Below are 55,161 nucleotides of genomic sequence, written 5' to 3'. Positions count from 1 at the left end.
CAACAGCGCTTCGTCGACGCCGGCGTGGACCTCCGACTCGGACGTCGGGTCGAGTCCGGCACGCAGACGGCCGACGGGGTCACGCTCACGCTCGACGACGGCTCCGTGCTCGAAGCAGACGCCGTGGTCGCCGGACTCGGCATCGAGCCCGCCACCCAGCTCGCCGCCGACGCCGGTCTGACCGTACGCGACGGCATCGTGGTCTCGTCGACGCTGCTCACCGACGACGACTCGGTCTTCGCCGCCGGCGACGTCGCCGAGTACCCGGACCGGATCCTCGGGACCCGCCGGGTCGAACACGTCGACAACGCGCAGCAGCAGGGACGGCAGGCCGGCCGGAACCTCGCCGACGCCGACGAGACCTACGACCACACGCCGATGTTCTACTCCGACGTCTTCGACATGGGGTACGAGGCGGTGGGGCAGGTCTCCACGAAGCTCCGCACCGTCGAGGACTGGCAGGACCCGACCGTCACCGGTGTCGTCTACTACCTGGACGACGATGACACGGTGCGCGGCGTGCTGCTCTGGAACGTGTGGGACAAGACCGACGAGGCCCGCAAGGTGCTCGCCGAGGCGAACTCCCTGACGTCGGACATGCTGCCGGGCCGCATCACGGCCTGACCGGCGCACGGGTCGCCCTGGACGCGACCGACGGGAGGCCCGGTGCCGGTTCCGAGAACCGGCACCGGGCCTCCTGTACGTCGCCTGCAGTGCCCGGTGTCAGCGGTTCGGGTCGGCCTCGGGTGCGACGGCGTCGACCACCGCCTTGCGGTCGACCGGGTCGACCGGCAGGTCGTCCCCGTCGGCCATCGCGACCGCGTGGGCGGACTTCGCCGCCTCGAGCGTCTCGTCGTCGTTCTTCGCCATGCCGACCAGTTCGACGAAGCGCGACCTCACGAGCATCCACGCCTCGCTCGGGCTCAGACGCGACAGGTCGGACGCCGTCGAGTCGTCGCGCACCCGCTGCAGCGAACCGACCCCGCGGTCCGGCAGCCGGTGGTCGACGTGTGCGACCGCAAGCCGCGCGACCGCGTCGGCCTGGGCGTGCATCACGGAGTGTGCGCCGTCGACGACCTCGCGCAGCACTGCGTAGGGGAACACCCGCGCGAGCCGTCGGATCCAGTCCCGCGGGACCATCGCGTCGTGCTCGCCGCGGACGATGAGGGTGCGCGCCTGCACGTGGGCCGCGCGCTCCTCGATCGGGAACGCGATCATCCGTGGCAGCACCTTCGAGAACCAGTGCCATCCGCACAGCGCGTACGCCGTGATGCCGTGCCACCGGACCGCCGAGGGCTCGTGCAGGGTCGACCGCAGGAACCGGAACGCGGACTGGCGGACCGTGCGCGCGTGCGAGTCGACGACCGGGCTGATGAGCACGAGGTCCGAGATCTCCGGGTGACGCGCCGCGACCTCGGTCACGACCTGGGTGCCCATCGAGTGGCCGACCAGGACCGGGTCGACCAGGCCGAGGTCGTCGATGACCTTCTCGACGGCGTCGGCGTACCGCTCGATCGAGACCTTCCCGCGGAACCGGGGAACGCCTGCGAAGCCGGGCAGGTCGAGGGCGTGCACCGGGCCGTTCTCGTTGAGGTGCGGGGCGAGCCGCTCGTAGTAGGTGGCCGCGATGCCGAGGCCGGCGACGAGCAGGAAGGCGCGCTCCCCCGGCTCGCCGATCGAACTCACGCGGACGTACGTGCCGTCGACCGCGACCCGGTCCACCTCTACAGTGACGTCGGCGTTCTCGGCCTCCGCGAGTTCGCTGGCCGGGTCCGGGGTGGCTGCCGTGCGCTCGTCGTTCACGTGGGTCTCCTCGGGTCGGGCGAGCGCCCACGATACCCGCGGACACCGCCGCAGCGTGCGCTCCCGCCCGGTCAGCCGCTGAAGGTGTTCGCGGGGAACCCGTGCACCCGCGTCGGCACCGCCAGGATCGCTCCCGAGGACGGGTGCTCCTCCAGCTGCTCCTCGGTGAGGTTCTCCCGTGCCGAGGCGACGAACAGCGTCGACATGTCGGGGCCGCCGAAGGCCACCGACGTCACGTTCGGGGTGGGCAGCTCCACGGTCTCGAGGTGCGATCCGTCAGGGCCGTACCGCTCCACCCGGCCGCCGCCGTAGACCGCACTCCAGGAGCAGCCCTCGTCGTCGCGGACCAGGCCGTCGTGGGCGTGGCCGACGACGAACGGTTCGAGCTCGCCGAGTTCGCCGTGCGGGCCGTACGACCCGCGGTAGATCGTCGACACACTCGTGTCGGTGACGTACATCACGGTGCCGTCGTCCGACCACTCGAAGCCGTTCGTCACGCCGAAGCCGCCACGGAGCAGTCGCGTCGTGCCGTCCGCCTCGACCGAGTACAGCGCACCGTCCGGCTCGCCCGTCGTCAGGTTCATGCTGCCGACCAGGAACCGGCCGAACGGGTCGCACTTGCCCTCGTTGAACCGGAGCCCGGCCGTGGCGTGCTCGACGCGGGTGAGTTCACGCTCGACCACCCCGTGCTCGTCCGTCACGACGACGGTGTCCCCGAGCGCTGCGACGAAGCCGCCAGAGGCCCGCGGCTGGAAGCTCGCGAGCGGCGGCGGGAGCGGGACCGTCGACACCACGGTGCCGTCGGACTGCGCGGTGACGAGGGTGCCGAGGGTGATGTCGGTCCAGCGGAGCAGCTGCGCCGACGGGTCCCACACGATGCTCTCGGCGAGGACCGCCCGGGCGTCGGAGAAGACGGTCACGGGCCCGGTCGTCGCGCTGGTGCTCATCGGACCGGTCTACCGGCGCCGGCTCCGTGCTCCCTCAGCCGGGCGCGCTGCCCACCAGTTCACGCGCTGGGCGACACCTCACGGGACCGCGGGCGCGTGGAGTGTCGCCTGGCACGAAAGTCCGCAGGCCCCGCTTCGATCAGAGGCGGGCGTACCGCGCGCGGAAGAAGCTGTAGACGCCGAAGGCGAGGAACCCGATGCCGATCGCGACCAGGACGAACACGCCACCGGGCATCGAGCGCACGGCGTCGAACGCCGCGTCGAGGCCCGTCGCCTGCTCCGGGTCGCTCCGCAGTCCGGCCACACCGATGAGCACACCGACGATGACCACGGCGATGCCCTTGCCGACGTACCCGACGACCCCGAGCACCGTGACCACCCGGTCGAGCGTCCCGGACGGTCGGGTGATCTGCTTCCGGAACGTCCGCCGACACCCGATGACCACGAGCCCGATGCCGACCGCGACCGCGATCGCGCCGGCGAGGAGCAGCACGAACACCCCGCCGGGCGTCGCGAGGGTCTTCGCTGCGGCACTCTGCGACGAGCTGCTGGAACTCGACCCGGCGCCGAGGGCGTACGACGCCGACGAGTACGCGATGATGCCGTAGACCACGGCCTTCGCGACGTCCTTCGCCCGGGCGAGCCACCCACGCGTGCTGTCCGACCGGCCGCCGACGACGGCCTCGACGATCAGCCGCACGGTGAGTGCTGCCGTGCCGATCGCGATCAGCCAGAGCAGGAAGACCCCGCCCGGCACGGCAGCGATCTGCTGCAGTGCTCCGGACTGGTCCGTCTCACCGCCGGAGGACGCGTTGCCGATGCCGAGCAGGATCGCGAGGTACCCGATCAGCAGGTGGACGATGCCGCTGCCGACGAAGCCGGCGCGAGCGGTCAGCTCGAACCAGCGGCTGTCCGCCGCTCGTCGGACCTGTCGTCCGGTCTCCCGTGCTGCGTGCTCTGCTGTGTCGCTCATCCGGTCAAGCGTGCCCGACGCGGGCCGGTCTGTCCGGGCCGCGCCGGGCAGTGGACGCGGACCGACGTCGGACGGGCGGCGCGGGGGCGGGCTGCACCCGCGCCTCCCGTCAGTCGCCCTTCACGTTGACGACCTGCCGCAGCGTGTGCCGGATCGACACGAGGTCCGACGCATCCGCCATGACCTGGTCGATCGGCTTGTACGCGCCCGGGATCTCGTCGAGGAACGCGTCGGTGTCGCGGTACTCGATGCCGACCATCGCCTCCCGCAGCTGGTCGTGGGTGAAGGTCCGCCGTGCCGCGCTCCGCGAGAACAGCCGGCCGGCTCCGTGCGGCGACGACTCGAGCGACGGCTTGTTGCCGAGGCCCTCGACGACGTACGACGCCGTGCCCATCGACCCGGGGATCAGGCCGGCCTGACCTGCCGTCGCCTGGATCGCACCCTTGCGGGACACCCACACGGACTTCCCCCAGTGCGTCTCGCGCTGCGTGAAGTTGTGGTGGCAGTTGATCCGCTCCTGCTCGTCGACGGGGGTACCGACGACCTCGGACAGCTGCCGCACGACGCGGTCCATCATCTCCTCGCGGTTGAGCAGGGCGAAGTGCTGTGCCCACCGCAGCTCGGCGATGTACCGGTCGAACTCCGGCGTGCCCTCGACCAGGTAGGCGAGGTCGGGGTCCGCCAGCTGGATCCACCAGCGCTCCATCAGCCGCTTGGCGACCGTGATGTGCCGCTGCGCGATCTTGTTGCCGACGCCCCGCGATCCGGAGTGCAGGAAGAGCCAGACCCGGTCCTGCTCGTCGAGGGAGACCTCGATGAAGTGGTTCCCGGAGCCGAGCGTGCCGAGCTGGTTGCGCCAGCCGCCGTGCGCCTGTGCGGGGTCGAACCCGGCGGCGTCGGCCATCGCCTCGAGCTCGGCGATCCGCGGCGCGGCGGTCGCGACGATCTTGCGGTTCGACGCGCCGGCCGACAGCGGGATCGCGCGCTCGATCTGCTCGCGCAGCTCCTGCAGGTCGTCGGGCAGGTCGGCCTCGGTGAACTGGGTCCGGACCGCGATCATGCCGCAGCCGATGTCGACGCCGACGGCAGCCGGCATGACCGCGCCGAGGGTCGGGATGACGGAACCGACGGTGGCGCCGAGGCCGAGGTGGGCGTCCGGCATCAGGGCCAGGTGCGGGAACACGAACGGCATGCGTGCGGTCGTGCGGGCCTGCTGCTCGGTGTTGTCCTCGAGCATCGAGGCCCAACTCAGCAGTCGGTCGTTGATCTTCTTCATTGCTTCGTCTCGCTTTCAGGACGGTCGTCTGGACGGTCGTCTGGACGGTCTTCGATGACGGTCCGGGACGGTGTCCGGCCTGCGCTCCGGGCGACGTCGAGCGCGACGTGGCGAGGATGAGCAGGACGACGAACGCCCCGGGCCGGGTGGGCACGGGGCGTCGTGGGACGTTCCGTGCCTACGCGGGATAGCGGAGGGACCACTGCCGCTGCGGTTCGGGCAGCACGGCGGTCGCGTCGAGCTGGAGCTCGACGCGTTCCTCGTTGTGCTGCACGGCGCGCATGCGCGGTCCTTCCGGTGTGCCCGGGACGGGCGTTCCTGCCGGCGGCGTTGGTGCCGCTGGCGTTCCTGCCGGCGGCGTTGGTGCCGCTGGCGTTCCTGCCGTTGGGCAGGAGAGCGACAGTAGTGCGACACGCCCGGGATGCGCAACTCACCCGGGCGTGTCGCGTTTCGTCCGCGGCCGGGCGCGGCCCGCTCAGCGGCGACGCGAAGCGTTGCGCGGGCCGCGCCGACCGAGCCTGCGAGGGAGGGCGTCCCGCGTCCTCCACAGCGGGGTACGTCCGCCTGATGGTCGCGCCTCGGGCGCGGGCAGTCTGGGTGCATGACGGAGCGCACCGAAGACACCCTCGACGCGGTCGACACCCACGCACGCACCGACGGCTACGCCCCGCTCCGCACCTACGGAGCGATCGGCGATGGTCGGACCGTCGCGCTCATCGCCCGCGACGGGCAGATCGACTGGCTGCCGATCCCCTCGATGGACTCACCGCCCGTGTTCGCGGAGATCCTCGACGCCGAACACGGCGGCCACGTGGCGCTCCGCCCGGTGGACCGATCGGCCGAGGTCACCCGCGAGTACCTGCCCGGCACCAACGTGCTCGTCACCACGTGGACGACACCGTCCGGGCGGGCGACGGTGACGGACGCGATGGTCACCGGTGTCGCCGGCCGCCTGCCGTGGGCCGAGGTCGCGCGCTGCGTCCAAGGGGTCAACGGGTCCGTGGAGTTCGAGTGGGCCGTGGTGCCCGGCACCCTGCTGAACACCGCTGAACCGAAGCGCCTCGACACCGCGAACGGTGCCGTCATCGGCATCGACGGCATCACGATCGCGATCGTCGAGCAGGGGTTCGACCCGGTGCACGACGACGGCCCGCGCTTCTCCGGTCGGTTCACCACCGGCGACGGATCGAAGCACATCCTGACCATCGTCGGCACGCACGACGAGCCGATCTTCATGCCGCGGCCGGAGAGCGCACTCGCCGCGATGGACCGCACGATCGACAACTGGGCGACCTGGTCGAAGGAGTTCTCCTACGACGGCCCCTGGGCCGAAGCGGTGCAGCGCAGCGCCCTCGCCCTGAAGCTGCTCATCTTCTCGCCGACCGGAGCGATCGCGGCGGCGCCGACCACGAGCCTGCCCGAGGACCGGACCGGCGGCAAGAACTGGGACTACCGGTTCGCCTGGGTGCGCGACCTGTCGTACACCGTGCACGCCCTGACCCGGTTCGGCCTGCGCGAGGAGACCCACGCGGCGGTGTCGTGGGTGATGCGCACCATCGCCGAGCACGACGAGGGCATGCCGATCTTCTACGAGCTCGACGGTACGAAGAGCGACGACGTCGAGGAGCGCGACGTCCCCGGGTGGAACGGCATCGGCCCGGTCACGGTGGGCAACCGCGCCGGCGACCAGCTGCAGCTCGGGGTCTGGGGTGACGTCTTCGAGATCCTGCGTCAGTACGTGAACGCCGGCAACGTCCTGGACCGGAAGACCGCGGCCGTCTTGCAACAACTCGCCGACGACGCCTGCCACCGGTGGGAGGAACCGGACTCCGGCATGTGGGAGCTCGAGGACACCCAGCACTACGTCACGAGCAAGATCGGCTGCTGGCAGGCCCTCGACGCCGCAGTGGACCTCCACGACGCCGGCATGATCGACGGGCCGCGCGCCAAGTGGGTCGAGAACCGCGAACTGATCACGCAGTGGGTCGCGGAACACGGCTGGGACGAGGAACGCGGTCACTACGTGATGTACCCGGGCTCGGACGCGCTCGACACGTCGATCCTGCTGCACGCGATGAGCTCCTTCGACCGCGGTCCACGCATGGCGTCGACCATCCGGGCGATCGAGGAGCAGCTGCAGCGCGGACCGCTGGTGTACCGCTACTCGGGCATCGAGGACGAGGAGTCGCCCTTCGTCGCGTGCTCGTTCTGGCTCGCTGCCGCGATGGCCTGCACGGGCCGGATCGACGACGCACGGACCCTGATGGACGAGATGGTCGGCCAGGCGAACGACGTCGGGCTGTTCAGCGAGATGATCAGCGAGGACGGCTCGTTCATGGGCAACCTCCCCCAGGGGCTGTCGCACCTGGCGCTCATCCAGGCAGCGCTGACCATCGAGGAACTGACTGGCGAGGACGACCACTCGGAGTGATCATGGAGGGGTCATGAACGACGTCGATGCACGGATGGACCGGCTCCGCAGGGCCGCTCGCTACCGTTACCAGCAGCAGGTCGACAGTGAGATCGAGCGGGGGTCGCTCGATCCGGACGAGGTGCGTGAGGAACGCCGGCTGCTGAAGGCGGCCGACGTCGCCGCCCACGCTCGGGCGCAGATCGAGGAGGCCGAGCGCCGCGGCGTCTTCGAGGGCAATCCGTACCACGGCAAGCCCCTGCCCGGGAACGACGGGCAGCACGACCCGGACTGGTGGATCCGCTCGAAGATCGAACGCGAGGACATCCGCGGCATCGCTCCGCCTGCCCTCGCACTCCGCACCGAGGACGCGGAACTCGACGATGCCCTCGACGCACTGTCGACGGAGGCCGACGTGCGCGATGTCCTGGTGGACTTCAACGCCCGGGTGAAGGAAGCCCGACGTCAGCTGCTCGGTGGGCCGCCGGTCGTGACGCCGCTGCGGGACGTCGACGGCGAGTTGGTCGCGTGGCATGCCCGCCGGGAGGCCCGACTCGCGTCCGCCGCGGCGGCTGCGGCTGCCCTGACGGCCGCGTCTGACGACCGTCGCCGCCGGTGGTGGCGCCGGCGTCACTGAACGTGGTGAAGGGCCGTCCCGGTTGCCCGGGGCGGCCCTTCACGAGTGGTGCGGTGGTGCGTGTGGTGCGGGGTGTTACTTGATCTGTGCGGTGATGGTGGCGGTGCCGACGAGCAGGCCACGCTTGACGGCGTCGGTGCCGAAGGTCTTGTTCAGCAGGCCGGCGGCGTCTTCGGAGACGTGGACGGTGGTGCCGGTCAGGATGGCGTTGTCGCCCTCGAGCTGGAGGGGCTTGAGGGAACCGCCCCAGAGCTCGAACAGGAACGCGTTGGACGCGGCGACCTTGCCGTTGACCAGGACGTCACCGTAGAGCTTCGAGGAGCCCGGGTTCACGACGAAGTTCTCGAGCGTGACGGTGGTGTCGCCGGCCTTCAGGGTCAGGCCGGAGTCGTCGTGGTTGAGCAGGCCCTGCACGTAGGGCTTGTAGTTGCCGTCCGGCGACCAGTACGTGACCGACCCGGCGGTGATCGGGAACGACACCGACCCGTCAGCCAGGGTCGCGTCGCCGGAGACGCCGGGGGTGAGCTTGAGGGCGGTGAGGGCGTCGGTGAAGCCGGAGTCGAGCTTCACGGCGGTGGAACCACCGAGGACCTCGGGGACCGAGGCGACCGGTGCGGGGATCTTCGACGACGACGACGAGACCGTGTGGACCTGGGGGGTCGCGGCCTGGGCGGAGGAGATGCCGAACGCGGCACCGCCGAGCACGAGGGCGCCGGTCGTGGCGAGGGTGATGGAGGTCTTCAGGCTCTTGCGCATGGTGATCTGTCCTTTGCTGTGTGGGCACCCGGCCGACGGCCGACGTATGCTCCTGTGCGTACGCTGAACAACGGCCATGTCTGACCGGAGAGCGCCCTGGGCTTTTGCCCTGTGCAACTCATTCGGTGCACCCCCGCGATCGGTTTGGAACGGGTTTCCTGAGGTTCACGGGGCCGGCATTTCGTAGCGTGGGGGCATGGCTCCTGTACAGCTCTCCACCACCGACCGACTCCGGGCGGTCGACGCCTGGTGGCGTGCCGCCAACTACCTGACGGTCGGGCAGATCTACCTGCTGGACAACCCGCTGTTGGGGCGGCCGATCGAGCCCGACGACATCAAGCCCCGGCTGCTCGGACACTGGGGCACCTCACCCGCCCTCAACCTCGTGTACGCGCACTGCAACGCGCTGATCGCCGAGACCGGACATGAGTTCCTCTACGTCTGCGGCCCGGGCCACGGCGGCCCCGCGATGAACGCGAACGCCTGGCTCGACGGCACGTGGGGCGAGCTGTACGCGGACGACGACCTGCAGCGCTTCTTCCGGCAGTTCTCGTTCCCCGGCGGGATCCCGTCGCACGCGGCACCGGAGACACCCGGGTCCATCAACGAGGGCGGCGAACTCGGCTACTCCCTCGCCCACGCGTACGGAGCGGCCCTGGACAACCCCGACCTGGTGGTCGCGTGCGTCGTCGGCGACGGCGAGGCGGAGACCGGCCCGCTCGCGGGGTCGTGGCAGGCACACACCTTCCTCGACCCGGTGTCCGACGGTGCCGTGCTCCCGATCCTCAACCTCAACGGGTGGAAGATCGCGAACCCCACCGTCCTCGCCCGCATCCCCGGTGAGGACCTGACCGCGTACTTCCGCGGCCTCGGGTACGACCCGATCGTGGTGGACTCGAAGCGGGTCGACGACGACCCGTACGCCGTGCACGCCCTGTTCGACGGTGCTCTGCGTCGAGCGCTCGCATCGATCGACGACATCCAGGCGGCAGCTCGGGCGCAGGCCGAACGTGCGGCTGCCGGGCAACCCGCCGGCGCCGCCGACCTGCGCCCGCGCTGGCCGATGATCATCCTCCGCAGCCCGAAGGGGTGGACCGGGCCGAAGGAGGTCGACGGCCAGCAGGTCGAGGGGACGTTCCGCGCCCACCAGGTGCCGCTGTCCGAGGTCCGCGAGAACTCCGCACACCGCGCCCAGCTCGAGGAGTGGATGCGGTCCTACCGACCCGAGGAGCTCTTCGACGCGGACGGGAACCCCGTCGGGATCATGACGACGATCCGTCCCACCGGCGACGACCGGATGAGCGCCACTCCCCACGCCAACGGCGGGCGCATCCGGACGGCCCTCGACCGGCCCGCGCTCAACGCGTACGGGGTCCCCGCCGGCTCGACGGCCTCGGCCACCGGCACGCTCGGCCCGTGGCTCGCAGCGCTGATCACGAAGAACCCGTCGTCGTTCCGGCTCTTCGGCCCGGACGAGACGATCTCGAACAAGCTCGACGCCGTCTTCGACGTCACCTCGCGCGTGTGGCGGGCACAACGCGCGGTCGGCGACGAGCACCTCGCTGCCCGTGGACGCGTGACCGAGGTGCTGTCCGAGCACCTGCTGGAGGGCATGCTCGAGGGCTACGTCCTCTCCGGCCGGCACGGGCTCCTGAACACCTACGAGGCGTTCGCCCACATCATCGACTCGATGGTCGGGCAGTACGCCAAGTGGCTCGAGTCCTCGACCGACATCGACTGGCGTGCGCCCGTGTCGAACCTGTCGATCCTGCTGTCGTCGCACGTCTGGCGGCAGGACCACAACGGGTTCTCCCACCAGGACCCCGGGTTCCTCGACGTCGTCGCGTCCAAGCAGCAGGACCTGGTCCGGATCAAGCTGCCCGCCGACGCCAACACGCTGCTCGCCGTCGCGGCACACGCCTTCGAGACCACCGACCGCATCGAGGTGATCGTCGCCGGGAAGCACCCCGAGCCCGTCTTCCTGTCCCTCGAGGACGCCGTCGCCCACGCGGACGCAGGTCTCGGGGTCTGGGACTGGGCCGGTACCGAGCAGTCCGTCGGTCGCGTCGACGTCGTCCTCGCCTGCGCCGGGGACGTCCCCACGGTCGAGGCGGTCGCCGCCGCGGACATCATCCGGCAGCACGCTCCCGGGGTCGGCGTCCGGGTCGTCAACGTCGTCGACCTGCTCGCCCTCGGCGATCCCCGGAAGCACGAGCACCCGATCCCCGACGAGCGGTACGACGAGCTCTTCCTGCCCGGGACCCCGACGGTGTTCGCGTTCCACGGGTACCCGTCGCTGGTGCACCAGCTGACCTACCGGCGCAACGGCCACGACGACCTGCACGTGCACGGGTTCCTGGAGCAGGGCACGACGACGTCGCCGTTCGACATGCTCATGCGGAACGAGATGGACCGCTTCGCGCTGGCGCACGACGCCCTGACGCGGGTCGATGCGGGTGCACACGCCGAGTTGCTCGACCGGCTGTCCGCCGCACGGGACGCGGCCCGCGAGTACGCCTACTCACGGGGCGAGGACCACCCGACCGTCGACGGGTGGGAGTTCTCGGGGTGGCCGCAGGGCCCGTCTGCCTGATCCCTCCTGCACAGGCCGGGAGGCCCGGATCACCGTCCACAGAACCGGTCACGCCCGCCGCGTGGCCGGCCCTGTGGCGTCAGGGTGGCGGGCATGGACATCGGCTGGATCAGTGCACTCGTGTCGGTCACGAGCGCGTCCGTCGCAGTGGGCGCACTCGTCGCCTCGGTGCTCGACGGGCGCGCCGGTCGGCGAAATACGGAGTTCTTGGGGCATCGCGACCTCTGGTGGCAGCGTTGGTCGTGGGTCGCTGACCGAGCAACCTCGGATGACGAGGACAGGCGCGCGGCAGCTGCCGTGATGTCCGCGGCACTGGTGACCCGGAGCTGGACGACTGATGACGACACATGGACGTCCACGGCGCTCGCTGACTTCGAGGCAGCACGAGCGGAAGCCCGGAGACAACAGGAAGGAGTGCACGCAGATGATCTCGACGCTGACTGATGAAGAGTTCAAACGATGGCTCGACAACCGCGAGATGACGACACCACGGCTCCTCGCGAGCCCCCACTACGGTCCGCTGATGCGCGCCAAGGGCGCCGAAGAAGAGCTCGCGCAGATGCGGATCGAGTGGCGCGAACGGCAGGAGCGCGCCCGCGCGCGGAAGCTCAAGTACGAGGCGTCCTTCGGTGAGAGCTGAACCGACGCCCTGCGAGCCTGCCACGCTGAGACCGTGACCGACCTCGTCATCCCGGCCCCGAGCCTCCCGACCGTCCCCACGACCACGGGCGCACGCTTCCCCGTCCGACGCGTCTTCTGCGTCGGTCGGAACTACGCGGCGCACGCACGCGAGATGGGTCACGACCCAGATCGCGAGCCGCCGTTCTTCTTCACCAAGCCGGCGGACGCCGTCGTCGTCGACGACGCGGACACCCCGTACCCGCCGCAGACGGCGCAGCTCGAGCACGAGGTCGAACTGGTCGTCGCGATCGGCACCGGCGGCGCGGACATCAGCGTCGACGACGCGCTCACCCACGTCTGGGGCTACGCGGTGGGCATCGACCTCACCCGACGCGATCTCCAGGCCGAGGCCAAGCGTCTCGGTCGGCCCTGGGACACGGCGAAGGGGTTCGACGCCTCGGCACCGATCGGCGCGATCGTCCCGGCGCAGGGCATCGACCCGACGGCTGGTGCGATCGAGCTCGTCGTCGACGGCGAACGACGGCAGGTCGGTGACCTGGCCGAGCAGATCTGGTCCGTGGCGGAGACGATCGCGGCGCTGTCGCGATCGGTGACGCTCGCCCCAGGGGACCTGCTCATGACGGGGACGCCCGAGGGGGTCGGGGTCCTGCAACGCGGACAACTCGTCGTCGGCACGATCGCCGGCATCGGCACGGTCCGCACCCGCATCGTCTGACCGGCGTTTCCGCAGTGTGACGCGCCGCTGGGAGGGCTCGCAGACACGCCGGGTATCCCTGGTGCGACGCCAGGTGGGGATCGCGGCGTCGCACACACGGGGCAGGACCATCGCGACGGGCGTCTGCAGCTGCTCCGGGATGACGGAGGTACGGCCGTGATGGAACACGATCTGCTGGCGACGTCGTGGACGTGGGCGGGCGACGAGCCCATCAGCGAACGGGTCCACGTGGTCGGTGCCGCTGGGTTCGCCGGGCTCTCGTTGTCGCTCGACGACCTGCACGAGGTGCGTGCGACGACGGGCTTCGCCGAACTCCGCCGCATGCTCGACGGCGCGGGGATCGTCTGGGTCCAGTTGGGGCCGCTCGACCGCTGGTGGACGTGCACGAGCCGGACCGACGACGACGCCGCCGACCGCGGGGTGGTCCTCGAGGCCGCCGCGGCGCTCCGGGCCTGGCAGGTGATCGCTCGTGCCGACACGACGTTGCCCGGCGCTTCACCGATCACGATGGCCGACGACTGGACCGTGCTGGCCGACCAGGCCGCGGCCGTCGGCGCGCAGCTCGTCCTCGAACCCGAGCCGTGGTCGAACCTGCCGACGATCGAACGGGCCTCGCGGTTCGTCGTGGCGGCGGGTCACCCGAACGGCGGGCTGCTGCTCGACGCGATGCACACCCTGCGGGGCGGGTCCACGTTGGCGTCGATCCGCCAGGCGGTCGCGCCCGCGACGCTCGCGGCGGTCGAACTGAGCGACGGGCTCCTGCACACCCCGGCAGGCATGACCCTGTCCGAAGAGGCCCGCGAGGCACGGTACCTGCCCGGAGCGGGCGCGTGGGACCTGCCGGGGCTCGTGCGCACCGTCCGGGAGCTCGGCTTCGACGAGCCGTGGGGCGTCGAGGTCCGGACCCCCGGCCACCGGGCGATGCCGATCGGCGACGCCCTGCGGACGGCCGCTGCGGCGACGCGCGCCGTGCTCGATGCGGCGGACGCGTACGGCGCACCGGCCGCACCGGCGATGCCCTCGTCTCCAGCTCCGACCTCAGCGGTCGACTTCGAACCGCCCCACCCGAGGACTGATCCGCGGGGCAGGACACACTGGGGATCGCACCGCCCGGCCGGACGCCGGGACGCCGACACAGGCACGCCCGCGTAGCCTCCTGGAGCATGAGCGACCAGACTGCACACGACGACGACCTCCTCCGCCGCTCGCAGGAGTCCATCGACGAGGCCAAGGCCGCTGCGGCCGAGGTGTCCGAGCCCGGCGAGGACGAGCTCGTCGACGAGGACCTCCCCGTCGCGGACGACGCCGAGCCGTCGGACGGACCGGCACCGGCCGCCTGACGCTCAGTCGATCTCGACGACGCGGACCGTGACGTCGGAGGGCGATGCCCCGAGGGAGTGGCGCGCTGCGGTCACGACGGCGTCACGCACGGCCCGGATGACCGTGATCGTCGGCACGGCCCGGTCGGTCGTGACGACCACGCGGATCCGCGCCCCGTCCGGGCGGTCCTGCACGAGCACGGCCCCACCGTCCCGCGGGATCTCGAGCACGGAGCGGACGTCGCGGACGAGCGTGGCGAGCCCGGGTCCGGGCGGCAGGACCGACCGGACGCCCGGCACCGCGAGGACGACGGAGGTGAGTTCGCGGGAGAGCACCCGGACGTCCGCGGTCACGATGTGCCCCCGACCACGACGTCGGCGACGCGGACGACGACACTGCGGATCCGGAACGGTGCGTGCGCGCCGAGCACCGACGTGATGTGCGCCCGGAGCGCCTCGGCACGGTCCGACACCGATGCCTCGAGCGTGGCCACGATGGTGACGTCGACGTCCACGGCGCCGCCGGGGACTCCGACGTCCCCGCTGAACCGGGTCCGCCGGACGACGACACCGGGCACGTCGTCACCGAGGGTGCGGACGAGTCCGCGCAGAGCCCCCTCGGTCACGACCAGGTGCGCGGCCGGGTCGTCGTCGGGGACCGGGATGTCCCGTCCGGCGTGGGCGGTCGTCCGGATGGACGCGAGCACCGAGCTGATCCAGCGCTCGTCGCCGTCCGCCGATGCCTCGGTGTCGAGCAGGTCCCGTGATGCCACCCGCAGGGCCTGCAGCCGCTCGAGTGCGGCGACGGCTTCGGGATCACCCTCGATGTCCGCCCGGACAGGCGTTCGGTCGGCGTCGAGGTAGTCGGAGAGTTCGTCCAGCGTGAAGGCACCGTGACGGTCGTCGACGTCGTCGGTCATCGCCACCCCTCCATCTGTTCGAGCACGTGTCGCCGCGCACGTGCGAGCAGCCCGCGGACGGTCGGCGCGGGCAACCCGGTCGCCTCGGCGATCTCGGCGTAGGGCGCCCCACCCACCTCGCGCATCACCCAGACGGCGCGCTGTGCATCCGGGAGTGCCTGCACGATACGCGCGAGTTCCCGCACCTGCATCCGGGTGGCGACCACCTCGTCGACGGGTCGTTCGTCCGGGGCGTCGACCATCGCTTCGAGGTCGGCGTGCGGGTGCCGCCCGCGGAGCCGGTCGAGGGCCTTGTTGGCCGCGATCCGGAAGAGCCAGTTGCGCACCCGCTCCGGGTCCTCGACCCGGTCGATGCGCTGCCAGGCCTGCAGTGCGGCTTCCTGGACGGCGTCGTCGGCCTCGCCGTCGCCGTACCCGAGGATCCGAGCCGCGTAGGCCCGCATGTGCGGTCCGTACCGACGGATCAGCACCCCGAACGCGGCCGTGTCGCCGTCGGCGCTGCGCTCGACGAGCGAGGCGTCGGACAACGCCGCGAGGGCTTCGTCGCTGGACAGGAGCAGCTCCTCTTCGCGGATCTCGGATTCTCGTGTGACGAATCGGGTGTTCGTCACGTCCTTAGTACGTGCCTACCAGGTACGCCTCCGCGCGCCTGGTGCGAGCGCGCCGTGGCCGGCCATCCCTGAAGGGTCGGTCACGGTGCTTCGACGGCGGCCCGTGCGCTCCCTGATCCGGTGCACGGGCCGTCTTCTCCCCCGCCCCGGCGGCTACTCGTCGGTCTCGTCGGCGAGGAAGTCCGCGTAGGTCGCTTCGGTGTCGGTCACCACGGCCCCCGGATCGACCGGGATCCGTGCGGCACGATCCCCGTTGATCGCGACGCGTTCCTCGGCCGTGTACGGCGGCAGGTACTTGCTCGAGCTCATCCCCAGGCCCTTTCGTCCCGGCGAACGTAACAGTCGGCGGCGGACCGGCGGCCGGACGGGTGGAAACGTCCCCCGCCCGGGCGCCGGACGGGGGACGGAATTTCGCCACGGGCGGACCCCATGCGCACGCATCAGCGCGTTCGCGAGCTGGCACAGGGCGGCCGGTCCGGCGAGCAGGTCAGTGCTCGCGCACCACGTCCTCGGGGTCCTTGTCCGGCCGCCAGCCCCGCCAGGACGGCTGCCGGAGGCGTCCGTCACCGGTCCACTCGGCGAACTCGACCTCGCCCACCCGCTTCGGCGTCACCCAGTGCGCGTCCCGTGCGTCGATCCGGGGCACGTCGACGAACGGCGAGGCCTCCCGGTCGAGCGGTCGCAGCGCTGCGGCGATCTCGTCGAGGTCGCGGTCACGGAACCCGGTGCCGACCTTGCCGACGTACTCGAGACCGTCCGGACCGGGCACGCCGAGCAGCAACGAGCCGATCCCACCCGCTCGACGACCACTGCCAGGCTTCCACCCACCGACCACGACTTCCTGCGTGGCGTGGTGCTTCAGCTTCAGCCAGGCCTCGGACCGCCTGCCCTCGGCGTACTTCGAGCTGCGCTTCTTCGCGACGACCCCTTCGAGGCCCTGCTCCTGCGACGACGCCATCACGCCGTCGAGGTCACCCTGCGAGGCCGGCGGCACGTCGATCGCCCCGCCGGGCTCGACGACCGTCTCGAGCGCTTGCCGCCGGGCGTCGTACGCCAGGCGGGTGACTTCGTGCCCGTCGGCCTCGAGCACGTCGAAGACCAGGAACCGCACGGGGGTCGTCTGCTGCGCCGCCCGCACCTCGCGCGCCTTCGTCAGGCCCATCCGGTTCTGCAGGAGCTGGAAGCTCGGGCGCCCCCGGTCGTCGAACGCGACGATCTCGCCGTCGAAGACGCCGTCGACCCCGGCACGGTCGCCGAGTTCCTGGAGTTCCGGGTACTGCTCCGTCAGGTCGTTGTCGTTCCGGCTCCGCAGCGTGACCGAGCCGTCCCGGACGGTGGCGAGCGCACGGACGCCGTCCCACTTCATCTCGAACGCCCAGTCGGCCGGGTCCAGCCGGGGTGCGTCCTTCGCCAGGGTGGCCTGCATGGTCCGTCGGTCCCCTGGAGCGGTGTCCGCGGGGCTGGCTCCGCTGATGCGCCGCTGTCCGTCTCGGTGCGCGGCAGAGGGACGGGAGGCCCGCCCCGCGTCCGTCGCGCCGCCGGCGTCCGCCAGCCGGTCGGGTTGCTCCTTCGTGCGGTGGATGAGCCAGTTCTTCTCGTCGCCCGCCCCGCCCCGGCCGCGGGTGTGCAGGAGCGCCAGTCGGCGAGCGCCGCCGGTCCGACCGTGCAGGGTGACGATGACCTCTTCGCCCTCGCGCCACTTCTCGAGCTCGTAGGTGCCGTCGTCCCAGAGCGTGACCGTGCCGCCGCCGTACTCGTCCTTCGGGATCGTGCCCTCGAACGCGCCGTACTCGAGCGGGTGATCCTCGGTCTGCACGGCCAGGTGGTTCTTGCCCGGGTCGGTCGGTTCGCCCTTGGGCAATGCCCAGCTCACCAGCACACCGTCGTGCTCCAGCCGGAAGTCGTAGTGGTCGCGGGTGGCGTGGTGCTCCTGGATCACGAACGTCGGGGTGCCGTCCTTCCGGACCGTGGGGGCTCCTTCGGGCACCGGCTCCGGCGTCTTCGAGGCGTCGCGCTTCGCGCGGTAGGCGGTGAGCCGGTCGCGAGCCGGCTGCTCGGCCTCGTTCGCACGCTCGGTCCGCTCGCTGTCCCAGTGACCGTGGTCGTCGCGCCCGACGGCAAGCGAGGCGGAGGCGACCGGGTGCAGGTGGTCCCCGTGCGCCTGCAGGCGTTCGAGGACCTCGTCCAACGTGAGCTGCGCGAGCCCGCGTTCCTCGAGTTCCTTCCAGGTGCGGGGTGCTGCGACCGTCGGCCGCTCGCGGCCGCGCAGCGAGTACGGCGCGATCGTCGTCTTGTTGCCGTTGTTCTGCGACCAGTCGACGAACACCTTGCCCGTCCGCTCGGCCCGGCTCATCGACGACAGCACCAGGTCGGGCAGGTCGTGCTCGAGCGCCTTCGCGAGTTCGTGCGCGACGTCGGAGACGTTCGCCGTGGTCGACCGGCCGTCGAGGGCGGCGTAGAGGTGGATCCCCTTCGAACCGGAGGTCACCGGGTACGGGTCGAGCCCCATGCCGTGCAGGATCTCGCGTGCCGCGACCGCCACCTCGACGCACTCGGGCAGGCCGACGCCCTCGCCGGGGTCCAGGTCGAGCACGAGCCGGTCCGGGTTCTGCTGCCCACCGCGCGGGCCGAACCGCCACTGCGGCACGTGCAGCTCCAGCGCGGCCTGCTGCGCCATCCACACGAGGGTCGGCAGGTCGTCGACGATCGGGTACTCGTTGTCGTGCTCGGAGTGGTGGATGGTGTGGTGGCGGACCCAGTCGGGCGCGGAGTCCGGCAGGTTCTTCTCGAAGAAGACCTTGCCGTCGACGCCGTTCGCCCACCGCTTCCGGGTCACTGGACGGTCCTTGACGTGCGGGATCATCCACGGCGCCACACGCTCGTAGTACTCGATCACCCGCCCCTTGGTCGTGCCGGTCTCGGGGTAGAGCACCTTGTCCGTGTTCGTCAGCGCCAGTCGCCGATCGCCGACCAGGACGACGGTCTTGCGGGCCGCCGGACTCACAGCGCCACCCCGGTCGCTCCCGCCACCGTCAGGGTCGTGCCCGAGGTGTACGACGACTCCGGCCCCGCCAGGTACACGTAGGCGCTGCCGAGCTCGACGGGCTGCGCCGGCCGGCCGAAGGGGGTGTCCTGGCCGTACCGTGCGATCTCGTCGCCCGGGTAGCTGATCGGCTGCAGTGGCGTCCACACGGGCCCGGGCACCACGGTGTTCGCTCTGATGGCCTTCGCCGCGAGCTGCCGCGCGAGGCCGTTGGTGTAGGTGGTGATCGCGGCCTTCGTCGCCGCGTAGTCGATCATGCGGTCCTGCGGCTGGTACGCGGACACCGAACTCGTCGTCACGATCGCGCTGCCCGGCGCCATGTGCGGCACGGCAGCCCGGACCAGCCAGAACAGCGAGTACAGGTTGACCTTCATCGTGCGGTCGAAGTCCTCGGTCGACTGCTCGGTGACGTCCTCGTGCACCAGCTGGTGTCCGGCGACCAGGACGAGGGCGTCCAGCCCGCCGAGGTCGCGCACCGCCGTCCGGACGAGTTCGTCGCAGAAGCCCTCGTCCGTCAGGTCACCGGGCAGCATCACGGCGTTGCGACCGAGGTCGGCGATGACGTCACGGACCTCGGTCAGGTCGTCGATCTCCTCTGGCAGGGAGTTCAGTGCGACGTCGGCCCCTTCCTTCGCCATCGCGATCGCCGCGGCTCGGCCGATGCCGGAGTCGGCACCCGTGACGAGCACGCGGTACCCCCGCATGCGCCCCGTGCCGAGGTAGGAGACCTCACCGTGGTCGGGCGGCGGGTCCATCGCACTGGCCAGCCCGGACCCCTGCTGCGTCTGCGCGGGGAACGGCGGCCTGGCGAACTGCGAGCGCGGGTCCTGCTTGTCGAGCTGGCTCATGCGCCCATCGTGCTCGCGTCGACCGGTCGACGGTCCAGCGAACCCGGATCTGTGGACGACTCACTCGACGCGGCTGCACTCTCGCCTCCGCCGGCGACGGTGCGGCCGGGCGCGCCAGCGAGTCGCCACGCTTCGTCCGCCCGCCGGATGCGGCGATCGGCAAGCCAGAGGCACACAGCGGCCCACACGGACAGCGGCCCCAGCGCGAGTCCCGCGGCCACCCCGACGAGCTGCGCGACCACCGAGGTGGTCGTCGTGCCGACCACGCTCGTCAGGATCCAGGCCGCCGTGAACGCAATCACGACCGACGCGGTCGCGTACGGCCAGCTGCCGCGACGGACCGGACGGCCGGCCGCCGCGAGCCCAGTCGCCAGGCGGTGGTCATCGGTGATCCGCACGACACCGGCCGCCACGGTGACGCCGACGAGCGTGGTGATCCATGCGATCGTCGCGACGCTGAGGAACGGAGCCGCGACCGGTACGAGAGCGACGACACCGACGACGGCAGCGCCGCCGAGGAGGACGACCGCACCGATGGTCATCAACCGGTCGTGCAGCGGGACGCCACGCGTGAGTGCGGACCGTACCCCACCGATGACCACCGCCAGGAGCATCAGCCCGGACACCGCTCCGCCGAGCAGCACGGACCAGGAGGTCGGGAGGTCGTCGGCGAGCTGCGCCGTCCAGGCCCACAGGGCACGGATGGTGCCGGTCTGCCAGAGGGCCACGAGCGCGAGGACCACCAAGGTTCCGAGCGTCATCACGACGCGGAAGCGCGGTGGGAGGGCTCGGAGGTCCGCCGCGGCGGCGCACAACCGATGCCGCGCGGGGCCGACCAGCGCGGCGAGGAGTGCGAGGACTGCCGCGGAGGTACTGATCTCGCCGGCGGCGTCCGCCACACCCCGCGACGTGCCGCCGGCGACCACGACCGCACTCAGCAACGCACCGCCGCCACCGACCCAGGCGGCGAGATGCCCGGACAGACGGAGACGTCGTCGGTCGGTGGCGGCGCGGACGAGCCACACAGCGGCGTCGACGAGCGATCGGAGCTCGTCCGTGCACCCGGCCAGCCGTGTCCTCCAGAGCGCCGCGCGCAAGGTCGGCGCCCCCTTCAGGGCACGGTCGTGAGCGTCGAGCCGCCGGACGGCGTGCGCCCTGGACCGCACGACGAGTTCCGCACGCGTCCGACCGGGGTCCCGGAGCCATGGCTCGAGCGCGACGAGCGCCTCCGTCCCGGGTGGTGTCGGGTCGTCGCGAGCCGGCAGCAGCGCGGCGATCTGCTGTCGTTGCGCCTGCGACACCGCACCGCCCGAGCGCAGGAAGGGCATCAGCCACCGTGCTGTCCGGTCGTCGATCCGCTGCTGCAGGTCGGCCGGTCGCAGCGCTCCGCGCACGAACACGAGCAGCGTCCCGACCGCCACCACGACCCCGGCTCCGGTCAGCGACTGCACCGTCCGCATGATCCCCTCGAACATGTGTCATGGGTACCAGCGACCGCGGACATCCCGTCGCATCCAGCGACACTGCGGGCGCTCCCGTGCGGACACGGGCATCATGTGCGCATGAGGTCGATCTGGAAGGGCTCCATCGCGTTCGGGCTCGTCAACGTGCCCATCAAGGTCTACGCGGCCACTGAGACGCACGACGTGTCCCTGCACCAGGTCCACGACGAGGACAAGGGCCGCATCCGCTACAAGCGCGTCTGCGAGTTCGGGCACGAGGTCGAGTACGCCGACATTCAGCGCGCCTACGACGACGGCGACAAGACCGTGGTGCTCACTGCGGACGACTTCAAGCAGCTCCCCGAGGAGCAGTCGCACGAGGTCGAGGTGCTCGAGTTCGTGCCCGTCGACCAGGTCGACCCGATGATGTTCGAGAAGACGTACTACCTGGAGCCCGACTCGCGCTCGCCGAAGGCCTACGTGCTGCTGCGCGAGACCCTGGCGAAGACCGACCGGCTCGCGATCGTGCAGTTCACGCTGCGCCAGAAGACCCGGCTCGGCGTGCTGCGTGTTCACGACGACGTGATCCTGCTGCAGGGGCTGCTGTGGGGCGACGAGGTCCGAGCCGCCGACTTCACGGCGCTGGACTCGTCGGTGAAGGTCAGCGCGAACGAACTGAAGATGTCCTCGTCGCTCGTCGAGAGCATGTCGACGGACTTCGATCCCGACCGCTACACCGACTCCTACCAAGAGGAACTGCAGCAGCTCATCGACGCCAAGCTCGACGCCGGTGACGACATCGACACCGAGAAGACGTTCGGCGCGAAGGAGGACGAGGACGACGAGGGCGAGGGCGGTGACGTCCTCGACCTGATGGCCGCCCTGCGTGCGTCCGTGGACAAGAAGCGGACAGGAGGCTCGGGGTCGCGTTCGGCGTCGAGCTCACGTTCGTCGTCGGGTTCGGACAAGAGCGCGTCTGGGTCCACGAAGAAGGCGCCGGCTGCGAAGGCGCCGGCTGCGAAGGCCGCGGCGAAGAAGTCAACGGCGGAGAAGGCCCCTGCGAAGAAGAAGGCGCCCGCCAAGAAGCCCCCGGCGAAGAAGGCACCCGCCGAGAAGAAGCAGGCGAGCTAGCCCGAGCCGCCCGATGCGGACGGCCTCGCAGCCCAGTATGCTGAGATTTCAGGGCGAGAGGGGTGGCGAATGCCGGAACGGATGCAGGTGCTGGTCACGGTCAAGGCGGCACCCGAGCCCTCGAACACCTACATCGACACGGTCTGCGTTGCCGGCGTGCGCGTCGATGGCGACCGGCGCGACTGGGTCCGCCTGTACCCGGTGCCCTTCCGGCATCTCTCGACAGATCAGCAGTTCAAGAAGTACGACGTGATCGAGGTCGACACGATCCCCGCGAAGTCAGACAGTCGCCACGAGAGTCGTCGACCGATCTGGGACTCACTTCGCGTCACGACCAACCTCAAACAGAAAGCCGCACGCGAACGCGTCCTCTCGACCTTGATCGGCCCGAGCATGTGCGATCTGATTGCGGGAGTGCACCGCCATCAGGACTCTCAGTCCCTCGGCCTTGTGCATGTGGCTCGCTTCGATCGCCTTGTCATCAGCCGGCACAAGGGCTGGTCGCAATCGCAACAGCGGGCGGTCGAAGCCGCAGTTTCACAGCCGACGCTCTTCGACGATCCGGGCTCTGCACGAGCGCCGCTGCAGCCGCCGCGGTTCGTGGTGAAGATCCGGTACCGGTGCGACACCGCGAGTTGCCCCGGTCACGAACCGTCTCTGCTCGATTTCGAGCTGTCGGCGCTGCAGTACCATCAGCGGCACCTTTCGGACGATGCGCTGAAAGCCCAGATCGAGCGCAAGTTCGGCGATGAGCAGTTCAGCTCCGACCGGCGCACATCGCTGTTCGTCGGCAACATCGCCGACCCTCCGAAACGAAGGAGCTTCTCGGCGCTCGGAATCCACCACGTACCGAGGGACTCGGACTGGGGTTCGACGCTCTTCTGAGTCAGACCACGAGGGCAAGCGCCCCGACGCCGAGCGCCTCCAGGACAAGTTCCCGATGACAGTGTGATCCGTCGGCCTCAAAGCACATCAGCGCGACGCGATGGCCGGTGGCGAGCTCCCGGATCTGTGAGAGTGCATCCTGCGCTGCTTCCGATCGCAGGAGTTGCTGGTACGCAGTCCGGCTTGCATCCGCCGCGGGGCCGGTCGTGCTTGCGAAACCATCGCGGTTCGTCTTGGGGTTTCCGAGTGCGCGGAGGTGGCTGTAGCCGAGGCCCGCCGCGCCCAGCCCTGCCCGCAACGCCGTCTTCGAGAGGCCGCGCTTTCGTGAGATCGGGTTCAGTCTGACGTCCACGACGTGGTCTACACCGCGGAGGCGCAGCTTTGCAATGAGTCCGTCGAGGTCAGATCCCTCGTAGCCGATCCCGATGATTCGCTGCGGCGTCATCGGACCAGTCAAGCACGGACGGAGACACGACACGAGCCGGTAACACGCGTCCGCGAGACTGGACCCATGACTCCACAAGAGCCAGGGAGCCTGCAGTCGTCACCCGAGACCGCCGGCCCGCCCGTCACCGTGTCCATCACCCGCCTGGTCGAACCCGACCGCATCCCCGAGGTCACCCACTGGGTGCAGTCCGGCGTGAACCTCGCCAACCGCTACCCGGGGTTCCTCGGCTCCGGGTGGGTGCGGTCCCGGGCGCAGTCCCGCGAGTGGCACATGCTCTACCGCTTCGCCGACCACGACTCGCTGGCCACGTGGGAGAACTCCGACGACCGGCTGCGCTGGCTCGACCTCGGTCGCGACCTGGTCGTGGAGTCCCGCGTCGAGAAACGCACCGGCATCGAGGGCTGGTTCGACGTCCCGCAGGACGCCCCGGCCTCGAGCGCTCCCCCGCGGTGGAAGCAGGCGGTGAGCATCTGGCTCGGCTTCTTCCCGGTGAACCTGGCGTTCACGATCGTCGTCGGGCTGCTCGTGCCGTCGTTCGCGGGACTCGCAGCGCTGCCGCGGGTGCTCATCACGACGCTCGTGCTCACACCGATCATGACGTTCTGGGTGCTGCCCTTCGTGACGAAGCTGATCCGTCCGTGGCTGCTCGCTCCGCCGAGGTCCGAGCGGGCTTAACCGACGAACCCGAGCGGCACGGGCCCACCGTGGCCGAGGGCGTCCCATCCGATCTGCAGCATGTGCGGCCGGGCCTCGGCGGCGGAGGCCTCGGTCTCGTACGTCAGCGCGAGCATCACGATCGCACCGAACGCGCCGGAGACCCGCGCCCGCCGATCGAGCGGGGTGGCCGTGGCGTCGGCCATGTCGATGCCGAACACGTCGAGGAGCGTCGCGGCGACCGGTTCGAGCCGGACGCCGACGTCGTCCCCGCGCCGCAGGGTGAACGCCGCGAGGGCGAGTTCCGCCCACCCCGGCCGGGCGAGTGCGAGGTCGGCGATCCCCGCGAGCGCCGCGGCGTCGCGGGACTCCCCCGCGGGGGCGTCGGAGGCAGCTGCCCGGATCGCCTCGGTCTGCACGGCGCACTGCGCGAGCGCGGCCTCGACGAGCAGCTCCTTGCTCGTGAACCGGGCGAGGATGCCCGCCTTCGAGTAGCCGGCCTGGTCGGCGACGGCCTGCACGGCGGTGTCCTTGATGCCGCGGCGGGCGATGAGTCCGGCGGTGATGTCCAGGACGTCCCCGTTGATCTTCTCGGCAGAGGGCCGAGCACGGCGCGCGGGGCGGGTCATGCGCGGACCGCCGCGGCTCGTGCCGCCCGCCGCCGGGTCCCCGCGACCAGCAGGGTGATCCCGGTCAGGAGCTCCCACGCGACGATCGTGTACACGGACGCACGCTCCCACACGCCGTCGGGGAGCACGTCGATCACCGTCGACGACGAGTCCACGACGAGCATCACGAGGGAGACGAGGCCGAGGATCCCGAGCACGACGCTCGCGATCCGGTAGGCCGCCGGTGCCCGCAGCGCCCGGGACCCGATGCCGGCGGTGATCGCCACGAGGTTGCCGGTCGTGATCGCTGCCGCCGCGCCGAGCACGTGGAACACGATGGTGCCGCCGTCGGTGCTCGTCTGGCTGCCGTGGAACGAGCCGACCAGGACCATCCCGACCAGGTGGACCACGGCGAGGACCGCGGTCGCCACCCGCGCACGGCGGGACGCGGCACGGAACACCGCGACGGCGAGCACCGCTGCGATCCCGAACAGGACGCCCTGCCCGATGAACGTCGTGTTCATGAGCGCGTGCAGCGGTGAGTCGATCCCCCGCCCCTGGAACGCGCCGACGTCGGGGACCCCGAGGTCGGAGATGTAGTTCGTCGCGTAGCTGTAGCCGGGGAACGCCGACGCCGAGACGGCTTCGCCGACGAGCCATCCGACTCCCGCGACCGTCCAGAGTGCGCCGGGGACGAGCGCACGGGGTGTGTCCCTTTTGGTCATGTACTGACCATAATGGTCACTACTGGGAGTTGCCCAGCACCGACAGCTGGTCGAGCCGCTCGAGGATCACGCCCTCGCGGAGCGCCCACGGGCAGATCTCCAGCGCCGGCAGGTCGAAGATGTCGAGGCAGGCCTCGGCCACGAGCGCTCCCGGCACCACCTGGTGCGCACGGCTCGCCGACACCCCGGGCAGCGTCGCGAGTTCGTCGACCGACATCGTCAGCAGCGCCGGCAGCTTCGACCGGAGCACGTCACCGTCGAGCACCCGCGGCACGAGCGGACCGGCACCCGATGGCGCCGCCCCGCAGATCCGCGCGATCGACCGGAAGGTCTTCGAGGTCGCCACGGCACGGTCCGGCCGACCGGCGCGGAGCAACTTGCCGGCGTCGCGGGCGATCTCCACGCGGATCTCGTGCCGGATGCGGCGGACGTCGTCCTCCGTCGGGGTGCCCGCGGCGAAGTACGAGCGGGCGAGCCGTGCAGCACCGATCGGCATCGACCACGCGACGTCCGGCGCCTCGTCGGCGCCCCCGGCGATCTCGAGTGACCCACCGCCGATGTCGAACACCGCGAGACGTCCGGCCGACCACCCGAACCACCGCCGGACCGCCAGGAACGTCAGTCGCGCCTCGTCACCACCGGACAGGACGGCCAGCTCCACGCCGGTCGAGGCCTCGACGTGGGCGAGCACCTCGTCGGAGTTCACCGCGTCGCGCACGGCCGAGGTCGCGAAGGCGAGCATGTCCTCGCAGCCGCGTTCCTCGGCGACGCGGACGGCGTCCGCGACGAACCGCGTCAGCGCGTCGACGCCCTCGGGCGTCACCGCGCCGGCGTCGTCGAGGTGCTCGGCCAGTCGCAGCGGCTGCTTGAACGAGGACGCCGGCAGCGGCGCGGCGCCGCCGTGGGCGTCCACCACGAGCAGGTGGCCGGTGTTGGACCCGATGTCGAGGACTCCCACGCGCATGCCACAACGCTAGCTGCCTGGAGGCCCGTCCTCCGCCCGCAGGAACGCCTCGAGTTCCGCCGTGGTCGGGTACGAGGCCTGTGCGCCCGCCTTGGTCGCGGCGTACGCCCCGACCCCCACCGCGAACCGTGCGGCGTCGACGAGGGAGTCCCCCGCCGCCAGCCGCAGGGCCACCGAACCCATGAAGGCGTCGCCGCAGCCCGTCGTGTCCACCGGCTCGACCCGGACGGCGTCGATCGACACCGGGTCCGCCTCACCGTCGTGCACGACGCAGCCCGAGCCGCCGCGGGTGACGATCGAGCGCGCGACACCGTGCTCGCCGAGCGACTCGGCCTCGTGCTCGTTGACGAGCAGGACGTCGGTGAGCTCGAGCAGCTCGGCGGGGACGTCCCCGAACGGCGACAGGTTCGTCAGCACCGCGACCCCGGCGGCGTGCGCTGCCCGGGCTGCGGCGAGGACGACGTCGATCGAGACCTCGAGGCACAGGCCGAGCACGCCGGCGTCGTCGAATGCGTCGGCGGGCACGTCGTCCGGCGTCAGCGTGCCGTTGGCGCCGGCGGAGATCACGATGGTGTTCTCCCCCGCGGCGTCGACCGTGATGACGGCGGTGCCGGTGGCCACGCCCTCCCGGACGGCGACGTGCGTCGTGTCCGCACCCGCAGCCGCGACGGAGTCGCGGAGCAGTGCACCGTTCCCGTCGTCGCCGACCGCACCGATCATGCGGACCGTGCCCCCGAGCCTCCCGGCAGCCACCGCCTGGTTGGCGGACTTGCCACCCGGCAGGATCGCCAGGTCGGACCCGTGCAGGGTCTCACCGGGCTTCGGGAACCGCTCGGTCCGGACCACCAGGTCCGCGTTGAGCGATCCGACGATCACGATGGTCTGGGTCAACGGACGGTCTCCTTCTGCGGCGCGACGGACGTGGTCTCGGCGCTCTCCGGGCGGGGGATGAGGAACGAGATCGCGAGCGCGGCGGTCGTGATCACGGCACCGAGCAGCATGCCACCCGAGTACCCGGCGGTGCCCGCGGACCCGCCGACCCCGAGCGCGATCTGCAGCGCCGGCAGGACGGCGAAGCTGACCCCGGCACCGAGGTTGAACGCACCGGCGTTCAGACCGGGCAGGAAGCCGGGGTTCGACTCCGGCGAGAGCACGATGCCCAGGCCGTTCAGGATGATGTTCGCGATGCCGGCGTACGTGATGCCGATCAGGACGGTCGCGGTGACCAGGACCGGCAGCGAGTGCACGCCCACCAGTGCCATCAGGACCGTCGAGACGATGCTGCCGATCAGGCCGAAGCGGAGCACGGCGCGGTAGCCGATGGTCGGCGCGAGGCGTCCGGCGAACGGACCGACGATCCAGCCGACCAGCGCGTACGGGGTGAGGAACACCAGCGAGGCGAGGTCGGGTTCCATGCCGAAGCCGGCGTCGCCGTTCTGCGCGAGCGACGTGACGAGACCGTTGACGACCGCGAAGACGCCCGTCATGGTCAGGAACGTCGTCGCGAGGAGCGCCCACGTGGCACGGCGCTTCAGGAACCGGGTCTCGACGAGCGGCTCCTTCACGCGGGACTCGACCGCCCAGAACACCGCGAAGGCGGCGAGCGCGACGACGACACCGCCGATCACCAGTGCCGGGTTGGCGGCACCGAGCTTGCCGGCCTCGTTGAACGCGGTGAGCAGGGCCCCGACCGAGACGACGAGGGGCACGACACCGATCCAGTCCATCCGGGTACCGGCGGACGGCTTCGACTCCACACCCCACACGGCGACGAGCGCCAGCGCGATGACGGTGACGACGGCGATGACCCAGAAGATCCCGCGGAACCCGAAGTTCGTGGCGATCCAGCCACCGGCCAGGGCATCGACCCCGGCGATGCCGCCGTTCACGGCGGTGAGCAGACCGAGCGCGGCGCCGTAGCGCTTCGGGTCGGCGATCTCGTTGCGCAGGACGAGCAGGCAGATCGGGACGACCGGACCGGTGACACCCTGGATGATCCGGCCGGCGAACAGCATCGGCACGTTCACGGCGAGTGCGGCGACGATGCTGCCGACGAGCATCACGGCGAGCATGCCGATCAGGACGCGCTTGCGGCCGACGATGTCGGACAGGCGCGGCAGGAACAGCGAGAACAGTGCCGCGAGCGTGAAGTACAGGGTCTGCGATAGCCCGATGGTGGCGTCGTCGGTCTTGAGCTCGCGCGCCATCGTGACCAGCGCGGGGCTGAGCATGCTCGCGTTGAGCTGGAACGCGATGCACGCTGCGAGGAGCGCCGCGGTGAGGGCGCCGATCGACTTCTTCGTCGATGTGGTGGTCATGGTGCTCAGATCTCCGAGGTCGTGGTGGTGGTCGTGGCGGCGCGCGGGGTCCAGCCGGTGTCAGGGGTCTCGCCGATGCGCTCGAGGGCGTCGACGACCAGGTCCCAGAACCGTTCGTGGTCGAGCTCCATGGCGGCGCTCGTCCGGCAGTCCTCCGGCGCGGGCGCACGGAAGTCGGCGACGGTCATGCCCAGCGTCAGGGTGCCCTGGGTCTCGATGTGGATCGGGACCTTCACGGCGCGGACGATGGTCGGGTCGATGACGTAGGCGACGGCGCAGGGGTCGTGCACCGGCGGGGCGTCGAAGCCCTGGGCGTCCTTGTAGGTCTGGCCGAAGAAGTCGAGCAGCTCGCCGACGAACGCGGCGGGGGCGGTGCCGACGGCGGCGATGCGTGCGGCGACCTCGGGGGTGGCGAGGGCCTGGTGCGTCAGGTCGAGTCCGACCATGACGACGTCCCAGCCGGCGTCGAAGACGATCGACGCGGCCTCGGGGTCGATGACGATGTTGAACTCGGCGACGGGGCTCCAGTTGCCGACGTGCACGCCGCCGCCCATGAGCACGACCTGCTTGACGCGCTCGACGATGCGGGGTTCCTTGCGGGCCGCGAGGGCGATGTTCGTCAGGCCGCCGGTCGGCACCAGCGTGACGGTGCCGGGCTCGTGCGCCATGACCGTCTCGATGATCAGGTCGACGGCGTGCCGCTGGTCGAGCTCGAACGAGGGCTCGGGCAGCATCGGCCCGTCGAGTCCGCTCTCGCCGTGGATGTCCGGCGCGACCTCGATCTGGCGCAGGAGCGGACGATCGGCGCCCGCGGCGAACGGCACCCCGGTGATGCCGGCGATGCGCGCGACGGCGAGGGCGTTGCGGGTGACCTTCGGCAGCGTCTGGTTGCCGACGACGGTGGTGACGGCCAGGAGCTCGATGTCCGGGTTGCCGTGGGCCAGCAGGATGGCGACGGCGTCGTCGTGGCCGGGGTCGCAGTCGAGGATGATCTTCGCGGGCTGGGTCGCGGCGGTCTGGGTCGCACTGGGCACGCTGGGCGCTCCACTTCTTCGGGGAATCGAGGGGTCTGTGCTCGACACGGTGGGGATCCGCGATTCGACAGAGCGTCGTCACGCAGCGCGTCAAGCGTTTGACATCGAAACACGTCAAGCGTTTGACGTCAAGTCGTCGAGGCGTCCTCGGTAGCATCGACCCGTGCCTTCATCCGTCGCTCCGGGCCGCCGTGTGACCGCTGCCATGGTGGCCGAGCGCGCCGGAACGAGCATCGCCACGGTCTCCCTGGTCGTCAACGGCAAGGACCGCGGCCGGGTCTCCGTCCCCATCGCCACGCGGGTGCGCGACGCCGTCGACGAGCTCGGCTACGTCGTCGACCACGCCGCGAGCTCCCTGGCGCGCGGCAGCGGCGACCTGGTCGTCCTCATCGCCCCCGACCTGTCGAACCCCTTCTTCGCCGAGGTCATCCGCGGCGTGCGCGACACCATCGGCGACCGGTTCCAGCTCGTGCTGTCGGTCACCGAGCGCGGCGCGCAGCCCCTGGCAGCCGACGTCCGCCGCTTCGAACGCCTCCGTCCGGCGGGCATCCTCGTCGACGCCCCGGCCGCGGGCGAGTCGATGTCGGCGAGCGTGCCCGTGGTGCTCCTCGACGCCCCCGGTGGTTCCGAAGCGGTCAACTACGACCTCTCCCTCGGCGTCCACGACCTCGTCGCGCACCTGCACGAACAGGGGCACCGCCGCGTCGGGTACCTCGACGGGACCTCGCGCGCGACGACGTTCGGCGTCCGCCGCGAACTCTTCGAGCAGGAGTGCGCCGCCGCGGGCATCACCGTGTCCGAGGTCACCGCCCGCGCCGACCTCACCGTGGACGCCGCAGCCTCGGCCACCGAGCACGTCATCGAGGCCTGGCAGGACGACGACGTCACCGCGGTCGTCGCGGCAGCGGACACGCTCGCCTACGGTGTCCTGCGCGTCGCCGGTTCGCTCGGCATCGCGGTTCCCGGGGAGCTCGCGGTCGCCGGCTTCGACGACCTGCCGTCGTCCTCGGTCACGGCCCCCGCCCTGACGAGCGTCGCCCTGCCCGGCGCCGACCTCGGGCGCGCTGCCGCGGAACGACTGCTCGCGACGCTCGACGGCACCGCGGCCGAGCCGGTAGCGCTCCCCACCCGCCTGGTCCGGCGCGCGAGCACCGGCGCGTAGCGCCCGGTCGCGCGACCTCACGCGCTCAGCGACACCTCACGCGTGCTGGAACGCGCGAGGTGTCGCTCACCGCAAAACGCTGGCCGCGGCAGTGGACGCGACCGGACGACGGACGGGAGGCGCGGTACCAGCTGGCACCGCGCCTCCCGTCAGCACGCCGTCGTCTCCACAACGCGCCCCGCGATCCGCAGGACGCCGCCGGATTCGGCGGCGTCTCGCTCAGTCGGAGGCGTCCCGGCGGGACGCCGGCGTCTCACTACTCGACGACCCGGACTCCGCCGAAACGGACTCCGCCCGGCTCGCGCGCTGCGCGCGCTCGAGCTCGTCGGCCTCGTCGCCACCGACGGCCTCGCCACGGGCGACCATGCCGGCCGTGTCGGAGAGCGTGATCTGCGGCAGGAACAGTGCGAGCAGGAACGCCACCGCGATGAAGGGCAGCAGGTACCAGAACACGGGCGCCAGCGAGTCGGCGTACGCGTTCACGATGCCGTCCTGCACTGCCTCGGGCAGCTTCGCCACGGTCGCGGGGTCGATGCTGCCCGCCGACGACGCCGCATCGGTCGCCGAACCGCCGGCCCCGGTGAACACGTCGGTGAGCGACGTCGTGAGCCGGGCCGTGAACAGGGCACCGAACACGGCGGTCCCGAGGGAGGCGCCGACCTCGCGGAAGTAGTTGTTCGTCGAGGTCGCGGTGCCCACCTGCTCGGCCGGCACGGCGTTCTGCGCGACCAGGACGACCACCTGCATGATCAGTCCGAGCCCGGCGCCGAAGACGAACAGGTACGCGCAGATCAGCCAGATCGGGGTGGCCGCGGCGAGCTGGGTCATCGCGAGCATCGCGATGGCGACCAGGACCGTGCCGATGATCGGGAACATCCGGTAGCGGCCGGTCTTGGTGATCAGGTTGCCGGACGCGATCGAGGTGCCGATCAGGCCGACCATCATCGGCAGCATCAGCAGACCCGACACCGCGGCCGAGGTGCCTGATGCCATCTGCAGGAACGTCGGGACGAAGCCGATCGCGGCGAACATGCCGATGCCGAGCACCAGGCCGATGCCGGTCGCGAGCAGGAAGGTGCGGTTCTTGAAGAACGACAGCGGCAGGACCGGGTCCTGCGCACGGGACTCGACGAGCACGAGGAGCGCGGCGGAGACGACGAGCCCGGCGAACCACGCCCAGGTCTCGGGGGCGTCCCAGCCGTGGTCCTTGCTGCCGCCGAACTCCGAGAAGAACACCAGGCACGTGGTCGCGGCGGACATGAAGAGCACGCCGAGCACGTCGATGCGCTTCGTCGCCTTCTTGTTCGGCAGGGTCAGCGCGAACCACGCCACGAAGAACGCCGCAATGCCGACCGGGATGTTGATGTAGAACGCCCAGTTCCAGGTGAGGTGGTCGACGAAGAAGCCACCGAGGAGCGGGCCGCCGATCGCGGACAGGCCGAAGATCGCACCGAGCGGGCCGAGGTACTTGCCACGCTGCGAGGCGGGCACGATGTCGGCGATGATCGCCTGCGACAGGATCATCAGGCCGCCGCCGCCGAGCCCCTGCATGGCGCGGAACACGACGAGCTGCGTGAAGTCGCCGGCGAAGGCGCACCCGGCCGACGCGATGGTGAACAAGGCGATCGCGATGAGGAACAGGTTGCGGCGGCCGAGGACGTCACCGAACTTGCCGTAGACGGGCATCACGATGGTCGAGGCGAGCAGGTACCCGGTCGTCAGCCACGCCTGGTGCGCGACGCCGCCGAGTTCGCCGACGATGGTGGGCATCGCCGTCGAGACGATGGTCTGGTCGAGGCTGGAGAGCAGCATCCCCGCGATGAGCGCGGAGAAGATGATCCAGATCCGGCGCTGCGTCAGCAGCAGCGGCCCGTCGGTGCCGGGGCGGGCACGCTTGGTGGTGCCCGGCGCGGTTGCGCTCATGGTGTGGAGTCCTGTCCGGTGGTGATGGCCGCCCTCATCAGGCGGAGGTTCTGGGTGAGCAGCTCGTCGAACGGCGGGCCGGTGGTCTCGTCGAAGGCGTCGTCGAAGTAGGTCTCCGCCGTCACCTTGAGCAGCCCGGCGGCGGCCTCGGTGACGAGGCGCGCACGGCGGTCGGCGGGGTCGTCCCATCCGAACCGCAGCCGCACGGCGTCCGTGATCCGAGCGAGCTGCACATCGGTGGCCGACAGGAACCGCGCGACGAGCGCCGGCTCCCGCTCGAAGACCCGGCGCACCAGGACCTCGTCCGACCGGTCGATGCCGACACGGTGGAACTGGTCGATCGCCAGCGCGACGATCGAGTCGAGCGGGTCGAGTCCGCCGGGGACGATCCCGCCCTCGGCGTACCGGTCGATCGCCTCGACGTCGGCGTGCAGCTCGATGCCGAGCACGGCGTCGTCCTTCGACGCGAAGTGGTTGAAGAACGTGCGCCGTGACACCCCGACGGTCTCGCAGAGCTGCTCGATCGTGAAACCGCTCAACCCGTGCTCGACGGTCGCCCGACGCGCTTCGACGATCATGCGTCGGCGCAGTGCGCGGGTGCGTTCGGTGGTGCTCACCGAGCAAGAATTGCACTATCTCCCTGAGAGTGCAATACGGGCGGGAAGCCTCAGAGCGCCTTCTCGAAGCAGAACGACCACGGCATCGTCGCCGCGTACGGCGCGTAGACCGGGATCGGGCTCCACCCGGTCTTCTCGTACAGGGCGACCGCGTCGGGCTGCTTGTCACCGGTCTGCAGGATCAGCCGTGGCGTGCCGAGCTCGCGGCCGATGCGCTCGCACTCGTCGAGCAGTGCGGTGGCGGCTCCCTTGCCGCGGGCGGACGTCAGCACGATCAGCCGCTTCAGCTCGACCTCGTCACCGAGACGCCGGATCGCGATGTGCCCGACGGCCTCGCCGGACTCGTCGAGGGCGAGGACCGAGGCGACCACGGTCGACGGGTCGACGGACAGCGCGCGGCTCCGCTCGGCCGTGATCGCCGGGTCCTCGTCGCCGTTCGACGAACCGTAGCGTTCGTGCATCTCGTCGTCCATGCGGGCGCGGAGCACCACGGATCGGGGGTCGTCCCAGGACACGCGTTCGATCGTGATCACGGTCGACGATCCTGTCACGGATGCCGGCAGCGGTGCACGCTCACGCGCGCCCACCCAGCGCGGCGATCGCGCCGTCCCCGGACCGCAGCGCGGCGAGCACGGCAGCGGCGTCGTCGTGGACCTCGGCAGCGCCGGCGCCGCGGAGTTCGTCGCCGCCGATGCCGCCGGTCATCACCGCGACGCAGGTCACGCCGACGCGTCCGGCCGATTCGACGTCCCACATCGCGTCGCCGACCATCACGGCAGCGTCCGCACGCACACCGGCCCGGTCGAGCGCCACCTGGATGATCCCGGGGTCCGGCTTCGCCTGTTCGACGTCCTCGGAGCTCGTCACCGCGGTGAGCCACTCCTCGGCGTCGAGCAGTTCGCGCAGCCGCGTCAGTTCGTGCTCCGGAGCACTCGTCGCCAGGACGACGGCGTGCCCGGCCTCAGCGACCGCACGGAGCAGGTCACGGGCGCCCGGCAGCAGCCGCAGCTGGGGCATGTGCTCGGCGAAGTAGGCGGTGTGGAACTGCTTGACGGTGTCGCGCGTCTCGTCGGACGCGTCCGGCAGCAGCGTCTCGAGCAGCTTCGCGGAGTCCATGCCGATCGCGCGGTGGATCCGCCAGGCGTCCACGGACTCACCCGCTGCGCGGGCAGCGCGCCACCAGGCATCGATGTGGGCGTAGTTCGAGTCGACGAGCGTGCCGTCGATGTCGAAGAGGACTGCGGTCGAGGGAGCGTCGGACATCCCTCCATGCTGCCCGGGAGGCGCGGATCGCCTCCCAGGAGCACGGTCGCGTCCGTCAGACGGTGACGTGCTCACCCGCCTGGAGGATCGTGGTCGGCACGCCGCCGAGACCGTCGGTCCCGAGCATGCGGACGTTCATCTGCTGTCCCGCGTCGCTCAGCAGGAGCTCGTGGATCTGGATCGCGCGCTGCGGCGCGACCTCGCGGACGTAGTCGACGGCGGCGGCGGTGTTCGCCCACGGGCCGCTCGTGGGGATGAGCAGCGTGCCGACCGGGACCCCCGGCACGAGATAGGCGTCGCCCGGGTGGAAGACGGTGCCGTTCACGAGGTACCCGACGTTCGCGATCGTCGGGATGTCGCGGTGGATGACGGCGTGCTGCTCGCCGAAGACCTGCACGGAGAACGGCCCGACCTCGAACGCGTCACCGGCACGGACCGCAGCGACGCGGCCGTCGTGGTCACCCAGCTGCTCGACGATCGCCGCCGGCCCGCGGACCACGAGCGACGGGTTCGCGTCGAGCCCGGCACGGACGGCGTCGACGTCGAAGTGGTCGGCGTGCTCGTGGGTGATGAGGACCGCGGCGGCAGCGCCGGCAAGATCAGCAGCCTCGGGCGTGAAGGTACCCGGGTCGATGACGAGGGTGGTGCCGTCCTGCTCGAGGACGACGGTGGCGTGGTTGTACTTCGTCAGCTCCATGCGACAACACTACAACTGTGTTGTACTTCTGGTGGCCGATCCGGGTGAGGGAGCACTCAGTCGACGCGCCGGGCCAACCGTTCGAAGATGCCGGGCAGGCGTTCGAGGGCCGCGCGTTCCTCGTCGTCGAGTTCCTCGCGGATCGCCGTCGCCAACCAGTCGGCCCGCGCCGTCATGTCCCGGCGGAGGACCTCGCTGCCGGTGTCGGAGATGCGGATGACCGACACGCGGCGGTCGGTGTCCGACGTCGTCCGCTCGACGTACCCGAGGTCGGCGAGCTCCCCGACCGTGCGCGACTGCCCCTGGTGCTTCACCGCCCGGCGACGTGCCAGCTCGGCGATCGGCATCGGCCCCTCGCGCTCGAGGAACCCGAGGGTCGTCGCGTGGGCGGTCGGCAGCGAGTCCGCCTCCCGTCTCGCAGCGCGCACGACGCGACCGATCGCGTGCCGGAGCTCCACGGCGAGTTCGTCGGTCCGGTCCATGCCCGGAACGCTACCGCGTGGCCGCACAGCGGACCTCCGGTTGGATCGGAGGATGGTCCGCGTCTCCGTCGTCATCCCCGTGCGCGACGACGCTGCGCACCTGCGACGCTGCCTCGACGCCCTCGCAGGCCAGACGCTGCTCGCCGACGAGGTCGTCGTGGTCGACAACGGCAGCCGGGACGCCAGTGCCGAGGTCGCCCAGGCAGCGGGGGCGATCGTGCTCACCGAACGCATCCGTGGCATCGCCCGAGCCTCGGCGCGCGGCTACGACCGGGCCTCCGGAGACGTCCTCGTCCGGCTCGACGCCGACTCCGTCCCGCCGCCGGGGTGGATCGCCGACGCGGTGCGGCTGTTGGCCGATCCGTCGGTCGTCGCGGTGACCGGGCCCGGATGCCCGCACGACGGCGGACCGCTGATCGGCCGACTGTGGGACGCCGTCTACATGCGGCCGTACTTCGCGCTCATGTGGGCCGCGCTCGGCCGCCCACCGCTGTTCGGTTCCGCGATGGCGATGCGGCGGTGGACCTGGGACGCGGTCCGCAGCCGAGCGCACCGCGAGGACCCCGAGGTGCACGACGACGTCGACCTGAGCATGCAGCTCGACCCGGCCTGGCGGGTGGTGGCCGACCCCGTGCTCACGGTGCAGGTGTCCGCGCGACCGTTGTCGGGCCTCCCGTCCGCACTGTTGCGGACGCGACGCGCCTTCCACACGTTCCGCGTGAACGGCCGGCGGGCGAACCCGGTGCGTCGGTGGGCGCGGCGGGTGCGCGCCGGGTTGCGGGTGCGGCGCGGGTGGCGCACCCGCTGACGGGGTCACGGAACGGTGACGCTTGCGGACGCCGTCAGCGCGTCCGCCTACGTTCTATTGTGCGGGCACGTCCGCACGACGAACGAGGGGGAACGATGCGGCGATCAGCGCGCACGACGACATCCGGGATCACGGCGACGCTGACGGCGGCACTGGCGGTCGGACTCGCCCTGACGGGCTGCGCCCAGAGCGCACCAGCGGGGCCGGGTACGCCGTCCGCGACGACGGCGGAGAGCACCGGCACACCGAGCGCCAGCCCGAGCAGCACTCCGGAGCCGACATCGACGATCACGCAGGTCCCCGGGGTCGACTACGACGGCGGCACGGTGCCGACGAGCTGCACCGATCTCATCACCGCCGGCAAGTGGGACGACGCGTTCGCCTCCGCTCCGCTGAACGACCCCTCGGTCGTCGGCGACCCGGTCGCGATCCCGAAGAGCGCCTTCACCCCCGTCCTGCAGGCCGACGGCAAGCGTCTGTACTGCGTGTGGCGGGAACCGCAGGCCGACATCTCCTACCTGTCGATCGCGGTCGACGTCGTGGACTCGGCAACCGCGAGCGCAGCGCTGCAGAAGCTGCCGGACGACGGCTACGACTGCGGCAACGAGGCCGGTGGCTACCAGTGCCAGAAGGTGTCGAAGAACGAGCAGTACCCCGTCACCGACGGGGACACCTACTTCACGCGTGGTGACATCGGCATCCACATCCAGCAGTCGAACATCGAGACCTCGGGTCTCCTCGACGACGTCATGGACCACGTCTTCACGGCGTAGATCGAGCGGGCCCGCGGGCCAGCGGGTCAGCGCGTCGGTCGCGACCGCACGTGCGCCCGCTCCCCCTGCGGCCCGTACAGGCACAGCACCTCGGTCACCGAATCGGTGACGTTGCCCATCCAGTGCGGGGTGTGGGTGTCGAACTCGGCGACCTCCCCCGGCCCGAGGTCGAGGTCGTGTTCGCCGAGCACCAGGCGCAGGCGGCCGGACAGCACGTAGAGCCACTCGTACCCCTCGTGCGTCTTGAGCGACGGTTCACCGCCCGGTGTGTTCGGCGGGAACAGCTGCTTGAACGACCGCACGCCGCCGGTTCGCTTAGTCAGCGGCACGACGACCCGGCCGCCGTGCACCTCGGGTTTCATGTGCACCCGGGGGTCGCCGGTCTGGGGCGCTCCGACCAGGTCGTCGAGCGGCACCTGGTACGCCCGCGCCAGTGGGAGCAGCAGCTCGAGCGTCGGCTTGCGCTGCCCTGACTCGAGCCGCGAGAGCGTGCTCACCGACACCCCGGTCTCTTCCGACAGGGCGGCGAGCGTGACGTCCCGGTGGGCACGGAGCGCGCGCAACCGCGGCCCCACCCCGTCGACGACCTGGGCGGTCGTGCGGGGGGCGACTGGTTCCTGCGGGCCGTGGGACATGCTGTCCAGTTTGCCACATCAGCAAGGTTTTTTGCTGTCCGCGACCCATCGGCCGCATGCTCCTTGCATGCGTGATCACTACGACGTCATCGTCATCGGCGGAGCAGCCGCCGGCCTCTCCGCCGCCCTCGCCCTCGGGCGCTCCCGCCGCTCCGTCCTCGTCGTCGACGCGGGCGAGCCCCGCAACGCGCCGTCGGCCGGCGCCCACAACTACCTCGGGCGCGAGGGCGTCGCCCCCGCCGAGCTGTCCGCGATCGGTCGCGGCGAGGTCGCCGCCTACGGAGTCGAGGTGACGGCCGGGAGGATCGTGGCCGCGTCCGCCACGACGGGTGACGGCACCGACCCGGTCGGCTTCTCGGTCACGTTGGACCCCGGCACGGTCGTCACCGCCCGCAGGCTCGTCGTCGCCTCCGGCGCCGTGGACGTCCTGCCGCAGGTACCCGGCCTGGCCGAGCAGTGGGGGCGCGGGGTCGTGCACTGCCCGTTCTGCCACGGGTGGGAGATCCGCGACCAGCGCATCGGCGTGCTCGTGACGACACCGAACGGCGTGCACCACGCGCTGATGTTCCGGGCGTTGAGCGAGCACGTGACGGCGTTCGTCACCGATCCGGCACTCGTCGACGACACCGCCCTGGCCGGTTTGCGGGCCCGCGGGATCGAGGTCGTGGACGACACGGTCACGCAGGTCCTGTCGTCAGAGGGCACGCTGACCGGGGTCACGCTCGGCTCCGGCGAGGTCGTCGAACTCGACGCCCTGGCCGCGGCGAGCACCGCTGAGGCGAGCGTGGACTTCCTGTCCGGGCTCGGCCTGGTCGCCACCGACCAGTTCATGGGTGACTTCCGGTACGCGAGCGCGCTGACGGTCGACCCGGCCGGGCAGACCTCGGTGCGCGGTGTGTACGCGGCCGGCAACGTGGCTGCCCCGATGGCGACGGTCATCGCGTCCGCTGCCGCCGGGGTCCAGGCCGGGGCTGCGGCCCACGGCGACCTGGTGCAGGCCGACCTCGCGGCAGCGCTGGCCGCCGCGGCGGGCTCCGGGCGAGTCTCGGCCTGAGCGACAGTCCTCGCGCTCGGAGCCGCGAGGAGTGTCGTCCACCCCGAGACTCGGGGCAGACGTCAGTCGACGCGGTAGCCCGCCTGCGCCGCCAGCAGCGGGGCGAGCGTGTACAGCTGGTCGGCGCCGATCGTCGCACCGCGGAACCCCTCGAGGCGCTCGACCCGGTCGAGGTCCGCACCCCGCAGGTCCACGTGGTCGATCCGGGTGTTGGACCCCTCGGCGTCGCGGATGCTGCTGCCCTCGAACGACACCCGGAGCAGCTTGGCGTCCGCGATGTCGAGTTCGTCGATGACGCAGTCGCGGAACACCACATCGGTGAGCGTCGATCCGCGCAGGTTCACGAACCCGAACTTCATCCCGACGAACTCGACGCCGTTCAACCCTGAGTCGTACAGCTCGCCCGAACCGATGCGACCGCCGGACACCCGGACCTCGCGCCACGAACTGCTCGATGCCCGCAGCACCGGGGCGTCGAGCGTGTCGATGATCGAGTCGTGCACCCGCAGGCCACGAAAGTCGGCGCCGTCGCCCCGGAGCGTGTCGATGACGCACTCCTCGATCTCGAGGTCGGGCAGCCGCTCACCGGCCAGGTCGAGCACGCCGATGCGCTTCCCCTCGATGCGGTCGCCGGTCAGGACGTCGCCGGGTCCGGGGACCCAGTCCTGCAGGTCGACGGGCTCGGTCAGGGTGATGCGCGGGGCTTCGGTGCCGGAGGAACGTGCCATGGACTCAGTCTGGCGCGTGCCGGTGACGCTCCAGCACGCTGTCGAGCCGGTAGTCCTTCGCCGGGCCCCGGGCTTCCCAGCGCACGGTCCACCGCTGCTCGTCGCCGTCCAGTGCCCCGGTGTAGTCGTCCGGTGCACAGGCGTGGGCGACGCTCGCTCCCCACACCCAGTCGTGGAACACCCGGCCGTCGGCGAAGTGCACGGTCCACGCGTGGTCATCGTCCCGCCGGACGGTCAGCGTCCGGGACACCGGGGTGGTCCGGCCGCCGAAGGTCATCACGCCCGCTTCGTCCCAGCGCACCTCGTCCGTGCCGACCGCGGTCAGCGTCGTGGTGCCGGTGACGATGCCCTGCACGCCGGCACGCCAGTCGTCCAGGGTCCGGCGGAGCACCCACTCCCCCAGCAGGTCCGTCGGCAACAGCACCGCCCCAGGCTAACCGCGCAGGGCCTCGGCTCGCGCTGCCCGGTGCTCCTCGTCGGAGATCACACCGCGAGCGTGCAGGTCGTCGAGTTCCGCCAACCGCTGCTCGCGGAGCGTCCGGGGCGCACCGTTCGAGCGACGGCTCCGGACGACCGCGATCCACACGGTGACGACGACGGCGACCACGATGAGCCCCATCGCCACGCTCCACACGATGTCGTACAGCGGCGGGATGAGCGGGTTGTGCAGCTCCTCGGAGGCGATCATCCGCGCAGGGCCTCGGCTCGCGCCGCCCGGTGCTCCTCGTCGGAGATCACACCGCGAGCGTGCAGGTCGTCGAGTTCGGCGAGCCGCTGTTCGACCGGCTTCTCGGGCGCGAGGGTCCGGCTCTGCATCGCCTGGTACGCGATGTCCTCCTGCATGGTGAGCGGGTTCTGACCGCGATCGGCCATCCGCTTGCCCCGGTAGAGCGTCAGGACGACGATCGTCAGGGTGGTGAGGATCGTCAGGGCTGCGACGACTCCGAACGCGATGCCGAACCAACCGCCGAACAGGTCGGGCATCCCCGAGCCGCCCGGTCCCTCGAGTTCGCTGAACGCCGACCAACTGAGCACCATCGCGCTCCCCCTTCTCACAACGACGAGCGAAGCGTAGCGCGACCCGAGCGCCCGTTCCTTCCCAGAACACCCGCGATGGGAAGCGGAATCGGGCGTACCTGGTCGAAACTTCCGACCCGGTACGCCCGAAAGCACCCGCAACGCCCCGGCAGCCCCCGCCCAGCCCAGCCCAGCCCCAGCCCAGCTACCCCCGCAACGGATCCGACGCGGCCACGTGCGCACCGTCCGCGAACCCGGCCACGAGCGCACGCAACGCGTCTTCGGAGGTGTGCCGGGCCTCCCATCCGAGCACCGACCGGGCACGGTCGGTCCGCATGATCGGCACGCCGGCCGCGATGTCGATCCAGCCGGCGTCCGTCGGCTGCAACCGCAGCCGCCACGTCAGCGTCACGATCCCGCGCAGCAGTCCGAGCGGGATCCGCACGGCACCGAGCATGCCGAAGGCCCGGGCCAACCGCGGCGGGTTGAGCACGGGCGACGCAGCGATGTTGAACGCTCCGCCGGCCCGCTGATCGACGGTCCGCCAGTAGGCGTCGGCGACGTCGTCGGCGTGCACCGCCTGGAACACGAACGGGTACGGCAGGGGCAGCACGAGCCACCGGATCCACCGCACGATCGACATCGGCACGAGGCGTCCGAGGAACAGCCCGCGGATCTCGGCGGCGGCGTCCCGCTGGAAGATCAGCCCCGGGCGCAGCCGCGTGACGACCACGGACGGATGGTCTGCCTCGAACGCGTCCATCGCCGCTTCGTTCGCGGCCTTGTGGATCGAGTACGTCGCGGTGGGGATGCCGTCGGTCGGCCAGCTCTCGTCGACCGGGGTCCGCTTGCCCGCGGCGTCGACGCCCCGGTAGGTCCCGACCGACGACGCGACGACGACCTGCGGCACCCCTGCTCGCGCCACGGCCGACAGCACGTTCGCGGTGCCGGTGACGTTCGTCCGGTACTGCAGCGGGATGTCGTGCGTCGGCTGCAGCGCCCAGGCCAGGTGGATCACGGCGTCGGCTCCGGTGAAGATCGCGGTGAGCTGCCCGACGGCGTCCGCGGCCCCGACGTCGACAGCGTGCCAGACGGCCGAACCGTAGGGCTCCGCGTGCACGTCCGGCAACCGCCGCGCGACCCCGACGATCTCGACGCTGCCGCCGCGCCGGTCGCCGTCGGGGGCACCGGGCGGAGCCTCGTCCGCCCGCGCGGCGGCCCGGGCCTGCGCGAGCCGCCGGAGCACCGCCGTCCCGACGTTGCCGGTCCCGCCGACGACGACGATCCGCATCAGGCGGCGGCCAGGGCGGGGTCGAGCACGACCTTCACGCAGCCGTCCTGCTTCTTCTGGAACACCTCGTACATGTGCGGGGCGTCCTCGAGCGACACCCGGTGCGTGGTCAGGTCGAGCGTGCCGAGCGGGTCCGACGGGTCCTGCACGAGCGGCATGATGTCGTCGATCCAGTGCTTCACGTTGCACTGCCCTTCGCGGATGGTGATCTGCTTGTCGAAGAGCGTCATCATCGGCATCGGGTCGGCCATGCCGCCGTAGACGCCGCTCAGGGACACGGTGCCGCCGCGACGGACCAGGTCGATCGCGGCGTGCACGGCTGCGAGCCGGTCGATGCCGGCCACCTCGATCGCCTTCTGCGCCAGTGCGTCGGGCAGCAGCCCGGCCGCACGCTGCGCGAAGCCGGCGACGGGGTTGCCGTGCGCCTCCATGCCGACGGCGTCGACGACCCCGTCCGGGCCGCGGCCGTCGGTCAGGTCGACGAGCTCCGGCACGGTGTCCTTGGTCAGGTCGAAGACCTCGGCGCCGTGCTTCGCCCCCAGGTCGCGTCGGACCTGTTCGGGGTCGACGGCGAGCACGCGGTAGCCCAGGTGCTTGCCGATGCGGGCGGCGAACTGGCCGACGGGGCCGAGCCCGAGCACGGCGAGCGTGCCGCCCTCGGGCACGTTCGCGTACTGCACGGCCTGCCACGCGGTGGGCAGGATGTCGCTGAGGAACAGCCACCGGTCGTCGGGCGAGCCGTCGTCCGGGATCACGATGGGCCCGTAGTCCGCGTGCGGGACCCGGAGGTACTCGGCCTGGCCGCCGGGGACCTGGCCGTACATCTTCGTGTAGCCGAAGAGCGCCGCTCCGGAGCCGTACTCGGTGACCTGGGTGGTCTCGCACTGCGACTGCAGGCCGTTCTTGCACATCCAGCAGTGGCCGCACGAGATGTTGAAGGGGACGACGACGCGGTCGCCGACCTTGAGGTTCGTGACGGCGCTGCCGACCTCCTCCACGATGCCCATGGGCTCGTGGCCGAGGACGTCGCCCTTGTCGATGTACGGGCCGAGGACCCGGTACAGGTGCAGGTCGGAGCCGCAGATCGCCGTGGACGTGATCCGCACGATCGCGTCGGTCGGTTCCTGGATGGTCGGGTCGGGGACGGTCTCGACGGACACCTTCTCGGTGCCCTGCCAGGTCAGTGCGCGCACGTCGCGTTCCTCTCGTGGTCGCTTCGGGCCGGCCGGGAGGCGCGGCTCGCTTCCCCCTCTTCGGTACGCGCCCGCCCCGTGGTGCGTTCACAGCCCCGCCTGGGTTCGGGGCTCCGCCGCCCGGTCAGACGACGGGATCGGCGAGCACCGTGGCGAGCACGCGCTCGTGCTCCGCGCGGTCGCCCGGGCCGGCGCTGCCCGCGAGCATGATGAGCGCCTTCCACAGCGCCCACCCCCGCCCGCGCGCCCAGGTGTCGGCGTCGAGCCCCACGGCTTCGTGGAACACCGGGCGCGCCGCCGGCTCGAGGAACGTCCACGCGAGCACGAGGTCGCAGGCCGGGTCGCCGACCCCGCACGTGCCGAAGTCGATCAGGGCGCTGAGCCGTCCCCCGCCGTCGACGAGCAGGTTGCCCGGCGCGACGTCACCGTGGAACCAGACCCCCGGACGGTCCCAGGTCGAAGCGACCGCGTCGTCCCAGATGCGTTCGCACGCGGCACGGTCGACCTGCGCGCCCAGAGTGTCGAGCGCCGCGACGACCTCGGCGCCGTACACCGAGGGGTGCTCGCCACGGTGGAACGAGTGCACGCCGGCGGTCGGACCCCCGGTGGCGGGGAGGCTGCGGAGCTGCCGGAGCACCGCCCCGACGTCGGCGGCGAAGCGCTCGTGGTCGAGGTCGACCGCACGCGCGGCCACCGTCCCGTCGAGCCACCGCCGGACCGACCACGGGAACGGGTACCCCTCGCCCGGTTCGCCCAGCCCGACCGGCTCGGGGACCGCGACGTCCAACCGGCGCGCCAGGTACGGCAGGACGTCCTGCTCCTTCTCGACCCCGGGCACGTAGCCGGCGGCACTCGGCAGCCGGACGGACAGCGCGTCGCCGAGTCGGAACGTGCGGTTGTCCCAGCCCTGGTGGTCGACCTCGCGCACGGGCAGGCCACTCCACTCGGGGAACTGCGTCGCGATCAGTCGTCCCACGAGTGCGGCGTCGATCCGGGGCACCTCGGTGTGCATGGCCCCAGGGTAGGCCGACACCGCGGACCGGCCCACGGGGGTCGGGCCGGCCGCCTGCACGGGTGACCGGCGGGGCGGCCGCGCACCGGGCCTCCTGGCCGCGTCGTCAGGCGGGTTCTGCCAGGGCGAGCAGCGCGTCACGGGTGACCGCCAGCTCGCGTGCGTCCAGGTACGGCGGCATGGCGGTCGCTGCTGCGAGCCCCTCGGCCGCGTGCCGGACGACCAACGTGCGGTCCTCGGGCAGGCCGTCGCGCGCGAACACCGCGCGCCAGTCCTCGGCGTCCGCGGCGACGACCGCCTCGACCCCCGGCACTGCCATCAGACCGGTCCAGTGTGCCGTCGGCGAGAAGACCTCCATGGCGCGCTCGCTGCCGCCGCACAGGGTCCGCACGTAGGCGCGGAGGACCTTGCCGGGGCGGTTCTCGGCCAGGTCGACGTGTCGCAGCACCTCGTCCTTGAACGTCGCGAGACCGTGCGCGGCGACGGCGAGGAGCAGCTCGTCCTTCGACGGGAAGTGGTGGAGCAGGCCGCTCTTGGAGACGCCGGCGTCCGCCGCGATCTCGGCGACGCTCACCCGGGTGCCGCGCTCGGCGAGCAGCCGCTCGGCGGCCTCGAGGACCGCCTGGCGGGTGCGCTCACGATCGCGGGTGCCGTCAGTGCCCACGACGACCTTCAGTGCTCATGACGACCTTCAGTGCTCATGCGGTCCATCCTGCCGGTTCGGGATCACCCGGAGTGCGACCGCGGCGGCGACGGCGAGCGCCACGGCCGCGCAGATCGAGGCGAGCTGCATGCCGCCGGTGAAGGCGTGCCGCGCGTGTTCGAGGATCGGGTCGCCGTCCTGCAGGACCTGGGACGCCGACGCCAGGGACTCACGGATCCGGTCGCCGACACCGCCGCTGACCGCGCCGCTCGTCACGTCGAGGTTCGACCGGTAGAACGCGGTCTGCAACGAACCGAGCACCGCGATGCCGAGTGCGACGCCCAGTTCGTACCCGGTCTCCGAGATGGCCGAGGCCGCACCAGCACGCTCCCGCGGTGCCGCGGCGACGACTGCGTCGGTGGCCAGGGTCATCGAGACCCCGACGCCCAGGCCGACCACGGCGAGGGCGATCGCGATCCCCCAGTACGTCGGCAGCCCCTCGGCGAACGCGAGACCGGCCATGCCCACAGCGGCGACCGCCAGGCCGAGACCGATCGACCGGCCGGGTCCGACCCGCCGGGACAGCAGCCCGATGATCGCGATCACCGCGATCGAGGCCAGGGTCGCCGGCAGCTCGGCCGCTCCGGCGAGCAGCGGCGTGAACCCGCGGACCAGCTGCAGGTACTGCGAGAAGAAGAACAGCAGGCCGCTCAGCGCGAAGACCGACAGCGAGTTCGCGACGACGGCGCCCGAGAACGCCGGGATCCGGAACAGCTGCAGGTCGATGAGCGGCGTCGTGAGGCGCTTCTGGCGGCGGACGAACCACCAGCCGGCGCCGATGCCGAGGAGTGCCGTCAGGGGCACCGTCCAGTCGAACCCGTGCCCGGCGACGTGCTTCACGGCGTACACGAGCGGCACGATCGCCAGCACCGAGAGGACGGCGGAGAGCAGGTCGATCGGGGTGCGCGAGCCGCCCTTCGACTCGGGCAGCAGGATGGCTCCGGCGATGACGATCACGACGATGACGGGGATGTTGATGAGGAAGACCGAGCCCCACCAGAAGTGCTCGAGCAGCGCACCGCCGACGAGCGGTCCGGCGGCGGCACCACCCGTCGCACCCGCCGACCACACGGCGATCGCGGTGGTGCGCTGCCGGGCGTCGCGGAAGATCGTGCGCACCAGCGACAGGGTCGACGGCATCAGGGTCGCTCCGGCGATGCCGAGCAGTGCCCGCGCGGCGATGAGGAGCTCGGGCGTCTGCGCGAACGCTGCGGCGGCCGAGGCCAGGCCGAACGCGACCGCGCCGATGAGCAGCAGGCGCTTCCGGCCGATCCGGTCGGCGACGTTGCCCATCGTCACGAGCAGCCCAGCGAGCGCGAACGAGTAGACGTCGCCGATCCAGAGCACCTGCGTCGCGGTCGGGTCGAGGTCCGCGGTCAGCGACGGGACGGCGAGGGCCAGCACGGTGCCGTCGATCGCGAGCAGCACCACGGCCAGGGTGAGGACGCCGAGGGACGCCCATTCACGGACGGAGGCGCGGTGGATCGGGGCGGTGCTGGTGCTCGGGGTGGTTTCGGTCACCCGGAGACCCTAACCGACCACATGGTCGGTAGAGCCGACTGCACAGTTGGTTGTCAGCGTCGTTCGTCCTCAACCCCGCAGGCGGTCGCGATCCGCCGGCGGCAGGTGCTCGGTCGCCGTGTGGCGCGCCGCAGGCGTCAAGAACCGTCCGCTCTTCTCGAGGAACGCCACGAGCGCCGCCTCCGACGCGCGCTTGCCCGTCTCGCGCAGGACCCACCCCAGCGCCGACTGCACGGTGTCGCTCCGCTCCCGCACCAGGCGTCCCGCGATCCCGAGTGGCACCTCGGCGTCGCCCTGCTTGGCGAACGCCAGGGTCGCCACGACCGCGATCCGGCGCACCATCGCCACGTCGGACTTCACGAGCGCGAACAGCGGGCCCGTCGAGCCGCCCACGAGCGGCGCACCGACGAGCTCCCCGGCTGCCAGGTCGACCAGCGCCGGGTCGTCGAAGCGCTCGGCCTTCGCTGCCGACAGGTACTCGTCGGTCAGCTCCGGATCGGGGCGCTCGCGCATCGCCTGAACCAGCAGCAGCACGGCGACGAGCTTCGCGCCGTCGTCCTCGCTCCACAGCAGCGCCGAGCGCTCGCCGTCGTCGAGGCCTTCGAACCGACGTGCGACCCGGCGCGCTGCCGCGACGTCGCCGCTGGTGCGCGCGAAGGCGACGAGCACGGCCTCCGCGTCGGCCCCGTTCCCAGCCCCGGTCCCGCCGCGCGATGTCATCCGGTCAAGGGTATCCGCGCCGCCCCGCCCGCACTTCGTGAGCAGCAATGGTCGGGTGCCCGAAGGCGACCCGACCATTCCTGCTCACGAAGTGGAGCGACGCCAGCGCTCCCGGATCAGCGGAAGTGCATGTTCTTCAACGGGTCGACGAGCGTGCCGTTGCGCCGCGTCTCGACGTGCACGTGCGGGCCGGTCGACTGCCCGGTGTTGCCGGACTTCGCGATCTCGGTACCGAGCTTCACGATCTGGCCCTTCTTCACCTCGATCTTGCTGAGGTGGGCGGTGAGCACCGCGGTCATGCCGTAGGTCACGACGATGTAGTTGCCGTACGAGGCGTCGTTCGCCACGGTCTTGGTCACCTCGCCGGTGCCGGAGCCGTACACCGGGGTGCCGACGGGCACGGGCGCGTCGGTGCCCTGGTGGTAGCGCGGGACGTGTCCGGCGCCACGGTCGTCGCCGTACTTGCCGGTGATCTTCGTCCCGTTGACGGGCCAGGCCAGTCCGGTGACGGGTCGGCTCGACCAGACGCGGGTGTCCTTGGCCCCGTAGAGCACGACGTTGCCGTCGACCTGCACGAGCAGGTTGCCGGAGCCGGCCGTGCCGGTGCGCGAGGTCCAGAGCGCGACCTTCTTGCGCGATGCGTCACGGGTCCAGATGACGAAGTTGCCCTTGGACTGCAGTTCGGCCCAGGCGCCGGGGTGCCCGCCGGTCCGCGACTGCCAGACGACTCGGCCGCTGACCTTCTGCACCAGGTTGCCGTCGGTGCGCATGTTGAGGATGCGCGTGTTCGTGGTGTCGGAGCGCAGCACCGTGCCGCCGAGGAGCGTGTTCCCCGAGGCGACCCGGTCCTGGTAGGTGGTCCAGTTCACGACGACGGACCTGCCGGCGAGCAGCGCCATGGTGCCGTCGGCGCGGATCTTCAGCGCCGTCGAGTTCACGGTGCCGGCCGAGGCCCAGCGGGCCAGTCGCTTGCCGTTCTTGGTGATGTCGAGGGCACGGTTCTTGCCGACGACCGCGATCGCACCGGGGGAACCGGCGGTGTTCGAGGCCCACAGCACGCGGTTCCCGATGCCGTACTCGACCAGGTTGCCGTCGCCCTGCATGATGAGCTTGAACTGGCCGTTCGGCGACGTCACCTGGTCGCCGGGGTTGATCTTGGTGCCGGCGGGTGCCGATCCGACCCACACCGCCGACGCTGCGGCGGGTTCAGCGGTCGCGACGAGGGCACCGGCGGCCAGGGCCAGCACCGTGAGCGCGCCGGCGAAGCGTGGGAGTCGGCGCGCACGTGCGACGGTCGACGGAGTGGTGGTCATGGATCCCCTGACTCGGAACCGACCACGCCCCTGCGCGGTCGTTCGGCGCTCGCCCTGTACGAGTCACCGAACGATGTTCGCTTTTCTGCGCGGGGCGCACAACCCCTTGACAGGGGGGTGCGGCTACGGCTGCTGGAAGAACTCCTTCGGTGTCGCCAGCAGTGCTTCGAGCTTGTGGAACGACTGCGTCCAGCCGGCGATGTTCATGTCGCGCATGAACTCGGGGAAGGGTCCCTGCGTCAGGGTGACGATCGTGCCGTCGCCGTCCTCGGCGAACTCCAGCGTCAGGGACAGCGCGGTGCCGTCCTCGACCCCCGGGATGCCGTGCGCCGTCGAGGTGCCGACGATGATCCGGTTCTCCTCGATCTGCTCGAGGGTCGAGGTGACGGGCGACGACCACTCGGCGTTGTCGTTGCTGACCATCGTGAGGTTCCAGGCGCCACCGACCCGTGCGTCGACCTCGACGGTGGCGACGGGGACGTGGAAGCCGAGGGGGCCGAACCAGAGCGCGAGCAGCGCCGGGTCGACGAACGCCCGGTAGACGTCGGCGACGGGGTGCGCGAAGCGGTGGGTGGCGTGGGCGGCGAACTGTTCGGTCATGACTGCTCCTGCGGATCGACGGTGAAGGCGGAACTGGTGGAACTGGCGGGTGGGGCGGTGGACGGGCTGCCCACCGGGGCAGGCGTGCGCTGGGCGGCGAGCAGGGCCTCCAGTCGGTCGAACCGGCGGTCCCAGTCGGGACGCAACCGGCCCAGCCAGGCGCCGAGCTCGTCGACGGCCTCCGGCCGGAGACGGCACGTGCGCCACGTACCGTGCCGCTCGCGCGTGATGAGGCCGGCGCGTTCGAGCACGCCGAGGTGCCGCGAGATCGCCGGGGCGCTGACGTCGAACGGCTCCGACAACTCGGAGACGGTCGCCTCACCCTTGCCGAGCCGTTCGACGATGCGCCGTCGGATCGGGTCGGCGAGCGCCGACAGGACGACGTCGGTGTGGTCGGGTTCCATCGTCGCCTCCTCGGTGAACCGGTCGGTTAATTAACTGTTTCGTTCAGTATGCGCTCGCACCCGTGGGAGCGCAAGGCCTCACCGGAACCGGGACGGCGGGGCCCCGAACGCCTTCGAGAAGGCGGCGGTGAACGCCGCGGGGGTCGCGTAGCCGAGTCGGCCCGCCACCTCCGTCACGGTGCCGCGTCGCAGGGCCGGGAGGCTCGCCAACAGTCGCGCACGCACCCGCCAGCTCGCGGGACCCACCCCCGTGGCCGCACGGAAGTGGCGGTCGAGGGTGCGTTCCGAGACGGCCGCCGCGCGCGCCCAGTCGGCGTTCGTCACGTGGACGTCAGGCTCGGCCAGGTACGCCCGACACAGGTCGCGCAGGACACCCCGTGGCGGCAGCGAGACACTCAACGGGATCGGTGCGACGCGCTGCAGCTCGTGCAGGGCGAGCCGGACGAGGGTGCCGTCCCGGCCGCCGCCGTCGTACGGCACGTCGAGCGCGTTGGCGGCGCGCAGCACCTCGCGCAGCAGGGGCCCGACCTCGACGACGGTGCACCGTGTCGGCCACCAGGGCACGGCGTCCGGCTCGACGTACAGGCTCCAGGTGCTGACGTCGAGCATCCGGACCTCGTGGGGCACGCCGGGCGGGATGAGCACGGCCCGGTCGGTCGGCACGGTCCAGGAGCCGTCGTCGGTCTCGACGAGCATCACGCCGCTCGCACCGTAGAGCAGCTGCGCCCGTCGGTGCTCGTGCCGGGCGAGAAGGTGGTCCGGCGGGTAGTCGGTGCCGATCGGCAGGACGTCGAACGGCTGGTGGTCGAACTCGGAGACCGGGACGTTGCGCACACGTCGAGGCTAGGTCTCGAAGGAACGTGCCGCACACCCGATCGTCCGCCGTGGTGATCCCCGCTGGGATGGAGGCATGTCGTTCATCGTGCTCGTGGTCATCGGGGCCCTGGTCGGGGTCACCACCGTCCTGTTCGGGTTCGGCGGTGGGTTCGTCACCGTGCCGATCATCACCGTCGCCGACGCAGCCCTCGGTGGCGACGCCGTCCGGGTGGCCACGGCGACCTCGGCCCTCGTGATGCTCGTGAACGCCGCCGTGGCCACCGTCTCGGCCCGGCGCGGCGCCCTCGCACCACTCCGGGGCCGTTCGTCGCTGTTCGTCCTGCTCGGGGTCGGCGGCACGGTCGGGGTGCTCGCCGCACGAGAGGCACCGGACGCGCTCCTGCGCTGGGGCTTCGTCGTCTACCTCGGGGTCACGGTCGCCGACCTGCTCCTGCGCCCGGGCTTCCTGCGCAGCTCGGCGACGGATCGCGTAGTCGCGACCCGCGGCGGTGGACGCGACCAGGGACCGACCCGCACCGGCGTGCCGACTGCCACGGGCCTCCCGATCGGTGCGGTCGCGGCGTTCCTCGGCGTCGGCGGCAGCGTGGTGACGGTCCCGATGCTGCGCCGGTCCGGTGCCACCATGACCGCGGCGACAACGCTGGCGAACCCCCTCACGCTGGCGATCACGCTGCCCGCAGCCGCGGTGACCATGCTGCTGCCGGCGGTCGTCCCGCACGCCGCCGGACTCGTCGGCGCCGTCGACGTCCGGGCTGCCGTGGCCCTGCTGGTCGGCGCGATGCCGGTCATCGTGCTGCTCCGACGTCGCCCGCCGCACCTGCCCGAGGTCGTGCACGCCTGGGGGTACGTCGCGCTGCTCGTCGCAGCGGGGATCGTCGTGGCCCTGGGCTGAGCGGCGAGCCCCGGGGACAGGATGGGTGCATGCCGACGCCGAACCCCGCCTTCGTCCCACCCGCCACGCAGACCTCGCGCCCGGACCTGCAGGGCACGTTCGGCATGGCGGCCGCGACGCACTGGATCGCGACCGCCACCGCGCAGTCGGTGCTCGAACGCGGCGGCAACGCCTTCGACGCAGCCGTCGCGGGCGCGTTCGTCCTGCACGTGGTCGAACCGCACCTGAACGGCCCGGGCGGCGACCTGACGGCGGTGTTCGCGACGGCATCGAACCCGACCCCGGTCGTGCTCGTCGGCCAGGGTCCGGCGCCGGCCGGTGCGACACCCGAGCACTACCGCGCCGAGGGACTCGACCTCGTCCCCGGCTCCGGCGCACTCGCCGCCACCGTCCCGGGTGCCGTCGACGCGTGGCTGCTGCTGCTCCGCGACCACGGCACGTGGGAGCTCGCGGACGTCCTCGCGCCGGCGATCGGATACGCCCGTGACGGCCACCCGGTCGCAGCCGGGGTGGTCCGGACGATCACCGCCGTGCAGGGCCTGTTCCGTGACCACTGGCCCACGTCCGCCACGCAGTGGCTGCCAGGAGGCACGGTGCCGGTCCCCGGGGACCTGGTGCGCAACGAGGCGCTGGCCGCAGTGCTCGAGCGGCTCCTCGACGCCGGTGACGGCTCCGGCAGCCGGACCGCCCGCATCGACGCCGCGCGGAGCGAGTGGGCCGGGGGCTTCGTCGCCGAGGCCATTGACCGCTTCGTGCGGGAGCCGCACCGACACGCGTCGGGCAGCGACCACGCCGGGGTCATCCGGGCGTCGGACCTGGCGGCGTTCCGGGCGTCGTACGAGCCCGCGGCGACGGTGGAGTTCCGCGGCTGCACGATCGCGAAGACCGGGCCGTGGGGCCAGGGTCCGGCGCTCCTGCAGACCCTGCGGCTGCTCGAACCGCTCGACGACGCAATGCTCGACCCGTCGACGTCGGTCGGGGCGCACACCATCGTCGAGGCGCAGAAGCTCGCCATGGCCGACCGCGAGGCGTTCTACGGCGACGGCGACGTCCCGCTCGACGAGCTGCTGTCCGACGCGTACACCGACGAGCGGCGTGCGCTGATCGGCGAGCGGGCCTCGGCCGAGCTGCGTCCGGGCACGATCGCGGGCGTCGAGCGGGCGATGCCGCCGGCCCGGACGTCGTACTCCGCCGGCGACGGCGCTGGTCTCGGCGAACCGACCGTGCAGGTCGCTCAGGTCGCTCCGGTCGCGCCGGTCGCGCCGGTCGAGGACCGCGGCGAGCCGTTCGTGGCACCGGACGGCGAGACCCGGGGCGACACCTGCCACATCGACGTTGTGGACCGCTGGGGCAACATCGTCAGCGCGACACCGTCCGGCGGCTGGCTGCAGTCGTCGCCGACGATCCCGGAGCTCGGGTTCTGCCTGGGCACCCGGCTGCAGATGACCTGGCTCGAACCGGGCACGGCGTCGACGCTCCGCCCCGGCGAGCGCCCCCGCACGACCCTGACACCGACCCTGGTGCTGCGTGAGGGCGTCCCTGTGGCCGCGGTCGGTTCACCCGGCGGTGACCAGCAGGATCAGTGGCAGCTGCTGTTCCTGCTCCGGTGGATCGTCGGCGGGTACACCCCGCAGCAGGCGATCGACGCCCCGGCGCTGCATACGACGTCGTTCCCGGGGTCGTTCTGGCCGCGCACGTGGGAGCCGGCGGGGCTCGTGGTCGAGGACCGGCTCGGCGACGACGTCATCGCGGAACTCGAGGCACGCGGTCACGTCGTCACCCGCGCCGGCGACTGGTCGCTCGGACGGCTGACGTGCGTGACGCGGGACCCGGCGACGGGCGTACTCGGCGCCGCCGCGAACCCACGCGGCGCCCAGGGCTACGCCGCAGGTCGCTGACCCGCGCTGGTTCCTTCCCTGAACACTCGCGATGGAAACCGGAATCGGGCGTACCTGGTCAGAACTTCCGACCAGGTACGCCCGATTCGACCAGGTACGCCGCGAGACGACCCGTGGTCAGAGCGTCGGGACGACGACCGCACGGCCCGAGAGCTCGCCGGCTTCGAGCTTCCGGTACGCCTCGAGCGCGTCGGCCAGCGCGTAGCGCTCGACGTCGGGGACGATCTGCCCGGCGCGGTACATCGCGACGACCTCGTGCAGGTCCTCGATCGTGCCCCAGTAGGTGTTCGTGATCGTCGACTCGTACGGCGTCGCGAAGAAGTTCCACTCGGTGGTACCGCCGGCGATCCCGACGACGGTGAACCGGCCACCGACCGCCATCGAGGCCTGTGCGACCTTGATCGTGGGGGTGGCACCGACGAAGTCGAACGCAGCGTCGACCCCGCGGCCGCCGGTGATCTCGCGGATCGCGGCGGCCTGGTCCGGCCCGCCGGGCACCGTGATCGCGCCACGGGCGGCAGCGCGGTCCATGGCGTCCTGCTTCATGTCGGTCGCGATCACCGTGGCGCCGGTGAGCGCGGTGAGGATCTGCACGGCGATCTGCCCGAGGCCGCCCAGCCCGACGACCAGCGCGTACTTGCCCCCGCCTGCCAGGTTCGGCAGCGCGTTCTTGATCGCGTGGTACGGCGTGAGTGCGGCGTCGCTGAGCGGTGCGGCAGCGATCGGGTCGGCGTCGCCGAGCGGCACGAGGTTGCGGGCGGGGACACTGACGTACTCCGCCATGCCGCCATCCCGCCCGAGACCGATGCCCATGTAGGGGTTCGTCGCGGCGTTCTCGCAGTAGGTGTCCTGCCCCTTCGAGCAGTACGAGCAGTGCCCGCAGCCGACCGGCCCGTAGACCAGGTAGGCGTCGCCCTCGGTGAACCCGGTCACGCCGTCGCCGACGGACTCGACCCAGCCGGAGTTCTCGTGCCCGAGGACGAACGGGGGTTGCTGCGATCCCGGAGCACCGGCGGCGAACTCGCGGTACACCGCGACGTCCGAGTGGCACGCGCCGGCACCTGCGACCTTGAGGAGCACCTCCCCCGGACCCGGGGTGGGCTTCGGGACCTCCGTCAGGGACGGGAAGGTCTGGTACTGCTCGAACACGACGGCGCGCATGATGGGTCTCCTTTGAACACCATCACGCTACACCTGTTGTTGTGGGCAACACCTGTCGCTCAGAACCGCGAAGCCTGCGTCTTCGCCGTGAGCCGGTTGCGAGAACGCGCGTTCTCCGCTTGACTCGGCTGCGACGGTCCCGCTCGGGTCCGATCCCCCACACGAAAGGAGCGGCCATGCCCACGCGCACCGCACGCACCGCCTGGAACGGCGGCCTCAACGACGGTTCCGGCCAGGTCGAACTCTCCAGCTCGAAGGTCGGCACCTACGACGTCTCGTTCCCGAAGCGCGCCGCTGACGAGGCCGGTGGCAGCACCAGCCCCGAGGAGCTCATCGCCGCCGCACACTCGGCCTGCTACGCCATGCAGTTCTCCGCAGTCCTCGGCGAGGCCGGTGGCACGGTCGAGGCCCTCGACGTCAAGGCCGACGTCTCGCTCGGCCCGGACTCGGCTGGCGGCTTCAAGCTCACCGGCATCGCCCTGACCGTGCACGGTGAGGTCACCGGCATCGACGAGGGGACCTTCCTGAAGGCCGCCGAGGACGCCAAGGCGACCTGCCCGGTCAGCAAGGCGCTCACCGGCGTCGAGATCACGCTCGACGCGACGTTCGAGCAGTAGTCGGGGCGCGTCCGAGACGCGACCCACCACCTGACGGGAGGCCCGGTGCCAGCTGTGAACTGGTCCCGGTTTGTTGGACCGTGAAGTCAGATTAGGCCGCGAGGGCGTGAGCTCGGTATTGAACCGGGCTCATGCCCT

60 protein-coding genes (1 of these 60 only partly in view) are annotated in these 55,161 nt (G+C 71.4%); 19 read left to right on the top strand and 41 right to left on the bottom strand.

From position 1 onward, the window contains the following. Window positions 1-624 carry the 3' portion of an FAD-dependent oxidoreductase gene (locus EDF47_RS14195; RefSeq protein ID WP_123293433.1) on the top strand. 570 nt of this gene lie to the left of the window's left edge, so 624 of the gene's 1,194 nt are visible here — the last part of the coding sequence; its start codon lies beyond the left edge, outside the window; it ends in the stop codon at window positions 622-624. 99 nt (window positions 625-723) lie between these two features. Here the strand turns inward: EDF47_RS14195 and EDF47_RS14190 are convergent, their stop codons facing one another. From EDF47_RS14190 to EDF47_RS14175, 4 genes are all read right to left on the bottom strand, one after another. Beyond that, entirely contained in the window at window positions 724-1,803 is a 1,080-nt protein-coding gene (locus EDF47_RS14190; protein ID WP_165932469.1) for an alpha/beta fold hydrolase, read from the bottom strand. A 71-nt stretch (window positions 1,804-1,874) separates the two neighbouring features. Next, window positions 1,875-2,750: an SMP-30/gluconolactonase/LRE family protein gene (locus EDF47_RS14185; RefSeq protein ID WP_131881911.1), complete on the bottom strand. Its 876-nt coding sequence runs from the start codon at window positions 2,748-2,750 to the stop codon at window positions 1,875-1,877. Window positions 2,751-2,889: 139 nt separating this feature from the next. Next, window positions 2,890-3,723 (bottom strand): DUF1206 domain-containing protein, encoded by an 834-nt coding sequence (locus EDF47_RS14180; RefSeq protein WP_123293429.1) that lies wholly within the window; start codon window positions 3,721-3,723, stop codon window positions 2,890-2,892. A gap of 109 nt (window positions 3,724-3,832) precedes the next feature. After that, window positions 3,833-4,999 carry an RtcB family protein gene (locus tag EDF47_RS14175; protein WP_131881909.1) on the bottom strand — a complete coding sequence of 389 codons (1,167 nt, stop codon included), beginning with the start codon at window positions 4,997-4,999 and terminating at the stop codon, window positions 3,833-3,835. A gap of 601 nt (window positions 5,000-5,600) precedes the next feature. On the opposite strand from EDF47_RS14175, the gene EDF47_RS14170 reads away from it, so the two are divergent. Further along, window positions 5,601-7,430: a glycoside hydrolase family 15 protein gene (locus tag EDF47_RS14170; protein WP_131881907.1), complete on the top strand. Its 1,830-nt coding sequence runs from the start codon at window positions 5,601-5,603 to the stop codon at window positions 7,428-7,430. Window positions 7,431-7,443: 13 nt separating this feature from the next. Beyond that, entirely contained in the window at window positions 7,444-8,046 is a 603-nt protein-coding gene (locus EDF47_RS14165; RefSeq protein WP_131881905.1) for a DUF1992 domain-containing protein, read from the top strand. A 75-nt stretch (window positions 8,047-8,121) separates the two neighbouring features. Here EDF47_RS14165 and EDF47_RS14160 read toward each other — a convergent pair whose 3' ends face one another. Further along, entirely contained in the window at window positions 8,122-8,802 is a 681-nt protein-coding gene (locus EDF47_RS14160) for a hypothetical protein (protein ID WP_133937551.1), read from the bottom strand. Window positions 8,803-8,998: 196 nt separating this feature from the next. Here EDF47_RS14160 and EDF47_RS14155 point away from each other — a divergent pair, with 196 nt between their 5' ends. The 6 genes from EDF47_RS14155 (at window position 8,999) to EDF47_RS19895 (ending at window position 14,092) form a co-directional block, all read left to right on the top strand. Beyond that, entirely contained in the window at window positions 8,999-11,395 is a 2,397-nt protein-coding gene (locus EDF47_RS14155) for a phosphoketolase family protein (protein WP_131881837.1), read from the top strand. Window positions 11,396-11,488: 93 nt separating this feature from the next. Continuing rightward, a complete protein-coding gene (locus EDF47_RS14150) occupies window positions 11,489-11,839 on the top strand; it encodes a hypothetical protein (protein WP_123937334.1) in 351 nt (116 codons plus the stop codon). Next, window positions 11,820-12,035 (top strand): hypothetical protein, encoded by a 216-nt coding sequence (locus EDF47_RS14145; RefSeq protein ID WP_123339076.1) that lies wholly within the window; start codon window positions 11,820-11,822, stop codon window positions 12,033-12,035. The genes EDF47_RS14150 and EDF47_RS14145 overlap by 20 nt, the downstream gene beginning before the upstream one ends. 33 nt (window positions 12,036-12,068) lie before the next feature. Then, window positions 12,069-12,752 (top strand): fumarylacetoacetate hydrolase family protein, encoded by a 684-nt coding sequence (locus EDF47_RS14140; protein ID WP_131881839.1) that lies wholly within the window; start codon window positions 12,069-12,071, stop codon window positions 12,750-12,752. 159 nt (window positions 12,753-12,911) lie between these two features. After that, the gene (locus EDF47_RS14135; protein ID WP_131881841.1) at window positions 12,912-13,904 is read left to right on the top strand and encodes a TIM barrel protein; all 993 of its coding nucleotides are present in this window, start codon (window positions 12,912-12,914) and stop codon (window positions 13,902-13,904) included. 11 nt (window positions 13,905-13,915) lie between these two features. Then, complete coding sequence (locus tag EDF47_RS19895; RefSeq protein ID WP_165901280.1) at window positions 13,916-14,092, top strand: hypothetical protein; 177 nt, start codon at window positions 13,916-13,918, stop codon at window positions 14,090-14,092. Between the two features lie 3 nt (window positions 14,093-14,095). Here the strand turns inward: EDF47_RS19895 and EDF47_RS14130 are convergent, their stop codons facing one another. The 7 genes from EDF47_RS14130 to EDF47_RS14105 form a co-directional block, all read right to left on the bottom strand. Further along, window positions 14,096-14,425, bottom strand: a complete 330-nt coding sequence (locus EDF47_RS14130) for a hypothetical protein (protein WP_123937330.1) — start codon at window positions 14,423-14,425, stop codon at window positions 14,096-14,098. Further along, a complete protein-coding gene (locus EDF47_RS14125; protein ID WP_131881843.1) occupies window positions 14,422-14,991 on the bottom strand; it encodes a hypothetical protein in 570 nt (189 codons plus the stop codon). Before EDF47_RS14125 ends, EDF47_RS14130 begins: the two co-directional genes overlap by 4 nt. Then, window positions 14,988-15,602: an RNA polymerase sigma factor gene (locus tag EDF47_RS14120; protein WP_235035797.1), complete on the bottom strand. Its 615-nt coding sequence runs from the start codon at window positions 15,600-15,602 to the stop codon at window positions 14,988-14,990. The genes EDF47_RS14125 and EDF47_RS14120 overlap by 4 nt, the downstream gene beginning before the upstream one ends. A 153-nt stretch (window positions 15,603-15,755) precedes the next feature. Next, window positions 15,756-15,911, bottom strand: a complete 156-nt coding sequence (locus EDF47_RS19890; RefSeq protein ID WP_159570798.1) for a hypothetical protein — start codon at window positions 15,909-15,911, stop codon at window positions 15,756-15,758. A gap of 178 nt (window positions 15,912-16,089) precedes the next feature. Beyond that, a complete protein-coding gene (locus EDF47_RS14115) occupies window positions 16,090-18,606 on the bottom strand; it encodes an ATP-dependent DNA ligase (RefSeq protein ID WP_133937553.1) in 2,517 nt (838 codons plus the stop codon). Further along, window positions 18,603-19,493 (bottom strand): SDR family oxidoreductase, encoded by an 891-nt coding sequence (locus EDF47_RS14110; RefSeq protein WP_133937554.1) that lies wholly within the window; start codon window positions 19,491-19,493, stop codon window positions 18,603-18,605. The genes EDF47_RS14115 and EDF47_RS14110 overlap by 4 nt, the downstream gene beginning before the upstream one ends. Further along, window positions 19,490-20,968: a hypothetical protein gene (locus EDF47_RS14105; RefSeq protein ID WP_131881848.1), complete on the bottom strand. Its 1,479-nt coding sequence runs from the start codon at window positions 20,966-20,968 to the stop codon at window positions 19,490-19,492. Before EDF47_RS14105 ends, EDF47_RS14110 begins: the two co-directional genes overlap by 4 nt. Before the next feature lie 87 nt (window positions 20,969-21,055). Between EDF47_RS14105 and EDF47_RS14100 the strand changes: the two genes are divergently transcribed. Next, window positions 21,056-22,066 carry a Ku protein gene (locus tag EDF47_RS14100; protein WP_123294894.1) on the top strand — a complete coding sequence of 337 codons (1,011 nt, stop codon included), beginning with the start codon at window positions 21,056-21,058 and terminating at the stop codon, window positions 22,064-22,066. A gap of 69 nt (window positions 22,067-22,135) precedes the next feature. Further along, window positions 22,136-22,951, top strand: coding sequence for a hypothetical protein (locus EDF47_RS14095; RefSeq protein ID WP_133937556.1), 816 nt, complete (start codon window positions 22,136-22,138; stop codon window positions 22,949-22,951). Between the two features lies 1 nt (window position 22,952). Here EDF47_RS14095 and EDF47_RS14090 read toward each other — a convergent pair whose 3' ends face one another. After that, window positions 22,953-23,396 carry a DUF488 domain-containing protein gene (locus tag EDF47_RS14090; RefSeq protein ID WP_123294892.1) on the bottom strand — a complete coding sequence of 148 codons (444 nt, stop codon included), beginning with the start codon at window positions 23,394-23,396 and terminating at the stop codon, window positions 22,953-22,955. A gap of 66 nt (window positions 23,397-23,462) precedes the next feature. Between EDF47_RS14090 and EDF47_RS14085 the strand changes: the two genes are divergently transcribed. After that, the gene (locus tag EDF47_RS14085) at window positions 23,463-24,074 is read left to right on the top strand and encodes an antibiotic biosynthesis monooxygenase (RefSeq protein ID WP_123294891.1); all 612 of its coding nucleotides are present in this window, start codon (window positions 23,463-23,465) and stop codon (window positions 24,072-24,074) included. Here EDF47_RS14085 and EDF47_RS14080 read toward each other — a convergent pair. Genes EDF47_RS14080 through EDF47_RS14055 form a run of 6 tightly spaced genes read right to left on the bottom strand, consistent with a single transcriptional unit; the run spans window position 24,071 to window position 29,702 of the window. Beyond that, window positions 24,071-24,682 carry a helix-turn-helix domain-containing protein gene (locus EDF47_RS14080; RefSeq protein ID WP_131881852.1) on the bottom strand — a complete coding sequence of 204 codons (612 nt, stop codon included), beginning with the start codon at window positions 24,680-24,682 and terminating at the stop codon, window positions 24,071-24,073. The genes EDF47_RS14085 and EDF47_RS14080 overlap by 4 nt on opposite strands. Then, window positions 24,679-25,386 (bottom strand): DUF998 domain-containing protein, encoded by a 708-nt coding sequence (locus tag EDF47_RS14075; RefSeq protein WP_131881854.1) that lies wholly within the window; start codon window positions 25,384-25,386, stop codon window positions 24,679-24,681. Before EDF47_RS14075 ends, EDF47_RS14080 begins: the two co-directional genes overlap by 4 nt. Window positions 25,387-25,405: 19 nt before the next feature. After that, entirely contained in the window at window positions 25,406-26,350 is a 945-nt protein-coding gene (locus tag EDF47_RS14070; RefSeq protein ID WP_123294888.1) for a Ppx/GppA phosphatase family protein, read from the bottom strand. 9 nt (window positions 26,351-26,359) lie between these two features. Then, window positions 26,360-27,241, bottom strand: coding sequence for a ribokinase (locus tag EDF47_RS14065; protein ID WP_131881856.1), 882 nt, complete (start codon window positions 27,239-27,241; stop codon window positions 26,360-26,362). Next, the gene (locus EDF47_RS14060; RefSeq protein WP_123294886.1) at window positions 27,238-28,668 is read right to left on the bottom strand and encodes an MFS transporter; all 1,431 of its coding nucleotides are present in this window, start codon (window positions 28,666-28,668) and stop codon (window positions 27,238-27,240) included. The genes EDF47_RS14065 and EDF47_RS14060 overlap by 4 nt, the downstream gene beginning before the upstream one ends. 5 nt (window positions 28,669-28,673) lie before the next feature. Further along, window positions 28,674-29,702: a nucleoside hydrolase gene (locus EDF47_RS14055; protein WP_131881858.1), complete on the bottom strand. Its 1,029-nt coding sequence runs from the start codon at window positions 29,700-29,702 to the stop codon at window positions 28,674-28,676. A gap of 163 nt (window positions 29,703-29,865) precedes the next feature. Here EDF47_RS14055 and EDF47_RS14050 point away from each other — a divergent pair, with 163 nt between their 5' ends. Further along, window positions 29,866-30,864: a LacI family DNA-binding transcriptional regulator gene (locus EDF47_RS14050; protein ID WP_243698151.1), complete on the top strand. Its 999-nt coding sequence runs from the start codon at window positions 29,866-29,868 to the stop codon at window positions 30,862-30,864. A gap of 219 nt (window positions 30,865-31,083) precedes the next feature. On the opposite strand, the gene EDF47_RS14045 is transcribed toward EDF47_RS14050, so the two are convergent. Genes EDF47_RS14045 through EDF47_RS14020 form a run of 6 tightly spaced genes read right to left on the bottom strand, consistent with a single transcriptional unit; the run spans window position 31,084 to window position 35,846 of the window. Next, window positions 31,084-32,787, bottom strand: coding sequence for an MDR family MFS transporter (locus tag EDF47_RS14045; RefSeq protein WP_131881860.1), 1,704 nt, complete (start codon window positions 32,785-32,787; stop codon window positions 31,084-31,086). Further along, a complete protein-coding gene (locus tag EDF47_RS20080) occupies window positions 32,784-33,404 on the bottom strand; it encodes a TetR/AcrR family transcriptional regulator (protein WP_243698152.1) in 621 nt (206 codons plus the stop codon). Before EDF47_RS20080 ends, EDF47_RS14045 begins: the two co-directional genes overlap by 4 nt. Window positions 33,405-33,454: 50 nt before the next feature. After that, entirely contained in the window at window positions 33,455-33,937 is a 483-nt protein-coding gene (locus tag EDF47_RS14035) for a GNAT family N-acetyltransferase (protein WP_243698153.1), read from the bottom strand. Between the two features lie 40 nt (window positions 33,938-33,977). Then, window positions 33,978-34,667 carry an HAD family hydrolase gene (locus tag EDF47_RS14030; protein ID WP_131881863.1) on the bottom strand — a complete coding sequence of 230 codons (690 nt, stop codon included), beginning with the start codon at window positions 34,665-34,667 and terminating at the stop codon, window positions 33,978-33,980. Window positions 34,668-34,722: 55 nt separating this feature from the next. Next, entirely contained in the window at window positions 34,723-35,364 is a 642-nt protein-coding gene (locus EDF47_RS14025; RefSeq protein WP_131881864.1) for an MBL fold metallo-hydrolase, read from the bottom strand. Window positions 35,365-35,420: 56 nt separating this feature from the next. Next, a complete protein-coding gene (locus EDF47_RS14020; RefSeq protein WP_131881866.1) occupies window positions 35,421-35,846 on the bottom strand; it encodes a MarR family winged helix-turn-helix transcriptional regulator in 426 nt (141 codons plus the stop codon). A 52-nt stretch (window positions 35,847-35,898) separates the two neighbouring features. On the opposite strand from EDF47_RS14020, the gene EDF47_RS14015 reads away from it, so the two are divergent. Continuing rightward, window positions 35,899-36,654: a glycosyltransferase family 2 protein gene (locus EDF47_RS14015; RefSeq protein ID WP_131881868.1), complete on the top strand. Its 756-nt coding sequence runs from the start codon at window positions 35,899-35,901 to the stop codon at window positions 36,652-36,654. A 95-nt stretch (window positions 36,655-36,749) separates the two neighbouring features. Beyond that, window positions 36,750-37,427 carry a hypothetical protein gene (locus tag EDF47_RS14010; RefSeq protein ID WP_131881870.1) on the top strand — a complete coding sequence of 226 codons (678 nt, stop codon included), beginning with the start codon at window positions 36,750-36,752 and terminating at the stop codon, window positions 37,425-37,427. Window positions 37,428-37,453: 26 nt separating this feature from the next. Here EDF47_RS14010 and EDF47_RS14005 read toward each other — a convergent pair whose 3' ends face one another. After that, window positions 37,454-38,062 carry an XRE family transcriptional regulator gene (locus EDF47_RS14005; RefSeq protein WP_123339097.1) on the bottom strand — a complete coding sequence of 203 codons (609 nt, stop codon included), beginning with the start codon at window positions 38,060-38,062 and terminating at the stop codon, window positions 37,454-37,456. Between the two features lie 67 nt (window positions 38,063-38,129). Between EDF47_RS14005 and EDF47_RS14000 the strand changes: the two genes are divergently transcribed. Beyond that, window positions 38,130-39,116: an NAD(P)/FAD-dependent oxidoreductase gene (locus EDF47_RS14000; RefSeq protein WP_131881872.1), complete on the top strand. Its 987-nt coding sequence runs from the start codon at window positions 38,130-38,132 to the stop codon at window positions 39,114-39,116. Between the two features lie 62 nt (window positions 39,117-39,178). Here the strand turns inward: EDF47_RS14000 and EDF47_RS13995 are convergent, their stop codons facing one another. The 14 genes from EDF47_RS13995 to EDF47_RS13935 form a co-directional block, all read right to left on the bottom strand. Beyond that, the gene (locus tag EDF47_RS13995) at window positions 39,179-39,844 is read right to left on the bottom strand and encodes a pentapeptide repeat-containing protein (RefSeq protein ID WP_123937311.1); all 666 of its coding nucleotides are present in this window, start codon (window positions 39,842-39,844) and stop codon (window positions 39,179-39,181) included. A gap of 4 nt (window positions 39,845-39,848) precedes the next feature. Continuing rightward, window positions 39,849-40,268: a DUF6314 family protein gene (locus tag EDF47_RS19885; protein ID WP_166673238.1), complete on the bottom strand. Its 420-nt coding sequence runs from the start codon at window positions 40,266-40,268 to the stop codon at window positions 39,849-39,851. Between the two features lie 9 nt (window positions 40,269-40,277). Continuing rightward, window positions 40,278-40,532: a c-type cytochrome biogenesis protein CcmI gene (gene ccmI / locus EDF47_RS13990; protein WP_123294874.1), complete on the bottom strand. Its 255-nt coding sequence runs from the start codon at window positions 40,530-40,532 to the stop codon at window positions 40,278-40,280. Then, window positions 40,529-40,882 (bottom strand): SHOCT domain-containing protein, encoded by a 354-nt coding sequence (locus EDF47_RS13985; RefSeq protein WP_133937560.1) that lies wholly within the window; start codon window positions 40,880-40,882, stop codon window positions 40,529-40,531. The genes ccmI and EDF47_RS13985 overlap by 4 nt, the downstream gene beginning before the upstream one ends. A 184-nt stretch (window positions 40,883-41,066) precedes the next feature. Then, complete coding sequence (locus EDF47_RS13980; protein ID WP_133937562.1) at window positions 41,067-42,152, bottom strand: NAD-dependent epimerase/dehydratase family protein; 1,086 nt, start codon at window positions 42,150-42,152, stop codon at window positions 41,067-41,069. Beyond that, window positions 42,152-43,345 (bottom strand): zinc-dependent alcohol dehydrogenase, encoded by a 1,194-nt coding sequence (locus tag EDF47_RS13975; RefSeq protein WP_133937564.1) that lies wholly within the window; start codon window positions 43,343-43,345, stop codon window positions 42,152-42,154. Before EDF47_RS13975 ends, EDF47_RS13980 begins: the two co-directional genes overlap by 1 nt. A gap of 124 nt (window positions 43,346-43,469) precedes the next feature. After that, complete coding sequence (locus tag EDF47_RS13970; protein ID WP_133937566.1) at window positions 43,470-44,357, bottom strand: aminoglycoside phosphotransferase family protein; 888 nt, start codon at window positions 44,355-44,357, stop codon at window positions 43,470-43,472. A gap of 106 nt (window positions 44,358-44,463) precedes the next feature. Then, entirely contained in the window at window positions 44,464-45,021 is a 558-nt protein-coding gene (locus tag EDF47_RS13965; protein ID WP_207913300.1) for a TetR/AcrR family transcriptional regulator, read from the bottom strand. A 27-nt stretch (window positions 45,022-45,048) separates the two neighbouring features. Further along, a complete protein-coding gene (locus tag EDF47_RS13960; protein WP_243648991.1) occupies window positions 45,049-46,581 on the bottom strand; it encodes an MFS transporter in 1,533 nt (510 codons plus the stop codon). Window positions 46,582-46,650: 69 nt separating this feature from the next. Next, entirely contained in the window at window positions 46,651-47,301 is a 651-nt protein-coding gene (locus EDF47_RS13955) for a DNA alkylation repair protein (protein ID WP_165932468.1), read from the bottom strand. Between the two features lie 116 nt (window positions 47,302-47,417). Continuing rightward, window positions 47,418-48,614, bottom strand: a complete 1,197-nt coding sequence (locus EDF47_RS20360) for a peptidoglycan DD-metalloendopeptidase family protein (RefSeq protein ID WP_131881884.1) — start codon at window positions 48,612-48,614, stop codon at window positions 47,418-47,420. Window positions 48,615-48,737: 123 nt separating this feature from the next. Further along, window positions 48,738-49,214 (bottom strand): SRPBCC domain-containing protein, encoded by a 477-nt coding sequence (locus EDF47_RS13945; protein WP_131881886.1) that lies wholly within the window; start codon window positions 49,212-49,214, stop codon window positions 48,738-48,740. Then, the gene (locus tag EDF47_RS13940; RefSeq protein WP_123937300.1) at window positions 49,211-49,618 is read right to left on the bottom strand and encodes a metalloregulator ArsR/SmtB family transcription factor; all 408 of its coding nucleotides are present in this window, start codon (window positions 49,616-49,618) and stop codon (window positions 49,211-49,213) included. The genes EDF47_RS13945 and EDF47_RS13940 overlap by 4 nt, the downstream gene beginning before the upstream one ends. A gap of 78 nt (window positions 49,619-49,696) precedes the next feature. Beyond that, window positions 49,697-50,452 (bottom strand): helix-turn-helix transcriptional regulator, encoded by a 756-nt coding sequence (locus tag EDF47_RS13935; RefSeq protein ID WP_131881888.1) that lies wholly within the window; start codon window positions 50,450-50,452, stop codon window positions 49,697-49,699. Window positions 50,453-50,528: 76 nt separating this feature from the next. Between EDF47_RS13935 and EDF47_RS13930 the strand changes: the two genes are divergently transcribed. Both EDF47_RS13930 and EDF47_RS13925 read left to right on the top strand, forming a co-directional pair. Then, window positions 50,529-51,347 carry a sulfite exporter TauE/SafE family protein gene (locus tag EDF47_RS13930; RefSeq protein WP_133937568.1) on the top strand — a complete coding sequence of 273 codons (819 nt, stop codon included), beginning with the start codon at window positions 50,529-50,531 and terminating at the stop codon, window positions 51,345-51,347. A gap of 104 nt (window positions 51,348-51,451) precedes the next feature. After that, window positions 51,452-53,245: a gamma-glutamyltransferase gene (locus EDF47_RS13925; protein WP_207913301.1), complete on the top strand. Its 1,794-nt coding sequence runs from the start codon at window positions 51,452-51,454 to the stop codon at window positions 53,243-53,245. 117 nt (window positions 53,246-53,362) lie between these two features. Here the strand turns inward: EDF47_RS13925 and EDF47_RS13920 are convergent, their stop codons facing one another. Then, the gene (locus EDF47_RS13920) at window positions 53,363-54,406 is read right to left on the bottom strand and encodes an NAD(P)-dependent alcohol dehydrogenase (protein ID WP_131881894.1); all 1,044 of its coding nucleotides are present in this window, start codon (window positions 54,404-54,406) and stop codon (window positions 53,363-53,365) included. 176 nt (window positions 54,407-54,582) lie between these two features. Between EDF47_RS13920 and EDF47_RS13915 the strand changes: the two genes are divergently transcribed. Next, window positions 54,583-55,023 carry an OsmC family protein gene (locus EDF47_RS13915; protein ID WP_131881896.1) on the top strand — a complete coding sequence of 147 codons (441 nt, stop codon included), beginning with the start codon at window positions 54,583-54,585 and terminating at the stop codon, window positions 55,021-55,023. Window positions 55,024-55,161 lie beyond the last annotated feature (138 nt).

Origin of the sequence: Curtobacterium sp. PhB190, from assembly GCF_004365385.1 — a bacterium.
Taxonomy (GTDB): Bacteria; Actinomycetota; Actinomycetes; order Actinomycetales; family Microbacteriaceae; genus Curtobacterium.
Note: the sequence above shows the minus strand (reverse complement) of the source record. Positions and strands in the feature narration are given on the sequence as shown.

Excerpts from the sequence above, each read along its gene's own strand:
- EDF47_RS14185 (WP_131881911.1), bottom strand. The coding sequence starts at position 2,750 with ATGAGCACCAGCGCGACGACCGGGCCCGTGACCGTCTTCTCCGACGCC.
- EDF47_RS14180 (WP_123293429.1), bottom strand. The coding sequence starts at position 3,723 with ATGAGCGACACAGCAGAGCACGCAGCACGGGAGACCGGACGACAGGTC.
- EDF47_RS14175 (WP_131881909.1), bottom strand. The coding sequence starts at position 4,999 with ATGAAGAAGATCAACGACCGACTGCTGAGTTGGGCCTCGATGCTCGAG.
- EDF47_RS14170 (WP_131881907.1), top strand. The coding sequence starts at position 5,601 with ATGACGGAGCGCACCGAAGACACCCTCGACGCGGTCGACACCCACGCA.
- EDF47_RS14165 (WP_131881905.1), top strand. The coding sequence starts at position 7,444 with ATGAACGACGTCGATGCACGGATGGACCGGCTCCGCAGGGCCGCTCGC.
- EDF47_RS14160 (WP_133937551.1), bottom strand. The coding sequence starts at position 8,802 with ATGCGCAAGAGCCTGAAGACCTCCATCACCCTCGCCACGACCGGCGCC.
- EDF47_RS14155 (WP_131881837.1), top strand. The coding sequence starts at position 8,999 with ATGGCTCCTGTACAGCTCTCCACCACCGACCGACTCCGGGCGGTCGAC.
- EDF47_RS14150 (WP_123937334.1), top strand. The coding sequence starts at position 11,489 with ATGGACATCGGCTGGATCAGTGCACTCGTGTCGGTCACGAGCGCGTCC.
- EDF47_RS14145 (WP_123339076.1), top strand. The coding sequence starts at position 11,820 with ATGATCTCGACGCTGACTGATGAAGAGTTCAAACGATGGCTCGACAAC.
- EDF47_RS14135 (WP_131881841.1), top strand. The coding sequence starts at position 12,912 with ATGGAACACGATCTGCTGGCGACGTCGTGGACGTGGGCGGGCGACGAG.
- EDF47_RS19895 (WP_165901280.1), top strand. The coding sequence starts at position 13,916 with ATGAGCGACCAGACTGCACACGACGACGACCTCCTCCGCCGCTCGCAG.
- EDF47_RS14125 (WP_131881843.1), bottom strand. The coding sequence starts at position 14,991 with ATGACCGACGACGTCGACGACCGTCACGGTGCCTTCACGCTGGACGAA.
- EDF47_RS19890 (WP_159570798.1), bottom strand. The coding sequence starts at position 15,911 with ATGAGCTCGAGCAAGTACCTGCCGCCGTACACGGCCGAGGAACGCGTC.
- EDF47_RS14110 (WP_133937554.1), bottom strand. The coding sequence starts at position 19,493 with ATGAGCCAGCTCGACAAGCAGGACCCGCGCTCGCAGTTCGCCAGGCCG.
- EDF47_RS14105 (WP_131881848.1), bottom strand. The coding sequence starts at position 20,968 with ATGTTCGAGGGGATCATGCGGACGGTGCAGTCGCTGACCGGAGCCGGG.
- EDF47_RS14100 (WP_123294894.1), top strand. The coding sequence starts at position 21,056 with ATGAGGTCGATCTGGAAGGGCTCCATCGCGTTCGGGCTCGTCAACGTG.
- EDF47_RS14095 (WP_133937556.1), top strand. The coding sequence starts at position 22,136 with ATGCCGGAACGGATGCAGGTGCTGGTCACGGTCAAGGCGGCACCCGAG.
- EDF47_RS14090 (WP_123294892.1), bottom strand. The coding sequence starts at position 23,396 with ATGACGCCGCAGCGAATCATCGGGATCGGCTACGAGGGATCTGACCTC.
- EDF47_RS14085 (WP_123294891.1), top strand. The coding sequence starts at position 23,463 with ATGACTCCACAAGAGCCAGGGAGCCTGCAGTCGTCACCCGAGACCGCC.
- EDF47_RS14080 (WP_131881852.1), bottom strand. The coding sequence starts at position 24,682 with ATGACCCGCCCCGCGCGCCGTGCTCGGCCCTCTGCCGAGAAGATCAAC.
- EDF47_RS14075 (WP_131881854.1), bottom strand. The coding sequence starts at position 25,386 with ATGACCAAAAGGGACACACCCCGTGCGCTCGTCCCCGGCGCACTCTGG.
- EDF47_RS14070 (WP_123294888.1), bottom strand. The coding sequence starts at position 26,350 with ATGCGCGTGGGAGTCCTCGACATCGGGTCCAACACCGGCCACCTGCTC.
- EDF47_RS14060 (WP_123294886.1), bottom strand. The coding sequence starts at position 28,668 with ATGACCACCACATCGACGAAGAAGTCGATCGGCGCCCTCACCGCGGCG.
- EDF47_RS14045 (WP_131881860.1), bottom strand. The coding sequence starts at position 32,787 with ATGAGCGCAACCGCGCCGGGCACCACCAAGCGTGCCCGCCCCGGCACC.
- EDF47_RS14030 (WP_131881863.1), bottom strand. The coding sequence starts at position 34,667 with ATGTCCGACGCTCCCTCGACCGCAGTCCTCTTCGACATCGACGGCACG.
- EDF47_RS14025 (WP_131881864.1), bottom strand. The coding sequence starts at position 35,364 with ATGGAGCTGACGAAGTACAACCACGCCACCGTCGTCCTCGAGCAGGAC.
- EDF47_RS14020 (WP_131881866.1), bottom strand. The coding sequence starts at position 35,846 with ATGGACCGGACCGACGAACTCGCCGTGGAGCTCCGGCACGCGATCGGT.
- EDF47_RS14015 (WP_131881868.1), top strand. The coding sequence starts at position 35,899 with ATGGTCCGCGTCTCCGTCGTCATCCCCGTGCGCGACGACGCTGCGCAC.
- EDF47_RS14010 (WP_131881870.1), top strand. The coding sequence starts at position 36,750 with ATGCGGCGATCAGCGCGCACGACGACATCCGGGATCACGGCGACGCTG.
- EDF47_RS14005 (WP_123339097.1), bottom strand. The coding sequence starts at position 38,062 with ATGTCCCACGGCCCGCAGGAACCAGTCGCCCCCCGCACGACCGCCCAG.
- EDF47_RS14000 (WP_131881872.1), top strand. The coding sequence starts at position 38,130 with ATGCGTGATCACTACGACGTCATCGTCATCGGCGGAGCAGCCGCCGGC.
- EDF47_RS13995 (WP_123937311.1), bottom strand. The coding sequence starts at position 39,844 with ATGGCACGTTCCTCCGGCACCGAAGCCCCGCGCATCACCCTGACCGAG.
- ccmI (WP_123294874.1), bottom strand. The coding sequence starts at position 40,532 with ATGATCGCCTCCGAGGAGCTGCACAACCCGCTCATCCCGCCGCTGTAC.
- EDF47_RS13985 (WP_133937560.1), bottom strand. The coding sequence starts at position 40,882 with ATGGTGCTCAGTTGGTCGGCGTTCAGCGAACTCGAGGGACCGGGCGGC.
- EDF47_RS13980 (WP_133937562.1), bottom strand. The coding sequence starts at position 42,152 with ATGCGGATCGTCGTCGTCGGCGGGACCGGCAACGTCGGGACGGCGGTG.
- EDF47_RS13970 (WP_133937566.1), bottom strand. The coding sequence starts at position 44,357 with ATGCACACCGAGGTGCCCCGGATCGACGCCGCACTCGTGGGACGACTG.
- EDF47_RS13955 (WP_165932468.1), bottom strand. The coding sequence starts at position 47,301 with ATGACATCGCGCGGCGGGACCGGGGCTGGGAACGGGGCCGACGCGGAG.
- EDF47_RS20360 (WP_131881884.1), bottom strand. The coding sequence starts at position 48,614 with ATGACCACCACTCCGTCGACCGTCGCACGTGCGCGCCGACTCCCACGC.
- EDF47_RS13945 (WP_131881886.1), bottom strand. The coding sequence starts at position 49,214 with ATGACCGAACAGTTCGCCGCCCACGCCACCCACCGCTTCGCGCACCCC.
- EDF47_RS13940 (WP_123937300.1), bottom strand. The coding sequence starts at position 49,618 with ATGGAACCCGACCACACCGACGTCGTCCTGTCGGCGCTCGCCGACCCG.
- EDF47_RS13930 (WP_133937568.1), top strand. The coding sequence starts at position 50,529 with ATGTCGTTCATCGTGCTCGTGGTCATCGGGGCCCTGGTCGGGGTCACC.
- EDF47_RS13925 (WP_207913301.1), top strand. The coding sequence starts at position 51,452 with ATGGCGGCCGCGACGCACTGGATCGCGACCGCCACCGCGCAGTCGGTG.
- EDF47_RS13920 (WP_131881894.1), bottom strand. The coding sequence starts at position 54,406 with ATGCGCGCCGTCGTGTTCGAGCAGTACCAGACCTTCCCGTCCCTGACG.
- EDF47_RS13915 (WP_131881896.1), top strand. The coding sequence starts at position 54,583 with ATGCCCACGCGCACCGCACGCACCGCCTGGAACGGCGGCCTCAACGAC.